This is a genomic window from Pseudomonas sp. TWP3-2 (assembly GCF_049897765.1).
Taxonomy (GTDB): Bacteria; Pseudomonadota; Gammaproteobacteria; order Pseudomonadales; family Pseudomonadaceae; genus Aquipseudomonas.
This window is the reverse complement of record NZ_JAFCWW010000001.1, coordinates 226699-281551: the sequence shown is the minus strand read 5'-3', so window position 1 is coordinate 281551 and position 54853 is coordinate 226699. Positions and strand designations below refer to the sequence as shown.

At 59.5% G+C, this 54853-nt stretch carries 62 protein-coding genes, 2 tRNA genes and 1 pseudogene (2 of these 65 running past the window's edge); 33 read left to right on the top strand and 32 right to left on the bottom strand.

Annotation, left to right across the window (positions count from 1 at the left end; translation table 11 throughout):
* On the bottom strand, positions 1-166 hold the 5' end (the start) of the coding sequence (locus tag ACP7EE_RS01325; RefSeq protein WP_426232992.1) for a hypothetical protein. The gene continues 275 nt to the left of window position 1, outside the view; the window shows 166 of its 441 coding nt (coding positions 1-166); it begins with the start codon at positions 164-166; its stop codon lies off the left edge, out of view.
* Between ACP7EE_RS01325 and ACP7EE_RS01320 the strand changes: the two genes are divergently transcribed.
* Positions 165-620: a tRNA (cytidine(34)-2'-O)-methyltransferase gene (locus tag ACP7EE_RS01320; protein WP_426201844.1), complete on the top strand. Its 456-nt coding sequence runs from the start codon at positions 165-167 to the stop codon at positions 618-620. The genes ACP7EE_RS01325 and ACP7EE_RS01320 overlap by 2 nt on opposite strands.
* A gap of 97 nt (positions 621-717) precedes the next feature.
* Here ACP7EE_RS01320 and secB read toward each other — a convergent pair whose 3' ends face one another.
* The 3 genes from secB to ACP7EE_RS01305 are packed head-to-tail and all read right to left on the bottom strand — an operon-like array spanning position 718 to position 1933.
* The gene (gene secB / locus ACP7EE_RS01315) at positions 718-1203 is read right to left on the bottom strand and encodes a protein-export chaperone SecB (protein ID WP_420646837.1); all 486 of its coding nucleotides are present in this window, start codon (positions 1201-1203) and stop codon (positions 718-720) included.
* Positions 1204-1263: 60 nt separating this feature from the next.
* Complete coding sequence (gene grxC, locus ACP7EE_RS01310) at positions 1264-1518, bottom strand: glutaredoxin 3 (protein WP_420646836.1); 255 nt, start codon at positions 1516-1518, stop codon at positions 1264-1266.
* Position 1519: 1 nt separating this feature from the next.
* Positions 1520-1933: a rhodanese-like domain-containing protein gene (locus tag ACP7EE_RS01305; protein WP_426232990.1), complete on the bottom strand. Its 414-nt coding sequence runs from the start codon at positions 1931-1933 to the stop codon at positions 1520-1522.
* Between the two features lie 154 nt (positions 1934-2087).
* On the opposite strand from ACP7EE_RS01305, the gene gpmI reads away from it, so the two are divergent.
* The 5 genes from gpmI to ACP7EE_RS01280 all read left to right on the top strand — a co-directional run bounded on the left by gpmI (position 2088) and on the right by ACP7EE_RS01280 (position 8845).
* Positions 2088-3617, top strand: a complete 1530-nt coding sequence (gpmI, locus tag ACP7EE_RS01300) for a 2,3-bisphosphoglycerate-independent phosphoglycerate mutase (RefSeq protein ID WP_426232988.1) — start codon at positions 2088-2090, stop codon at positions 3615-3617.
* 299 nt (positions 3618-3916) lie between these two features.
* Complete coding sequence (locus ACP7EE_RS01295) at positions 3917-5221, top strand: murein hydrolase activator EnvC family protein (protein ID WP_426201849.1); 1305 nt, start codon at positions 3917-3919, stop codon at positions 5219-5221.
* Positions 5222-5252: 31 nt separating this feature from the next.
* On the top strand, positions 5253-6572 hold the full coding sequence (locus ACP7EE_RS01290) for a S41 family peptidase (protein WP_420646832.1): 1320 nt from the start codon (positions 5253-5255) through the stop codon (positions 6570-6572).
* A gap of 2 nt (positions 6573-6574) precedes the next feature.
* Complete coding sequence (locus tag ACP7EE_RS01285) at positions 6575-7351, top strand: divergent polysaccharide deacetylase family protein (protein WP_420651273.1); 777 nt, start codon at positions 6575-6577, stop codon at positions 7349-7351.
* Between the two features lie 111 nt (positions 7352-7462).
* Positions 7463-8845 carry a Vps62-related protein gene (locus tag ACP7EE_RS01280; protein ID WP_426232985.1) on the top strand — a complete coding sequence of 461 codons (1383 nt, stop codon included), beginning with the start codon at positions 7463-7465 and terminating at the stop codon, positions 8843-8845.
* Here ACP7EE_RS01280 and ACP7EE_RS01275 read toward each other — a convergent pair.
* The 7 genes from ACP7EE_RS01275 to ACP7EE_RS01245 all read right to left on the bottom strand — a co-directional run bounded on the left by ACP7EE_RS01275 (position 8826) and on the right by ACP7EE_RS01245 (position 14540).
* On the bottom strand, positions 8826-9581 hold the full coding sequence (locus tag ACP7EE_RS01275; RefSeq protein ID WP_426201855.1) for a substrate-binding periplasmic protein: 756 nt from the start codon (positions 9579-9581) through the stop codon (positions 8826-8828). The genes ACP7EE_RS01280 and ACP7EE_RS01275 overlap by 20 nt on opposite strands.
* Before the next feature lie 77 nt (positions 9582-9658).
* Positions 9659-10429: an imidazole glycerol phosphate synthase subunit HisF gene (hisF, locus tag ACP7EE_RS01270; protein ID WP_426232983.1), complete on the bottom strand. Its 771-nt coding sequence runs from the start codon at positions 10427-10429 to the stop codon at positions 9659-9661.
* Positions 10430-10438: 9 nt separating this feature from the next.
* On the bottom strand, positions 10439-11176 hold the full coding sequence (hisA, locus tag ACP7EE_RS01265) for a 1-(5-phosphoribosyl)-5-[(5-phosphoribosylamino)methylideneamino]imidazole-4-carboxamide isomerase (protein WP_426232981.1): 738 nt from the start codon (positions 11174-11176) through the stop codon (positions 10439-10441).
* A 42-nt stretch (positions 11177-11218) separates the two neighbouring features.
* Entirely contained in the window at positions 11219-11476 is a 258-nt protein-coding gene (locus ACP7EE_RS01260; protein WP_426232979.1) for a DUF2164 domain-containing protein, read from the bottom strand.
* Positions 11477-12115, bottom strand: coding sequence for an imidazole glycerol phosphate synthase subunit HisH (gene hisH, locus ACP7EE_RS01255; RefSeq protein WP_420646828.1), 639 nt, complete (start codon positions 12113-12115; stop codon positions 11477-11479).
* Positions 12115-12708 carry an imidazoleglycerol-phosphate dehydratase HisB gene (gene hisB / locus ACP7EE_RS01250; RefSeq protein WP_007897437.1) on the bottom strand — a complete coding sequence of 198 codons (594 nt, stop codon included), beginning with the start codon at positions 12706-12708 and terminating at the stop codon, positions 12115-12117. The genes hisH and hisB overlap by 1 nt, the downstream gene beginning before the upstream one ends.
* A 167-nt stretch (positions 12709-12875) precedes the next feature.
* Positions 12876-14540, bottom strand: a complete 1665-nt coding sequence (locus ACP7EE_RS01245) for an OFA family MFS transporter (RefSeq protein WP_426232977.1) — start codon at positions 14538-14540, stop codon at positions 12876-12878.
* A gap of 354 nt (positions 14541-14894) precedes the next feature.
* On the opposite strand from ACP7EE_RS01245, the gene ACP7EE_RS01240 reads away from it, so the two are divergent.
* The 17 genes and pseudogenes from ACP7EE_RS01240 to vapC all read left to right on the top strand — a co-directional run bounded on the left by ACP7EE_RS01240 (position 14895) and on the right by vapC (position 30240).
* Positions 14895-17117: an AsmA family protein gene (locus ACP7EE_RS01240; RefSeq protein ID WP_426232975.1), complete on the top strand. Its 2223-nt coding sequence runs from the start codon at positions 14895-14897 to the stop codon at positions 17115-17117.
* Entirely contained in the window at positions 17114-18181 is a 1068-nt protein-coding gene (gene mutY, locus ACP7EE_RS01235) for an A/G-specific adenine glycosylase (RefSeq protein ID WP_426232973.1), read from the top strand. The genes ACP7EE_RS01240 and mutY overlap by 4 nt, the downstream gene beginning before the upstream one ends.
* Positions 18178-18450: an oxidative damage protection protein gene (locus tag ACP7EE_RS01230; RefSeq protein WP_420646824.1), complete on the top strand. Its 273-nt coding sequence runs from the start codon at positions 18178-18180 to the stop codon at positions 18448-18450. The genes mutY and ACP7EE_RS01230 overlap by 4 nt, the downstream gene beginning before the upstream one ends.
* Before the next feature lie 103 nt (positions 18451-18553).
* A tRNA-Phe gene (locus ACP7EE_RS01225) sits at positions 18554-18629 on the top strand.
* Positions 18630-19058: 429 nt separating this feature from the next.
* Complete coding sequence (gene sbnA, locus ACP7EE_RS01220) at positions 19059-20033, top strand: 2,3-diaminopropionate biosynthesis protein SbnA (protein WP_426201898.1); 975 nt, start codon at positions 19059-19061, stop codon at positions 20031-20033.
* A gap of 6 nt (positions 20034-20039) precedes the next feature.
* Positions 20040-21071 carry a 2,3-diaminopropionate biosynthesis protein SbnB gene (gene sbnB, locus ACP7EE_RS01215; protein WP_426232971.1) on the top strand — a complete coding sequence of 344 codons (1032 nt, stop codon included), beginning with the start codon at positions 20040-20042 and terminating at the stop codon, positions 21069-21071.
* Complete coding sequence (locus ACP7EE_RS01210; protein WP_426232969.1) at positions 21065-22855, top strand: FAD/NAD(P)-binding protein; 1791 nt, start codon at positions 21065-21067, stop codon at positions 22853-22855. The genes sbnB and ACP7EE_RS01210 overlap by 7 nt, the downstream gene beginning before the upstream one ends.
* Positions 22852-23466 (top strand): glutathione S-transferase, encoded by a 615-nt coding sequence (locus ACP7EE_RS01205; RefSeq protein ID WP_426232967.1) that lies wholly within the window; start codon positions 22852-22854, stop codon positions 23464-23466. The genes ACP7EE_RS01210 and ACP7EE_RS01205 overlap by 4 nt, the downstream gene beginning before the upstream one ends.
* A gap of 17 nt (positions 23467-23483) precedes the next feature.
* Positions 23484-24908 carry a transporter gene (locus ACP7EE_RS01200; protein WP_420646819.1) on the top strand — a complete coding sequence of 475 codons (1425 nt, stop codon included), beginning with the start codon at positions 23484-23486 and terminating at the stop codon, positions 24906-24908.
* A gap of 28 nt (positions 24909-24936) precedes the next feature.
* Positions 24937-26415, top strand: coding sequence for a PLP-dependent aminotransferase family protein (locus ACP7EE_RS01195; protein WP_426232965.1), 1479 nt, complete (start codon positions 24937-24939; stop codon positions 26413-26415).
* A gap of 29 nt (positions 26416-26444) precedes the next feature.
* Positions 26445-26792, top strand: a complete 348-nt coding sequence (locus ACP7EE_RS01190) for a hypothetical protein (RefSeq protein WP_426232963.1) — start codon at positions 26445-26447, stop codon at positions 26790-26792.
* Between the two features lie 174 nt (positions 26793-26966).
* Positions 26967-28025: a PDDEXK nuclease domain-containing protein gene (locus ACP7EE_RS01185; RefSeq protein ID WP_426232961.1), complete on the top strand. Its 1059-nt coding sequence runs from the start codon at positions 26967-26969 to the stop codon at positions 28023-28025.
* Between the two features lie 99 nt (positions 28026-28124).
* A pseudogene (locus tag ACP7EE_RS01180) lies at positions 28125-28543 on the top strand (alpha/beta hydrolase); the annotation flags it as partial.
* 20 nt (positions 28544-28563) lie between these two features.
* Positions 28564-28977, top strand: coding sequence for a hypothetical protein (locus tag ACP7EE_RS01175; protein WP_426201911.1), 414 nt, complete (start codon positions 28564-28566; stop codon positions 28975-28977).
* Between the two features lie 6 nt (positions 28978-28983).
* Positions 28984-29436 carry a hypothetical protein gene (locus ACP7EE_RS01170; RefSeq protein WP_426201912.1) on the top strand — a complete coding sequence of 151 codons (453 nt, stop codon included), beginning with the start codon at positions 28984-28986 and terminating at the stop codon, positions 29434-29436.
* 166 nt (positions 29437-29602) lie between these two features.
* Positions 29603-29833: a type II toxin-antitoxin system VapB family antitoxin gene (gene vapB / locus ACP7EE_RS01165; RefSeq protein WP_426201913.1), complete on the top strand. Its 231-nt coding sequence runs from the start codon at positions 29603-29605 to the stop codon at positions 29831-29833.
* Positions 29833-30240 (top strand): type II toxin-antitoxin system tRNA(fMet)-specific endonuclease VapC, encoded by a 408-nt coding sequence (gene vapC, locus ACP7EE_RS01160; RefSeq protein ID WP_426201915.1) that lies wholly within the window; start codon positions 29833-29835, stop codon positions 30238-30240. Before vapB ends, vapC begins: the two co-directional genes overlap by 1 nt.
* A 71-nt stretch (positions 30241-30311) precedes the next feature.
* Here the strand turns inward: vapC and gabP are convergent, their stop codons facing one another.
* On the bottom strand, positions 30312-31703 hold the full coding sequence (gene gabP / locus ACP7EE_RS01155) for a GABA permease (RefSeq protein WP_420646813.1): 1392 nt from the start codon (positions 31701-31703) through the stop codon (positions 30312-30314).
* Between the two features lie 552 nt (positions 31704-32255).
* Between gabP and ACP7EE_RS01150 the strand changes: the two genes are divergently transcribed.
* The 10 genes from ACP7EE_RS01150 (at position 32256) to ACP7EE_RS01105 (ending at position 40328) form a co-directional block, all read left to right on the top strand.
* Positions 32256-33029 carry an ABC transporter ATP-binding protein gene (locus tag ACP7EE_RS01150; RefSeq protein ID WP_420646812.1) on the top strand — a complete coding sequence of 258 codons (774 nt, stop codon included), beginning with the start codon at positions 32256-32258 and terminating at the stop codon, positions 33027-33029.
* A 13-nt stretch (positions 33030-33042) separates the two neighbouring features.
* On the top strand, positions 33043-33789 hold the full coding sequence (locus ACP7EE_RS01145; protein ID WP_426232958.1) for an ABC transporter substrate-binding protein: 747 nt from the start codon (positions 33043-33045) through the stop codon (positions 33787-33789).
* A gap of 78 nt (positions 33790-33867) precedes the next feature.
* On the top strand, positions 33868-34560 hold the full coding sequence (locus tag ACP7EE_RS01140; RefSeq protein ID WP_420646810.1) for an ABC transporter permease: 693 nt from the start codon (positions 33868-33870) through the stop codon (positions 34558-34560).
* Complete coding sequence (locus ACP7EE_RS01135) at positions 34560-35249, top strand: ABC transporter permease (RefSeq protein ID WP_426201918.1); 690 nt, start codon at positions 34560-34562, stop codon at positions 35247-35249. Before ACP7EE_RS01140 ends, ACP7EE_RS01135 begins: the two co-directional genes overlap by 1 nt.
* The gene (locus tag ACP7EE_RS01130) at positions 35230-36465 is read left to right on the top strand and encodes a methyltransferase (protein ID WP_426232955.1); all 1236 of its coding nucleotides are present in this window, start codon (positions 35230-35232) and stop codon (positions 36463-36465) included. Before ACP7EE_RS01135 ends, ACP7EE_RS01130 begins: the two co-directional genes overlap by 20 nt.
* A gap of 344 nt (positions 36466-36809) precedes the next feature.
* Entirely contained in the window at positions 36810-37646 is an 837-nt protein-coding gene (locus tag ACP7EE_RS01125; protein ID WP_426232953.1) for an FkbM family methyltransferase, read from the top strand.
* A 76-nt stretch (positions 37647-37722) separates the two neighbouring features.
* Positions 37723-37798 (top strand) — tRNA-Thr (locus tag ACP7EE_RS01120).
* 1072 nt (positions 37799-38870) lie between these two features.
* Positions 38871-39122, top strand: a complete 252-nt coding sequence (locus ACP7EE_RS01115; protein WP_426232951.1) for a hypothetical protein — start codon at positions 38871-38873, stop codon at positions 39120-39122.
* A gap of 9 nt (positions 39123-39131) precedes the next feature.
* Positions 39132-39428, top strand: coding sequence for a hypothetical protein (locus ACP7EE_RS01110; protein WP_426232949.1), 297 nt, complete (start codon positions 39132-39134; stop codon positions 39426-39428).
* A gap of 81 nt (positions 39429-39509) precedes the next feature.
* Positions 39510-40328, top strand: coding sequence for a 2OG-Fe(II) oxygenase (locus ACP7EE_RS01105; protein WP_426232947.1), 819 nt, complete (start codon positions 39510-39512; stop codon positions 40326-40328).
* A gap of 60 nt (positions 40329-40388) precedes the next feature.
* Here ACP7EE_RS01105 and ACP7EE_RS01100 read toward each other — a convergent pair whose 3' ends face one another.
* The 20 genes in view from ACP7EE_RS01100 to ACP7EE_RS01005 are tightly spaced (at most 33 nt apart) and all read right to left on the bottom strand, a layout consistent with a single transcriptional unit that may run on beyond the window.
* Positions 40389-41360: a hypothetical protein gene (locus ACP7EE_RS01100; protein WP_426232945.1), complete on the bottom strand. Its 972-nt coding sequence runs from the start codon at positions 41358-41360 to the stop codon at positions 40389-40391.
* Positions 41345-42043: a hypothetical protein gene (locus ACP7EE_RS01095; protein WP_426232943.1), complete on the bottom strand. Its 699-nt coding sequence runs from the start codon at positions 42041-42043 to the stop codon at positions 41345-41347. The genes ACP7EE_RS01100 and ACP7EE_RS01095 overlap by 16 nt, the downstream gene beginning before the upstream one ends.
* Positions 42040-42618, bottom strand: a complete 579-nt coding sequence (locus ACP7EE_RS01090; protein ID WP_426232941.1) for a DNA-binding protein — start codon at positions 42616-42618, stop codon at positions 42040-42042. Before ACP7EE_RS01090 ends, ACP7EE_RS01095 begins: the two co-directional genes overlap by 4 nt.
* Complete coding sequence (locus tag ACP7EE_RS01085) at positions 42615-43544, bottom strand: hypothetical protein (RefSeq protein ID WP_426232939.1); 930 nt, start codon at positions 43542-43544, stop codon at positions 42615-42617. Before ACP7EE_RS01085 ends, ACP7EE_RS01090 begins: the two co-directional genes overlap by 4 nt.
* Positions 43537-44037 carry a hypothetical protein gene (locus ACP7EE_RS01080; protein WP_426232937.1) on the bottom strand — a complete coding sequence of 167 codons (501 nt, stop codon included), beginning with the start codon at positions 44035-44037 and terminating at the stop codon, positions 43537-43539. The genes ACP7EE_RS01085 and ACP7EE_RS01080 overlap by 8 nt, the downstream gene beginning before the upstream one ends.
* The gene (locus ACP7EE_RS01075) at positions 44034-46244 is read right to left on the bottom strand and encodes a phage tail protein (RefSeq protein ID WP_426232935.1); all 2211 of its coding nucleotides are present in this window, start codon (positions 46242-46244) and stop codon (positions 44034-44036) included. The genes ACP7EE_RS01080 and ACP7EE_RS01075 overlap by 4 nt, the downstream gene beginning before the upstream one ends.
* An 8-nt stretch (positions 46245-46252) precedes the next feature.
* Complete coding sequence (locus ACP7EE_RS01070) at positions 46253-46777, bottom strand: phage tail protein (RefSeq protein WP_426232933.1); 525 nt, start codon at positions 46775-46777, stop codon at positions 46253-46255.
* The gene (locus ACP7EE_RS01065) at positions 46774-47943 is read right to left on the bottom strand and encodes a baseplate J/gp47 family protein (protein ID WP_426232931.1); all 1170 of its coding nucleotides are present in this window, start codon (positions 47941-47943) and stop codon (positions 46774-46776) included. The genes ACP7EE_RS01070 and ACP7EE_RS01065 overlap by 4 nt, the downstream gene beginning before the upstream one ends.
* Positions 47940-48257 (bottom strand): DUF2590 family protein, encoded by a 318-nt coding sequence (locus ACP7EE_RS01060; RefSeq protein ID WP_426232929.1) that lies wholly within the window; start codon positions 48255-48257, stop codon positions 47940-47942. The genes ACP7EE_RS01065 and ACP7EE_RS01060 overlap by 4 nt, the downstream gene beginning before the upstream one ends.
* Complete coding sequence (locus ACP7EE_RS01055; RefSeq protein ID WP_426232927.1) at positions 48257-50554, bottom strand: phage tail tape measure protein; 2298 nt, start codon at positions 50552-50554, stop codon at positions 48257-48259. Before ACP7EE_RS01055 ends, ACP7EE_RS01060 begins: the two co-directional genes overlap by 1 nt.
* Positions 50555-50559: 5 nt before the next feature.
* Positions 50560-50703, bottom strand: a complete 144-nt coding sequence (locus ACP7EE_RS01050; RefSeq protein WP_162888887.1) for a DUF6890 family protein — start codon at positions 50701-50703, stop codon at positions 50560-50562.
* Between the two features lie 20 nt (positions 50704-50723).
* Entirely contained in the window at positions 50724-51014 is a 291-nt protein-coding gene (locus ACP7EE_RS01045; RefSeq protein ID WP_426232925.1) for a putative phage tail assembly chaperone, read from the bottom strand.
* Positions 51015-51047: 33 nt separating this feature from the next.
* On the bottom strand, positions 51048-51524 hold the full coding sequence (locus tag ACP7EE_RS01040) for a lysis system i-spanin subunit Rz (RefSeq protein WP_426232923.1): 477 nt from the start codon (positions 51522-51524) through the stop codon (positions 51048-51050).
* A complete protein-coding gene (locus tag ACP7EE_RS01035) occupies positions 51524-52057 on the bottom strand; it encodes a lysozyme (RefSeq protein ID WP_426232921.1) in 534 nt (177 codons plus the stop codon). The genes ACP7EE_RS01040 and ACP7EE_RS01035 overlap by 1 nt, the downstream gene beginning before the upstream one ends.
* Positions 52054-52260 (bottom strand): hypothetical protein, encoded by a 207-nt coding sequence (locus ACP7EE_RS01030; RefSeq protein WP_426232919.1) that lies wholly within the window; start codon positions 52258-52260, stop codon positions 52054-52056. Before ACP7EE_RS01030 ends, ACP7EE_RS01035 begins: the two co-directional genes overlap by 4 nt.
* Positions 52260-52469: a TraR/DksA family transcriptional regulator gene (locus ACP7EE_RS01025; protein ID WP_426232917.1), complete on the bottom strand. Its 210-nt coding sequence runs from the start codon at positions 52467-52469 to the stop codon at positions 52260-52262. The genes ACP7EE_RS01030 and ACP7EE_RS01025 overlap by 1 nt, the downstream gene beginning before the upstream one ends.
* Positions 52469-52921 (bottom strand): phage protein, encoded by a 453-nt coding sequence (locus tag ACP7EE_RS01020; RefSeq protein ID WP_426232915.1) that lies wholly within the window; start codon positions 52919-52921, stop codon positions 52469-52471. Before ACP7EE_RS01020 ends, ACP7EE_RS01025 begins: the two co-directional genes overlap by 1 nt.
* Before the next feature lie 3 nt (positions 52922-52924).
* Entirely contained in the window at positions 52925-54037 is a 1113-nt protein-coding gene (locus tag ACP7EE_RS01015) for a DUF2586 domain-containing protein (RefSeq protein ID WP_426232913.1), read from the bottom strand.
* A 14-nt stretch (positions 54038-54051) separates the two neighbouring features.
* On the bottom strand, positions 54052-54720 hold the full coding sequence (locus ACP7EE_RS01010; protein ID WP_426232911.1) for a phage virion morphogenesis protein: 669 nt from the start codon (positions 54718-54720) through the stop codon (positions 54052-54054).
* Positions 54710-54853, bottom strand: partial view of a phage tail protein gene (locus ACP7EE_RS01005; protein WP_426232909.1) — the 3' end only. 300 nt of this gene lie beyond the right edge of the window; the window shows 144 of its 444 coding nt (coding positions 301-444); the start codon falls outside the window, past its right edge; its stop codon occupies positions 54710-54712. The genes ACP7EE_RS01010 and ACP7EE_RS01005 overlap by 11 nt, the downstream gene beginning before the upstream one ends.

Here is a 54853-nt window from a genome sequence, read left to right as displayed (position 1 = left end):
CGACCTGTTGCAATACGCTCTGGTCAGGCGTGGTCAACCGACCAATCATCAGCCCGACCATCACACCGACAATTGCCAGCGAAGCAATCACGCGCGGGAATAGTTTCGAACGCCGATCCGTTGGCGGCGTAGAATGCGCGTCATCTTTACCTGCGGAGCCGTGCATGTTTCACGTCATCCTTTTTCAACCAGAAATTCCGCCGAATACCGGCAACGTTATCAGGCTGTGCGCCAACAGCGGCTGCCACCTGCATTTGATCGAACCGCTGGGCTTCGACATGGACGACAAACGTCTGCGTCGCGCCGGCCTCGACTATCACGAGTATGCCACTCTCCAGCGCCACGCCGATCTCGCCAGTTGCCTGGAAAGCCTCGGCCATCCACGGCTGTTCGCGTTCACCACCAAGGGCTCGCGGCCGTTTCATGATGCGGCGTTCGTGCCGGGCGATGCGTTCATCTTCGGCCCGGAAAGCCGTGGCTTGCCGCCGGAAGTGCTCGACGCCCTGCCGTCCGAACAGCGCCTGCGCCTGCCGATGCGTGAAGGCTGCCGCAGCTTGAATCTGTCGAACACCGTCGCCGTGGCGGTGTACGAAGCGTGGCGGCAGAACGACTTCAAATAATTTTCGCCTGACACAAACAATCGCGGGCAAGCCCGCTCCCACAGGTTTTGCACAATCCTGTGGGAGCGGGCTTGCCCGCGATTTTCAGCAGCGCCGTTTATTGAACGGTTGGCGTCTCGCCGCTTTCCTGCATGCGCTGCAGTTCTTGCGCGTACAGAGCGTCGAAGTTCACCGGAGCCAGCATCAGCGCCGGGAACGAGCCACGGGTGACCAGGCTGTCCAGCGTCTCGCGAGCATACGGGAACAGGATGTTCGGGCAGAACGCGCCCAGGGTGTGGCTCATCGAAGCCGCATCGAGGTTCTTGATCAGGAAGATACCGGCCTGCTGCACTTCAGCAATGAAGGCCACTTCTTCACCGTTCTTGACGGTCACCGACAGGGTCAGCACGACTTCGTAGAAATCGCCTTCCAGTTGCTTCTGGCGGGTATTCAGATCCAGACCGACCTGCGGGTCCCACTGCTGGCGGAAGATCGCCGGGCTTTTCGGGGCTTCGAAGGACAAGTCACGTACGTAGATGCGCTGCAAGGAGAATTGCGGTGCGGTTTCTTCTTCGCTGGCTGCAGTGTTCTGTTGGTCAGTCATCTCAGATCCTTTCTGATCTTGGGTCTTTTAGGGTTCTTGGTGTGCGGTCGAGTGTGCGGGTCAGGCCTTGAGCAGCGCGTCGAGCTTGCCTGCGCGCTCAAGGGCGAACAAGTCATCACAGCCGCCGACGTGCTTGTCGCCGATCCAGATCTGCGGCACAGACGTGCGCCCGGCCTTCTGGGCCATGGCGGCACGCACCTGCGGCTTGCCATCGACCTTGATCTCTTCGAAGGCCACGCCTTTGTTCACGAGCAGATGCTTGGCTCGCGAACAGTAAGGGCAGTAATCGCTGGAGTAGACGATGACTTGAGTCATTTCACTTCACCAGCGGCAGGTTGTCGCCTTTCCAGCTGGAGATCCCGCCGGACAGCTTGCCGGCGGTGAAGCCGGATTTCATCAGCTCGCGAGCGTGGGTGCCAGCGGTCTGGCCCAGGGCGTCGACCAGAATGATGGTCTTGGCCTTGTGCTTTTCCAGCTCAGCGACACGCGCGGCCAGTTTGTCTTGAGGAATATTGATCGCGCCAACGATGTGGCCAGCGGCGAAATCCTTGTTCGAACGGATGTCCACCACAATGCCTACGTCCTTGTTGACCAGTGCGGTCAGTTCGCCGGTGCTCAGGCTTTTACCGCCGCCCTGCATCGTGTGCGCCAGCAGCAGTGCCAGCAGTACGACGAAGATACCGACAAGAATGTAGTGGTTAGTGGCAAATTCAATCAGGTGAGCAACCATCGAAGGAGGTTCCAGGGCGTTAAAATGTCGGCCAGTATACACAGCCACTATGGTCGGCCAAACCCCGTCCGGCGGTGACGCGGTCGGAACTTCGCTTTAAACTCCAACTCCCTTTTCCATCGCCCTCTTATTAACTCAGCCACGAGTGGATTCCATGACTACCACGCCTAAACCTTTGGTCCTGATCATCCTCGACGGCTTCGGTCACAGCGACAGCCCTGAATCCAACGCCGTATTTGCCGCGAACAAGCCTGTGCTGGATCGCCTGACAGCCAATCAGCCGAACGGCCTGATTTCGGGCAGTGGCATGGACGTCGGCCTGCCGGACGGCCAGATGGGCAACTCGGAAGTCGGCCACATGAACCTTGGCGCCGGGCGCGTGGTGTATCAGGACTTCACTCGCGTGACCAAATCGATCCGCGACGGCGAGTTCTTCGAGAACCCGACCATCTGCGCCGCTGTGGATAAAGCCGTGGCCGCCGGCAAAGCCGTGCACTTCATGGGCCTGCTGTCCGATGGCGGCGTGCACAGCCACCAGGATCATCTGGTCGCCATGGCTGAGCTGGCGTTCAAGCGCGGCGCTGAAAAAATCTACCTGCACGCCTTCCTCGACGGTCGCGACACCCCGCCGAAAAGCGCACAGTCGTCGATCGAACTGCTCGACGCGACCTTCCAGGCACTCGGCAAGGGCCGCATCGCCAGCATCGTCGGGCGTTATTTCGCCATGGATCGCGACAACCGCTGGGATCGCGTATCTCAGGCCTACAACCTGATCGTCGATGGCAACGGCGAATTCAACGCCGCCACCGCTCAGGAAGGCCTGGAAGCCGCCTATGCGCGTGGCGAGAGCGACGAGTTCGTCAAAGCCACCAGCATCGGTGAGCCGGTCAAGGTCGAAGACGGCGACGCCGTGGTATTCATGAACTTCCGCGCCGACCGTGCCCGCGAGCTGACTCGCGTGTTCGTCGAAGACGATTTCAACGAGTTCGAGCGCGCGCGCCAGCCAAAACTGGCCGGTTTCGTCATGCTTACCCAATACGCCGCCAGCATTCCTGCGCCTTCGGCCTTCGCCGCCGGCAGTCTGGAAAACGTGCTCGGCGACTATCTGGCGAAAAACGGCAAAACCCAGCTGCGCATCGCCGAAACCGAAAAATATGCCCACGTGACCTTCTTCTTCTCCGGTGGCCGTGAAGAACCGTTCCCGGGCGAAGAACGCATTCTGATCCCGTCGCCAAAAGTCGCTACTTATGACTTGCAGCCGGAAATGAGCGCGCCGGAAGTTACCGACCGCATCGTCGATGCCATCGAAAACCAGCGTTACGACGTGATCGTGGTCAACTACGCCAACGGCGACATGGTCGGCCACAGCGGCGTGTTTGACGCTGCGGTGAAGGCTGTTGAATGCCTGGATCTGTGCGTTGGCCGTATCGTCGAGGCGCTGGAAAAGGTTGGCGGCGAAGCACTGATCACCGCCGACCACGGCAATGTCGAGCAAATGGCCGATGAGTCCACCGGTCAAGCGCACACCGCGCACACCACCGAGCCGGTGCCGTTCATCTATGTCGGCAAGCGTGACTTGAAAGTGCGTGAAGGCGGCGTGCTGGCGGACGTGGCACCGACCATGCTCAAGCTGCTGGGCATGGAAAAACCGGCGGAAATGACCGGGACTTCGATTCTGGTGTAATTCGCCGGATCAAACACCGCAAAACCCTGTGGGAGCTGAATTGTGGCGAGGGGATTTATCCCCGTTCGGCTGCGTAGCAGTCGTGAAATCTTTGCATGCGGTGTGCAAAACGCACCGTGACAGCAGATTTTGGGGCGGCTTCGCCACCCAACGGGGATAAATCCCCTCGCCACAGTTCGCTTCTACAAAGGTTTTTGGCGTTTTTCAGCCCAGTTATCACACAGCCCCAATTGGGCGTTTTTTTTGCCGCGTGGGGCGGGCATACTAGGCCGTCCCTTACCTCGGTGCCGCCCGCCTCTATGCTTCGCCTCCTGATCGCCCTTGCTCTGACATGCCTGCTCCAACCGGCCTTCGCTGACGAGCGCGCGCAAACCCAACAACAGTTGGACGCCACGCGTCAGGACATCGCCGAGCTGAAAAAACTGCTGGGCAAGCTCCAGGAAGAAAAATCCGGGGTGCAGAAAGACCTCAAGGGCACCGAAACCGAGATGGGCAAGCTTGAGAAACAGGTCGATGCCCTGCAAAAAGAGCTGAAGAAAAGTGAATCCGAGCTGCAGCGACTCGATGCGGAGAAAAAAAAACTCCAGAGCGCGCGCACTGAACAGCAACGACTGATCGCCATCCAGGCCCGTGCGGCCTATCAGAACGGCCGGCAGGAATACCTCAAGCTGCTGCTCAACCAGCAGAACCCCGAGAAATTCGCCCGCACCCTGACCTATTACGACTACCTGAGCCAGGCTCGCCTGGAGCAGTTGAAGAACTTCAACGAAACCCTGCGCCAACTGGCCAATGTCGAAAAAGACATCGGCGCGCAGCAAGCGCAGTTGCTGTCACAGAAAAGCGACCTCGACACCCAGCGCGACGCACTCGACAAGGTGCGCAAAGAGCGCCAGCAAGTGCTGGCCAAGCTCAACGACGACGTGAAGGCCCGCGATCAGAAACTCGCCGCCCGCGAGCAGGATCAGGCAGACCTGTCTAAAGTCCTTAAAACCATTGAGGAAACCCTGGCTCGCCAGGCTCGTGAGGCAGAAGAAGCGCGGCAGAAAGCGCTCATTGCCCAGCAGGAAGCCGAAAAAAAGCGTTTACGTGAGGCCCAGGCTGAGGCGGACGCGAAATCCGACACCAGCGACGCCCCACGCAAACCCGCCAGACCAACACCCGGCGCACTGGTTTCCAGCAGCGGGGAGACCTTCGGTGGCGCATTTTCGGCAACTCGGGGAAAACTTCCCTGGCCAGTTGATGGTCGACTGCTGGCACGCTTCGGCGAAACCCGTGGCGACGATGTGCGCACCAAATGGGACGGCGTGATGATCAGCGCCTCCGCCGGCAGCCAGGTGCATGCCGTACACGGCGGGCGCGTGGTGTTTGCCGATTGGCTGCGTGGCGCCGGCTTGCTGGTGATCCTCGACCACGGCAACGGGTTTCTAAGTCTTTATGGTCACAACCAGACGCTGCTCAAGTCGGCCGGTGACGTAGTAAAAGCCGGTGAGTCCATCTCCACTGTCGGCAACAGCGGCGGACAGGACACACCAGCACTGTATTTCGCAATTCGTCAGCAGGGTCACCCGAGTGATCCGGCGCAATGGTGTCGTGCGCAAGGATAAGCGCACCATCTAATTCAGGAGTTCGTTCGACATGCTGCATTTGTCCCGCCTTACCTCGCTGGCCCTGACGATCGCTCTGGTGATCGGCGCGCCTCTGGCGTTTGCCGCTCAACCGGCTCCGGCCGTCGCTCCGGCAGGCACGGCCGCGACCTCCAAGGCGCCATTGCCGCTGGAAGAGTTGCGCACCTTTGCCGAGGTCATGGACCGGATCAAGGCTGCGTATGTCGAGCCGGTAGACGACAAGACCCTGCTGGAAAACGCGATCAAGGGCATGCTCAGCAACCTCGATCCGCATTCGGCCTACCTCGGCCCGGAAGACTTCGCTGAATTGCAGGAAAGCACCAGCGGCGAATTCGGCGGTCTGGGCATCGAAGTCGGCGCTGAAGACGGCTTTATCAAAGTCGTGTCGCCAATCGACGACACGCCGGCGTCGAAGGCCGGGATTCAGGCCGGCGACTTCATCGTCAAGATCAACGGCGCGCCAACCCGCGGCCAGACCATGACCGAAGCCGTGGACAAGATGCGCGGCAAGATCGGCCAGAAAATCACCCTGACCCTGGTTCGTGACGGCGGCACGCCATTCGACGTGACCCTGGCCCGCGCAGTGATTCAAGTGAAGAGCGTCAAGGCGCAACTCCTGGAGTCGGGCTACGGCCTGATCCGCATCACTCAGTTCCAGGTCAAGACCGGCGAAGAAGTTTCCAAGGCCCTGGCCAAGCTGCGCAAGGACAACGGCAAAAAGCTCAAAGGCGTGATCCTCGATCTGCGCAATAACCCGGGCGGCGTGCTGCAAGCAGCGGTGGAAGTGGTCGACCACTTCATCACCAAAGGCCTGATCGTCTACACCAAGGGCCGGATCGCCAACTCCGAACTGCGCTTCTCCGCCACCGGCAAAGACGAAAGCGAAGCGGTGCCGATGGTTGTGCTGATCAACGGTGGCAGCGCCTCGGCCTCGGAAATCGTCGCCGGTGCCTTGCAGGATCAGAAACGCGCCGTAGTGATGGGTACCACCAGTTTCGGCAAAGGCTCGGTACAAACCGTGCTGCCGCTGAACAACGACCGCGCGCTGAAGATCACCACCGCGTTGTACTTCACGCCGAACGGCCGCTCGATTCAGGCCCAGGGCATCGTGCCGGACATCGAAGTGCGCAAGGCCAAGATCACCAGCGAGCAGGACGGCGAATACTTCAAGGAAGCCGATCTGCAAGGTCACCTCGGCAATGGCAACGGCGGCGCGGACAAACCGACCGGTTCCGGCGCCAAGCCGAAAGCCATGCCGCAGGATGACGATTACCAGTTGGCTCAGGCCCTGAGCCTGCTCAAAGGCTTGAGCATCACCTCCGGCCGTTGAGGATGGGTCTGCGCTTCACGCTCGCCCTGTTGTGCCTGCTGACAGGTTTTGCTCACGCAGAACCTGTCGGCTCCAAGCCTCACAAGGTCTACCTGAGCCTGATCATCGATGATCTGGGGCAAAGCCTGCCCCGCGATCGTCGCGTCCTCGCCCTGCCCGGCCCGGTGACGGCGGCGATCATGCCTGACACCCCGCACGCCACTGAGTTTGCCCGCGAGGCCCATCGCGCCGGCAAGATCGTGATTCTGCACATGCCCATGGATCCGGCCACCGGCCCGTTCGCCTGGCACCCTGAATTGCCTATCGAAGAACTGCAAAAACGCCTCGACGCCGCATTCAAAATGGTCCCGTACACTGCCGGCATCAACAACCACATGGGCAGCCGCATGACCGCGCAACCGGTGGCCATGGCCTGGTTGATGGCTGAGTTGCAGCGTCGCCACAAGTTTTTTGTCGACAGCCGCACCAGCGCCCAGACCGTTGCAGCGCAGCAGGCGCAGAAGATCGATCTGGCGAGCGTTTCGCGCGACGTGTTTCTCGATGACGAGCGCACCGAAGCGGCAATCTTCAATCAGTTGCAGACCGCGATCAGCCTCGCTCGCAAGCAGGGATCGGCGGTGATGATAGGTCATCCGTATCCGCAGACTCTGGCGGTGCTGGAGCGCGAACTGCCAAAGTTGAAAGCGCAAGGCATCGAGTGGATCGACATCAAACAGATGATCAGTGTGCGCAGCAATCGCGCCACGGCTGCGCATGGCAAAGACGGTACCTATCGGTAACAAACCGACACACGCCTATAAATAGTTACCGCCCCACGCCCCAGGTAATTCCAGATATTGAGACCTGCAACAGGTCGCGACCGTGAGTCGCTTTCACTATCAGGAATGACCATGAACAATGAGAACACGCAAACAACGGCCGACAGGCCAATGCAGTCGATCACGGTTGATAACCTGCTGATCAACTTCACGACCGAGTTCCAGCGGGTCTGGACCTGCAACAGTTCCACTGCAAAACCCTGCGCCTTCTGGCGCCCGACCCCCGCCCCTGACTTGCTGCCGGGGTACTTCCCGCTTGGCGACGTCGCCATCTCCGGCGACGGCAATATCAATGGCGGCAGGATCGTGGCGGTTGTCTGCGAGGGACCGGCGGCGAGCGCCGATGCACAGCGGCGCAAAGCACTCAGCCCGCCCGATGACTTTGAGCAGGTCTGGAGCGATACAGGCTCGAATCCCGCCGGTGGTACGTTGTGGCTACCACTGGCTCAGGAAGGTTATGTAGCACTGGGTCTGGTGAGCTCCATCAACGACGAAAAGCCTTCATTGAATGCAGTCCGCTGCGTGCGTGAAGACCTCGTAACCGCGGCCAGCGTTGGCGCTTTGATCTGGGATGACCAAGGCAGTCGCGCTAATCAGGGTTTCAGCGTCTGGAGCGTAGATCCTCCGCTTGCCGAGGCAGGCGAGATCAACTTCGCTCCAGGAACTTTCGTCGGCTCCAATAACCACGACCGACCAGTGACCGATGTCGAAATGTATTCACTGCGAATGCAGATCCCGGTAGAGATCAATCCGGGGCCGGAACTTCCGATACTGTCTGGCTTTGCAGCGCCCGAAGCGCATGAACCGACGCAGCCGACTCAAGTAGCCAAACTGCCCTGGTTCGCGGTCGAAGACCACGGTCAGCCGCCCGCACAACGCCTGCGAGAATCGCCGTATTACTATCTGCAAAGGACGGATCGTTATGTGCTCATCGGCTCGAGCCATAACCAGGGGGACAAGAACAGCCTGGTCACATGGACCTTGCGCCGGGTGAAGAGCCGCCGGGACCTGCGGCTGTTCACGCGCATCAGCGCTGTGCAGATCCCGAGTGCATGGCCAGTCCCGGGGTCGAACGTTGAACGACCGATAAAATTCTCGGCCAAATTGAGCGAAGAATTCACCCATACCCAAACTTCAATCAGTGGATGGACAACTCCGGACATCGGGGCAGTTGCCGCCAACGTCGCAAAAAACACGATGATGGCGCTGTATCAGCTGCAAAGTAACTACGACTTGTGGCGGGAAAACCGTACAGAAACAGCTATCAACTTCATGTACTCCGATAGCAAGAGCCTGTGCTGGCTGCAATATCCACCTGAAGACGCGACTGAGGGCCTGGCGACGCCGACGCCTGTGGCAGAGCTGCCTCAGTTGCCCGAACTGCCAGAAGTGCCAGAAGTGCCAGAAGTGCCCGAGCTATCGGAGGTGCCGGATATTACAAATACCGCGCCATGATGTCGTCGACCACGCCTTCCTTGCGCAGTTGATCAAGCGCAGCCTGTAGCTTGGCGACCACCTCGTCCGGCACGTCTTTATTCAGCGCCAGATAGAGTTCGGCGCTGTTGAAGCGCAGCACGGTTTTCAGCCCGGTGACTCCGTCCTGGCGCGCCAGATAGCGCCCGGCCGGGTCGCCGGTAGCCCACAGGTCAATCTGGCCATTGATGAGTTTTTTCGCGTTGTCCTGATCACGCAAAACCACAACCGGTTTGAGACCCTGCTTGCTCAGGGTCTCGGCAATCGCATCGCCCTTGTACGCGCCGATCTTGTACTTGCGCGCATCATTGAGGGTTTCGAGGGTGATCTTGCTGTCGGGTTTGGCCAGCAGGATCCAGTCATCCGGACCAATCGGGCCAACCCATTTGAAGAGCTTTTCGCGATCCGGCAGCCGTGCCATGACGAATGCGCCGTAGCCGGGATTTTCCAGGGCGAGTTTGTAGACACGCTCCCATGGGAATCGCAGGGTCAGGCTGTAAGTGAGTTCGGCGCGCTTGAACATCTCGCGGACGATGTCCGTGGCGATGCCATTGATGTTCTCGTCCTGAGCGAAATTCTTGCCGTTCTTCGCCATGTTGTATGGCGGGAAGTTTTCGGTGAGGAGCACCAGATCGGTGTCGGGACTGTCCCCGGCATGGGCCGTGTTGAGCAACAACACAGAAGCACTGGCGAGGGCGAGAAGCAGGCGTTTGATCATGTCGGGCTACCGAAATCCATGGCGTGCCCAAGAGTGCCTTGGGTACGCCATGCTGTCCACTGGCCTGTACGGAATGTTTAGCGCATTACGATGCCGCGATGCGCCATATACGCCTTGGCTTCCTGCACGGTGTATTCGCCGAAGTGGAAGATACTTGCCGCCAGCACTGCGCTGGCGTGGCCTTCAATGATGCCGTCGGCCAGATGCTGCAAGTTGCCGACACCGCCGGAGGCGATCACCGGGATGCCCAGCGCATCGCTGATCGCGCGAGTCACGCCAAGATCGAAGCCGTTTTTCATGCCGTCCTGATCCATGCTGGTCAGCAGAATCTCGCCGGCACCGAGACCTTCCATTTTTTTTGCCCACTCGACCGCGTCGAGGCCGGTCGACTTGCGCCCGCCGTGGGTGAAGATTTCCCAGCGCGGGGTTTCGCCCGGCAGTGAAACCTTCTTCGCGTCGATGGCGACGACAATGCATTGCGAGCCGAAATGCTGCGCCGCTTCGCCGACGAATTCCGGGTTGAATACGGCGGCGGTGTTGATCGAAACCTTGTCCGCGCCGGCGTTGAGCAGATTACGGATGTCCTGCACGGTGCGTACGCCGCCGCCGACAGTCAGCGGAATGAACACCTGACTGGCCATGCGTTCGACGGTATGCAGCGTGGTATCGCGGCCATCGACGCTGGCGGTGATGTCGAGAAAAGTAATCTCGTCGGCACCTTGCTCGTCATAGCGACGGGCGATTTCCACCGGGTCACCGGCATCGCGGATGTTCTCGAACTTCACACCCTTGACGACCCGGCCGTTGTCCACGTCCAGGCAAGGGATGATGCGTTTGGCCAGCGCCATGGTCAGTCCTCAGCCTTTGTACGAATCGCAGAAAGCTTGCGCTTCGGCGACGTCGAGGGTGCCTTCGTAGATCGCCCGGCCGGTGATCGCGCCGATAATGCCTGGCGCACGCGCGTCGAGCAGCGACTTGATGTCACCGAGGTTGTGGATACCACCGGAGGCGATTACCGGAATCTTGGTCGCAGCAGCCAACGCAGCGGTGAACGGCACGTTGCAGCCCTGCATCATGCCGTCTTTGGCGATGTCGGTATAAACGATCGACGACACGCCATCGGCTTCGAACTGCTTCGCCAGGTCGATAACCTGCACGGTGCTGATTTCAGCCCAGCCATCGGTGGCGACAAAACCGTCTTTGGCGTCGAGGCCGACGATGATCTTGCCCGGGAATGCGCGGCAGGCTTCAGCCACGAACGCCGGGTCTTTCACGGCTTTGGTGCCGATGATCACGTAGCTCACGCCAGCCTTGACGTAGTGCTCGATGGTTTCCAGCGAGCGGATGCCGCCACCGATCTGGATCGGCAGGTTCGGGTAGCGCTTGGCGATGGCAGTAACCACTTCACCGTTGACCGGCTGACCTTCGAAGGCGCCGTTCAGATCGACCAGATGCAGACGACGGCAACCGCCCTCCACCCACTTGGCGGCCATGCTCACCGGGTCATCGGAGAACACCGTGGAATCTTCCATGCGGCCCTGGCGCAGACGTACACAGGCACCGTCTTTAAGATCGATAGCGGGAATAATCAGCATCTGGCAAACCTTCAAATTTGAATGTTCAGCTTGGCTCGGAAATCAGTTTTTCTCGAGCGCCCACAGGTCGCTTTCGATGCTTTCAAACCGCTCCTTGAGGTGGGTCTGCACATCGAAAATCGCCCTGTTGTAATAGTGCGGCGCAATTTCGCGGGTAAACAGCTCAAGAATTTCGGCCGCTTCGAACGAACCCAGGTTCAGTTCGAAGCGATCCTCCATGAAGCGTTTGATCTTGTGATTGGCCTCGTTCTCCTGTTCGGGAGTGAGGGTCAGGATCGGCGGCTTCTTCTTGACGGCCATTTACCAGCGACCGTCCCACGCGGCGAAGTTCTGCAGCAATTGCAGGCCATGGGTATGGCTCTTCTCCGGGTGAAACTGCACGGCGAAACGCGAACCTTCGGCCAGCGCCGCAGCGAAATCGACGCCGTAATGACCGCCACCCACCACCTGCCGCGCGTTGCCGGCGGCGATGTAGTAGCTGTGTACGAAGTAGAAGCGCGCCAGATCCGGAATGTTGTGCCACAGCGGGTGACTCACCGTCTGCCGCACTTCGTTCCAGCCCATGTGCGGGACTTTCAGGTGTTCGCCATCTTCGTGCAGGTCTTTGCCAAAGAACTTCACTGCGCCCGGAAACAGGCCGATGCAGTCGACGCCGTCGTTCTCTTCACTGCTGTCGAGCAAGGCTTGCATGCCGACGCAGATGCCGAGGAACGGACGATCCTGGCTGACTTCACGCACCAGCGAATCGAAGCCCAGGCGACGGATTTCCGCCATGCAATCGCGAATCGCGCCAACGCCGGGAAACACCACCCGGTCGGCTTCACGAATCACATTCGCATCGCTGGTGATCAAGACCTTGCCGGCACCGACGTGCTCGAGGGCCTTGGCCACCGAGTGCAGGTTACCCATGCCGTAATCGATAACCGCGACCGTCTGCATTACAGAACGCCCTTGGTCGAGGGCATCTGGCCGGCCATGCGGTCGTCCAGTTCGACGGCCATGCGCAGCGCGCGGCCGAACGCCTTGAACACGGTTTCGATCTGGTGATGAGTGTTGGTGCCACGCAGGTTGTCGATGTGCAGGCTGACCAACGCGTGGTTGACGAAGCCCTGGAAGAATTCCTGGAACAGGTCAACGTCGAAGCCGCCGACAGTGGCGCGGGTATAAGGCACGTGCATCTGCAGGCCCGGACGACCGGAGAAGTCGATCACCACACGCGACAGCGCTTCATCGAGCGGTACGTAGGCGTGGCCGTAGCGACGGATACCTTTCTTGTCGCCGATGGCTTTGGCGAAAGCCTGGCCGAGAGTGATACCGACGTCTTCCACAGTGTGGTGGTCGTCGATATGCAGGTCGCCCTTGCTGACAATATCCAGGTCGATCAGCCCGTGACGGGCGATCTGGTCCAGCATGTGCTCGAGAAAAGGAACACCGATATCGAATCGGGCCTTTCCGGTGCCATCAAGGTTGATCGAGGCTTTGATCTGGGTTTCCAGAGTGTCGCGCTCGACAGACGCCATACGTTCGGCCATCACCAGCTCCGCAAATCATTGGGCGAAAAAGGCAGCCATTATAGGGGCGCGGGGCCGAAACAGAAACACGAGAGGTGATATCGCTGACGGAGTGAATTCCCTGCCGCCAGCGATGTACATGTCCGTACAAGCCAGCATTCATTGCGAATGCCGGCTTTCGTCGCCGCTTAGTGGAACAGAACCGCGGTCTTCTGCAGGGTCACCCACACACCCCACGCCAACGGAATACCCACCACCAGCCACGCAGCAATCGCCAATGGCTTGCTGCCCGGCGCGGCTTTCCACTCCAGTACGGTGCTGCTGTCAGCCCCCTTGTCGTGGCCCAGCGCCTGTTCGGCAGCCAGTTCGGCGTCGGTCATGAAGTACTTGTCGGCCACCGGACGTACCAGCAGGTTGCACAGGAAGCCCAACACCAGCAGGCCGGCGAGGATGTACAAAGTGATGTCGTAAGCGGCAGCGCGTTCAACGCCGATGCTCAACTGATACTCACGCAGATAGTTGACCAGCACTGGACCGAGCACACCGGCCGCAGCCCACGCGGTCAGCAGTCGACCATGAATCGCGCCGACCATTTGCGTACCGAACAGGTCCGCCAGATACGCCGGAACCGTCGCGAAACCACCGCCGTACATCGACAGAATGATGCAGAACGCCGCCACGAACAGCGCAACGTTGCCCAGATGACCGAGGTTCGGAATCAACGCGTACAGCGCAAAGCCCAGCGCGAAGAACACAAAGTAAGTGTTTTTCCGGCCCAGGTAGTCCGAGAACGATGCCCAGAAGAACCGGCCACCGATGTTGAACAGGCTCAGCAGACCGGTGAAACCGGCAGCAATCGCCGCGATCGAAGCCAGTTGCCCGGCGTCCAGTTGGCCGAACGGCAGATCAACACCGATCAATTTGCCGCCAAACACTTCCTGCAACAGTGGCGAAGCCATGCCGAGGATGCCGATACCGGCCGACACGTTCAGGCACAGCACCAGCCACACCAGACGGAATTGCGGGGTTTTCCACGCCACATTCACGTGCACATGGCGGTTGGTGATCATCGCATTCGCCGCTTTTTTCGCCGGAGCAGTCCAGCCTTCAGGCTTCCAGCCAGTCGGCGGAACGCGGTAGGCCAAAGCACCACCGATCATGAACACAAAGTAGATCGCAGCCATCGCCACGAAGCTCTGCCACACGCCAACGCCGGTCGGCGAAGCGAAATGGCTCATCAGTGCGGTCGCCAGTGGAGCGCCAACCATCGCGCCACCACCGAAGCCCATGATCGCCATGCCAGTGGCCATGCCGCGCTTGTCCGGGAACCACTTGATCAGGGTCGAAACCGGCGAGATATAACCCAGACCGAGACCGATACCGCCGATCACGCCCGAGCCGATCCACATCAGCCAGATCTGGTGGGTATAAATCCCCAGTGCCGAAATCAGCAGACCGCCGCACCAGCACAATGCCGATACCACACCGGCCTTGCGCGGCCCGGCGTGTTCAAGCCAGCCACCCCAGATCGCTGCCGAGCAGCCGAGGAAGATGAAGAACAGCGTGTAGATCCAGCCGAGCATGGAGATCGGCCAGTCGCATTGCGACGAAAACACTTGTGCGATGAAGCTCATGTCCGGCGCGCAAGCCTGCGGAGCGGTGACGCCTAGCGCCTTGGACAACGGCAACCAGAACACCGAGAAGCCGTAGGCCATGCCGATGCACAAGTGGATGGCCAGAGCGGCCGGTGGTACCAGCCAGCGGTTGAAACCGGGCTTGGCGATGATGCGTTCCTTGGACAGGAAGCCTGGCTGATCGGCTTTGAGGCCGTCCGCCGTGATGCTCGTGCTCATTGTGTATCCCCCAATTATTAGTATGGTTCGCCAGCCACTGCTCACCCCCGGTCTTTATGCACGCAGGCATGACCGTGTTAGTGGGTGAAGCTCCTTGAGGCGCGACCAAAAGTCGCAGAAGGGCAGACGAACCGGCGCAGGTTACCATCTGTACGTGACAGAAAAACCAAACTGATATCACCTTTTTTGAGTCAACTGATCTCCTGCCTGCGGGGAACCACCAAGGCATGCGCTGTCGAAGCGCTGCGTGCCGCGGCTCGGCAGGTTGTGACAGGACGCCTCAGCAGCCCGGGCAGATGCAGCGCTATACTCCCCGGCTAAATTATGAATTCGACTACTTACAAGGACTCGCCCATGAAAGCGTTCGGCAAAATCCTGGGTCTGGTACTTCTCGGGCTGTTGCTGATCATTGTGGCGCTGGGCTTTGCCCTGACCCACCTCTTCGATCCCAACGACTACAAAGACGAGATCCGCCAGATAGCCCGCGACAAGGCCCACATCGAGCTGACGCTCAATGGCGATATCGGCTGGAGCCTGTTCCCGTGGCTCGGCCTGGAACTGCACGAGGCCAGCGTCGCGACCCTGGCCAAGCCCACCGAACCATTTGCCGATCTGCAGATGCTCGGCCTGTCAGTGCGCGTGCTGCCGCTGTTGCGCCGCGAAGTGCAGATGAGCGATGTGCGCGTTGAAGGCCTGAATCTGCGTCTCAACCGTGACAAGACCGGCCACGGCAACTGGGAAGACATCGGCAAGGTGCCGGTGAAACCCGGAGCAACGCCGCCGGCCACTCCCGGCGAACCCGCGAGTGAGCCCACTGTAGCGGTGGAAAAACCGGCGCAACCGATCCGGCTCGACATCGACAGCCTGACCGTCAACAACGCCCGCGTTGAATACAGCGACGAGTTGACCGGCAAGCAGTTCAGCGCCGAAAGCATCCAGCTCAGCACCGGCCCGGTTCACGATTCGACCAACATCCCGATCAAAGCCACGGCGTTCCTCGGCACCAATCAACCAGTGCTGCGCGTACGCACCGAACTCACTGGCGAGCTGCGCTTCGAGCGCGCCCTGCAACGCTACAAGCTGGAAGACCTGAAACTCAGCGGCGAAGTTGCCGGTGATCCGCTGCAAGGTAAAACCGTGACCTTTGCCGCGCAGGGCCAGATGCTGCTGGATAAAGCCGCGAACGTCGCCGAATGGACCGGCATCAAGCTATCCGTTAATCAGCTGCGCGCCTTGGGCGAACTGAAAGCCAACGACCTCGACAAGACACCGCAGATCAGTGGCGGCATCTCCATCGCCCAGTTCGATCTGGCAAAATTCGTCGACAGCATCGGCCAGAAACTGCCGGCCATGGCCGAAGGCAGCCTGAGCAAAGTCGAGCTGGTCAGCCGCGTCGCGGCCACGCCGACCAGCGTGGCGTTCGACAACATCAACCTGAAACTCGACGACAGCAGCTTCAGCGGGCGCATCGCCGTCGAAGACTTCGCCAAGCAATCGCTGCGCGCGATTCTCAAGGCTGACACTTTCAACGTCGACCGCTACCTGCCGCCGAAATCCGCTCAGGCCAATAGCGCCACGCAAGTGCGTCAGGCCGAAGTCGCCAGCACCGAAGCCGACGCGCTGGCCGGAGCCGGCAGCACGCCACTGCCGGACAAACCGAGCAAAAGCGCCTGGAGCACCGAACGCCTGTTGCCGGTCGAGCGTCTGAGCAAACTCGACGTGAATGCCGACCTGAGCTTCGGCCAGTTGACCCTCGACAAACTGCCGATTCAGAACGCCGTGCTCAAGGCCAACGGCCAGGGCGGCTTGCTGACCCTGGAGAACCTGCGCGGCGAGTTGTACAACGGCGACTTCGAGTCCAAGGGCACGCTGGACGTGCGCCAGGCGGCGCCGATCCTCAATCTGCAAACGCGGATCAACCGGGTGCCGGTAGAAAAAATCCTCGAAAGCCAGGGCAAGAATCCACCGGTCAAAGGTCTGGTCAATCTCACCAGCAGCTTCACCGGTAGCGGCAACAGCCAGCAGGCGCTGATCGAGACCCTCAACGGCAACGCCAGTTTCGTGATCAACAACGGCGTGTTGCTCAACGCCAATCTTGAGCAACAACTGTGCAAAGGCATCGCCACGCTGAATCGCAAAACCCTCAGCGGCGAGCCGCGCGGCAAGGACACGCCGTTCCAGGAGCTCAAGGGCAACCTGACGTTCCGCAACGGCGTAGCGAGCAATCCGGATCTGAAAGTGCGCATCCCGGGCATGACCGTCAATGGTGACGGCGACATCGACCTGCGCGTGCTGGGCATGGATTACCGGGTCGGCATCGTCGTCGAAGGCGACAAGAGCGACATGCCGGATCCGGCCTGCCAGGTCGGCGAGAAGTACGTTGGCATCGAGTGGCCGTTGCGCTGCCGTGGCCCACTGGAACTGGGTGCCAAGGCCTGCCGTCTGGACAACGAACGCATGGGCCAGGTCGCGGCCAGACTGGCTGGCGACAAGCTCAGCGAGAAAATCGACGAGAAACTCGGCGACAAGGTCAGCCCCGAGCTGAAAAATGCATTGAAGGGGCTGTTCAAGCGATGAGAGCGGAGCAGTTTTCAACGGCGGTGCTGGAATGGTTCGACCGCCACGGCCGCCACGATTTGCCATGGCAGCAAGGCATCAACCCGTATCGGGTGTGGGTCTCGGAAATCATGTTGCAGCAGACTCAGGTCAGCACCGTGCTGAATTACTTCGACCGCTTCATGGCCTCGCTGCCGACGGTCGAAGCGCTGGCCGAAGCGCCGGAAGACGAAGTGCTGCACCTGTGGACGGGCCTCGGTTACTACACCCGCGCGCGCAACTTGCAGAAGACCGCGAAGATTGTCGTCAGCCAGTACAGCGGCGAGTTTCCGCGCGATGTCGAAAAGCTCACCGAGCTGCCGGGCATCGGCCTGTCCACCGCTGGCGCGATTGCCAGCATCAGCATGGGCCTGCGCGCGCCGATCCTCGACGGCAACGTCAAACGCGTGCTGGCGCGCTTTACCGCGCAAGAGGGCTACCCCGGCGAGCCGAAGGTCGCCAAGCAGCTGTGGGCCACCGCAGAGCGCTTTACGCCGCAGGATCGGGTCAACGCCTACACCCAGGCGATGATGGATCTCGGCGCGACGCTGTGCACGCGCAGCAAGCCGAGCTGCCTGCTGTGTCCGCTGGAAAAGGGCTGCGAAGCGCACATGCTTGGCCTGGAGACGCGCTACCCGATTCCCAAACCGCGCAAAGCCATCCCGCAGAAACGCACGCTGATGCCGATGCTGGCCAACCCGGACGGCGCGATTCTGCTTTATCGCCGGCCATCTACCGGACTTTGGGGCGGATTGTGGAGCCTGCCGGAACTCGATGACCTCGACGACCTGCAGCATCTGGCGGTGCAGCACTCGTTGCAAGTGCGCGAACAGCAGGCGCTGCCGACGCTGGTGCACACCTTCAGCCATTTCCAGCTGTCGATCGAACCCTGGCTGGTTCAGGTACAGGAGGCCGGCGATCACGTGGCCGAGGCCGACTGGCTCTGGTATAACCTCGCCACCCCGCCGCGCCTGGGCCTTGCTGCCCCGGTCAAAACTTTGCTCGAACGCGCGGCCACCGTTTTGAATGCAGGAGTATCGTCATGACCCGCACCGTAATGTGCCGCAAGTACAAAGAAGAGCTGCCAGGCCTGGAGCGCCCTCCATACCCGGGCGCCAAGGGTCAGGATGTTTTCGAACACGTCTCGGCCAAGGCCTGGGCTGACTGGCAGAAACACCAGACCCTGCTGATCAACGAAAAGCGTTTGAACATGATGAACGCCGAAGACCGCAAATTTCTCCAGGGCGAAATGGACAAGTACTTCTCCGGCGAGGAATACGCTCAAGCCGAAGGCTACGTGCCGCCAGCGGAGTAACCCCCGAAAATCGGGGGTCGGATCGTAAGCGACGGAATTAATTTAAGAAATTTTAAAAAAGTGTTTGACGTAAATCCGAAAAACCCTTTTAATGCGCCCCGTTGCCCAGATAGCTCAGTCGGTAGAGCAGGGGATTGAAAATCCCCGTGTCGGCGGTTCGATTCCGTCTCTGGGCACCAAATACCGAAAACCCTGAATCGCAAGATTCAGGGTTTTTTTATGTCTGCGATTTGATCCCCCCCTGCGCAACACCCTCCCCCTCATCCCCGCCAACCGTCTGCAATGCACTTCCCCGTCAGGTGTACTGGAAAATAGCGGAAATCTGTATCTCTCGCCGTGTAGGAAAAATCGCCAGTATTTGATCAGCCTTGGCGAGCCCGGGATGGGCTCTACTTTGTGCCGCAAAAATACTCTGCACGCTTCAACCAGGCAGAGCGCGATACCTGATTTTTTGAATAGATCGGCGTCCACCGAAAGGTCACTTCCCGTCCAGCTAAAAAATCTGAAAACAATCTGAACAGCGAACCGTGAACACTGTTTTTCAACACTCCAGGACTGATGCTGGCGAGCCATTGCGCCCGGCATAAAAGCGACGAAAGGGACGACGTATGATCAAACAGCTCATCAATGAAGATAGCTATGTGCAGATAGGGGATCTTTGCAGTGCCAAGATCCAGTTGAAAATCGAAGGATTGAATCCTGCCGGATCCATCAAGCTCAAAACCGCACACGCGATCATCACAGACCTGGAAAGCCAGGGTTTGATTACCCAGAGAACCCGCTTGATCGAATCTTCGTCAGGCAATCTGGGGGTCGCACTGGCCATGGTCTGTGCGGCCAAGGGCTACAAGTTTGTCTGCGTGATCGATCCGAACATCTCTGCTCCGAACAAAAAGTTGATGCACGCCCTCGGCGCCGAGATGCTCATGGTCGAGCAGCGCGACGAAAACGGGGGCTATCTCAATTCGCGGATTCGTTTGATCGAGCAACTGGTCGCCGACAACTCCGACTACATCTGGCTCAATCAATACAAGAACCCGGTCAATCCCCTGGCGCACTATCAAGCCACGGCCAGATCGATTGCCCACAAGTTTGCGCATGTGGATTACCTGTTCGTCGGCGCCGGTACGACCGGCACGCTGATGGGCTGCAAGAACTACTTCGCCGAACATCATCCACACACCAAAGTCATTGCCGTCGATACCGTTGGCTCGGTCACGTTCGGCTTGCCGGGCGGGCCGCGCCACATTCCGGGACTGGGCACCAGCCGCCGCCCGGAAATATTCGAGCCTTCCGGCATTCACGACTTCTTGTCCATACCCGAAGAACAGACGATCAAAGTCTGCCGCTGGCTGGCGCAACGCTATGGGCTGCTCTTCGGCGGCTCCACCGGCACGGTCCTCGCGGGCATCCAGCAATGGGCGCCGCACATCCGTCCTGACGATGTGGTTGTGGCGATTTCACCCGACATGGGTGAGCGCTACCTCGAAACCATCTACTCCGACGACTGGGTCACCCAGCGCATCGGCGCAACGGCGCTGCAACCACTCTTCCCTGAAATCGCTCTGTTACTTTCGGCGTAATCCGCAATGACCAATCAGACTTTGATTCAACCGTTCCATGTGATTCCAGGCGCAGCCATCAAACACATTCTCGGCGGACTTCATCAAAAAGCCATCGAGATCGTTGCCCAGACTTACTTGACCCATGAACGCGGCGAAACCGTTAACCCGGACAGTTACTTTCTGCGTTTCCCCGAAGAGCCGGCGAACCGCATCATTGCGCTGCCGGCGGCAATCGTCGACAGCGAGGGCGATCAATCGGTGTCCGGGATCAAGTGGATTGCCAGTTACCCCGACAATATCAAGGCGGGCATTCCGCGTGCTTCCGCAGTCCTGATCCTCAACGATCCGCACACCGGTTATCCCTATGCGCTGCTCGAAGGCGCGCTGATAAGTGCTGTCAGAACGGCGGCGTCTGCAGTGCTCGGTGCCTGGTGGCTGAATGGCCAAAAGAAAAGCGCACAGACGTTGTCGATCATCGGCGGCGGGGTGATTTCCCGGAATATCCTGCAGACATTCATCGCCGACGATTGGTCGTTCGACAGTGTCGGCATTCATGACCTCAACGCCGAGTCAGCTCAGGCGCTGGCGGCATTCGGTGAACAGCTCGGGCTGCCGGATGTGCAGACAGTGTCCCTCGATGATGCGCTGTGCGCCGACATCGTGGTGTTTGCGACCAGTGCAGGCACGCCCTACGTCAACCAGCGCGGGACCTTCCACGCCGGGCAAATCGTTCTGAACATCTCACTGCGCGACATCGGCGCGGACATCATCGAACAAAGTTACAACTACTTCGATGACGTGACTCACTGCCTGAAAGCCAATACCTCGCCGCATCTGGCCGAGCAGAAGTTCGGTCATCGCGATTTCGTCACCGGCACCGTGGCTCAATTGATTCGCGGTGATGTGCGTATCGCCACGGACAAACCGTTGATCTACTCGCCATTCGGCATGGGCATCCTCGATCTGGCGCTTGGCCGGATGATTCACGACATCGCGGTCAAGGACGGCTCGGCAGTGGAAATCCAATCGTTCTTCGGGGAGGAGCGCAGATGGTGAAGGCTGCCCTGCACATCGGCCTGGTGGGCTGCGGATCTCGCGGGCTGTCGATCTTCGAACGCCTGCTGAGCCTCAGCGAGCAACGGCCCGAGCAACCCGTCGTCATCGACATTTTTGATCCCAATGTGCTCGGCAGCGGCGCGCATTGGCCGGATCAACCCGACTACCTGTTGCTCAATACAGTCGCCGGGCAACTCGGGGTTTTTCCAGATACCCCGGCGCTGGGAAATCTGCCGGATGCACGCGAAAGACCGGGCCCGGATTTTCTCGCGTGGTGCCACGACCAGCGCATCAAGGTCGATCCGGATAGCGGGCTGCTTGCGCTCGACGGGCGTGATGTCGAGCCGCAGGACTTCCTGCCTAGACACTTGCTCGGTGCTTACCTGGCCGATGCATTTTCACAAATCCTGGCGACGGCACCGGCCTGGGTCAGCGTGCGCCTGCACCATCAGGCCGTCACGGCTATCGAAGCCGGTGAAAGGCAGCAATATCTGCTGAAAGTGGCATCGGGTGCTGAGGTGAGCGTGGATCGGCTGATCCTGACTGTCGGCCATACCGGGCGCGTGCGGCCGTCCGATGAGGCTCGCATCGACGACGTCTATCCGCTGCCCGGCAGCCTCGTCGCCATCGAGCCAGGCGAAACCATTCTGATCGAAGGACTTGGGCTGGGCGCCATGGATACGCTGGCCGCGCTGACCTCTGGCAGAGGCGGTCACTACAAGCGTATGGCCGACGCCAGCCACGTTTACCATCCTTCGGGCCATGAGCCGGTGATCCTCATTCAGTCGCGTGACGGCCTGCCATTTCGCACCCGCCCCAACGGGCTGACTGAATGTCCACGGCATCAAGCCGTGCTCCTGACAAGTTCGCGCATCCAGGCCTTGCGCGAGAATGCGCAGAATCGGCAGCTGGATTTCGAGAGCGACATTCTGCCGATCATGGTCCTTGAGATGCGCGCGGCGGCGGTTGCCGTGATGCACGCTCAATCAGAGCCGCAGCAATACCAGGAAGTGTTGAACCGGCTCAGAAGTGTCGCCGCTGCAGGCCAGGCCGGCGTCGTTGCTTGCGAGGCTTCGCTGCGCGAATACGAACAGACATGTGGCGCGATAAATCCGCTGGCGCTGATCTGCCATGCGCTGCCCGAGACTGTCACCGCCCACAATTACCATTCGTGGATCTACGAAACCATCGAGGCCGATCTGCACGAGGCGCGGCTTGGGCGAGCGCAATCGGCAATCAAAGCGGCCATCGAAGTGTGGCGCGATCTGCGCGACCGTCTACGTGAAGCCGTCGACTTTGACGGACTGACCGACGCCTCGCACCGTCAGTTCTACGGCCGCTGGCACAAGGCAATCAACCGGCTCGTCGCCGGGCCTCAAAAAGAGCGCCACGCTGATCTGCTGGCGCTGTGTGACGCCGGTCTGCTGACCTTCCTCAAGCCCGGCACCCAGCCCGCGACCGAGCATTACCGACGTGTCGCCGGATATGTCCAGGGCAGCGGCGTGACGAACAGCGACTGCGCGCCAGTGCGCGATCTCGCCCGCCTGGGCTTGATCCGCCCCAGAACCAACGATGCAGGCATCGACGGCATCGATGTGGACGCCGCGTGTCATCCCAAGTCGAGTCAGGGCGAGCCGGTAGAAAACATCTGGGTACTCGGGCCGCTCGCCGAGGGCTCTTGCTATTACAACCACTACGTCACCTCGGCGGGCGCACCCTCGCGTCTATTCATGGACGCGCACCGGGCGGCCACTGCAATCCTTCAGGCAGGGACATCGGCATGAAACTTTACTACCAGACGCATTCGCCATACGCCCGCAAAGTGCTGGTGCTGGCGCACGAACTCGGGATCGCCTCGAGCCTGGAAGTCATCCACCACGAGACCAGCCCGACATCGCCCAACGCAACCATCTACAAAGCCAACCCGTTGGGCAAGGTGCCGGTGCTGATACTCGACGACGGCAGCGCGCTGTTTGATTCGATCGTGATTTGCGAATACCTCGACAACCTGAATGACGCGCCGAAGTTCATCCCGCCAAAAGGCCCAGAGCGCTATGCAGCGCTGCAGCTTCAAGCCCTCGCGCAAGGCATGTGCGATGTCGGCATCAAGTTGCGCTGGGAAGTCGAGCGCCGCCCGCAAGCCTTGCGCTATCCGGCCTATGCCGACGGGCAGGCCTACAAACTTAAAGAGGCCTATCGCTTCATCGAGCAACACGTCGACCTCAATGGCCCGATTACCCTCGGGCACATCGCGCTGGCGACTGCACTCGACTGGATCGCCTTTCGCAAGCTTTCGGACTTTTCTGCTCAGCCACGCCTGAGCGAATGGCATCAGACTTTTTGTGAGCGCGCTTCGATGCGGGCGACCGAATACTGCGGGCAGACTCACGATTAAGTTAAGGAAAACAGTGTATGAGTTCTCTCTTGTTGCAAATGTCACCGATCGGTCTGGTGATCGCGCTGATTCTGATCGTGCGCAGACCTCCGGTACAAGCGGCCCTGGCAGGCGTTGCGCTGGTGTTCCTGCTGTGGGTGCTGGGAGCGGCGGGGCCGGTGTCCGAGGCGATCACCACGGCGATCTTTCAGGACACGACGATTCTGTTCCTCAGTACCGCTTGCGTGATCGTGCCGGGGCTGGCGTTCGTGATTCTGGTGGAGCGCGGCGGCGCACCGCAGGCCATTGGCGCCTGGGTCAAGGAGCTCGGCTGGACGCCACCGGCGCAAGTCATTTTCATCGTGCTGGGCCTGGCGCCGCTGCTCGAAGCGATGACCGGGTTCGGCGTCTCGCTGATCGCCACCGTGCCTTTGCTGATGGGGCTGTTCACGCGTCAGTCCGGGATGAAAATCGCCCTGGCCGGCATGGTCATCATGCCGTGGGGCACATTGGGTCTGGCCACCGTGATTGGCTCACTGCTGGCGCACATGCCGGCAGAAACACTCGGCAGCCATTCGGCAATCGTCAGCGCACCGGTATTTCTCTGCCTGGCCGCCATTGCCATGTGGCAGGCCGGCATCCGCACCATCACTCCGTGGCTCGGACTGATTGTCGTGACGGCGTTGTTCGTCGCGGTGCTGTTCTCCATCAACCTGTGGATCGGGCCTGAAGTTTCAGGTGTGCTCGCAGGCCTTGCGGTTGCATGCGTAGGCCTGGGTATCTCGTTCGCGCAGCGCAAAAAACTGGTGCGCTGGCCGAGCGCAGCATGGCCTTACCTGGCGTTGCTGGGGGTGATCGTTGCGTCGCGCGGGCTGTTCGTGCTGTCGGGTTGGGATGCCCTGTGGATCATCAAGGGTGAGCATGTTTCGTGGAAGCCACTGGCCTCCCCCGGACTCGCGCTGCTGATCGTCACGCTGCTGATGTCGATCCGACAAGCCGCGACAGCAGGCTTCCCATGGAAGTCGCTGTTCAACCGGGCCAAATTTCCGGTGACCACGATTTTCCTGTTCCTGCTGCTTTCGCAGGTCATGGTCAACGCCGGATTTCTGGTCGAAGCACAGCGCACCCTGCAATCGCTGTCGGGTATTTCCCTGGCGCCGACGATCGCGTTGCTGGCGGGGATTGCCGGCTATGTCACCGGCTCCAACGTGGGCGGCAACACCTTGGTCATGCCGTCAATTGCAGCGCTGACAAGCGGGCACGGGCCTTGGCTGGCGGCAATGGTCAACAGCGCCGCCGGGCATGGGGCACTCGGATCGTTATCGATTCTCTCGCTGATTACCGGCCTCGCAGCCGCCAACCGCAAGGAAGAGAATAATCTGATCCGGTTCGCCTTCGGACTGGTTGCCCTCAACATCGCCATAGTTGCTGCAATGGGGGTGGTTTTACTTTATTTTCTCTAAAGTATTTCCAGAAATAACAAGAGAACTTATGGACAGGTTTGATTTACCGGACAAACGTTGGCGGATAGTCAAGGACTGGGTTATCCGTCAAATCGACAGCGGTGAGTGGGCGGCGGAGTCGAAGCTGCCGTCGATCCGAACTCTGGCGCGACTCTTTGAAACCAGCATCACCACTGTTCAGCGCGCGCTGGCTGACCTGGAAGCTGATGCCTATGTTTCGACTATCCCGCGTGTCGGCTATTTCGTCTCGGCATCAGGCCAGGCCAAACCCGCCAGCGCTTTTGATTTCTCCGGTGTCACCGTCAACATCAATCACGCGGTGGTTGCGATGCTCTCGCAGGCGGCGTCGCGCACCACGGCGTCATTGAGTTCCGCCGTTCTGCACAGTGACCTCACACCGCACGTGCTCTTGAACAAATGCCTTTCGGTGCTGGCTGCCAAGGCTGACAACTCGCTGACCGGGCTGGTGGCGCCTCCCGGCTTGCCGGCATTGCGACGACGAATTGCCGGGCTGATGCTGACGCGCGGCGTGGTGTGCGGGCCCGATGAAATTCTGGTGACGTCAGGCGACACGATCGCACTGGAACTGGCGCTTGAAGCCGTCGCGCCGCGAGGTTCTACCGTCGCCATCGAAACACCGACCTACTACGGCATATTGCAGACCATCGAACGCCTGGGCATGCGCGCATTGCCGATTCGCACCCACGGCGAACTGGGCATGGACGTCGACCATCTCGAAGAAGCACTGAAGCTGAAAAAGGTCGCGGTGATCTTTCTCAATCCGACCCTGCAAAACCCGCGCGGCTTCATCATGCCGGAGGCAACCCGCGCAAGACTTTCACGGGTTGCCCGCGAAGCTGATGTGCCGATCATCGAGGACGATATTTTCTTCGACCTGGTCCCTGAGGGCGAGCGTCCACGCGCCATCAAAAGCTACGACACCAGCGGTCAGACGATCTATTGCTCGTCATTCTCGAAAACGGTCGCACCGGGTTACCGCGTGGGCTGGTGTGTCGCCGGCAAATACCGGGATGCGATTCTTGCGCAGATGTTTTCACGCAACCTGGCGGTCTCAAGCCTTGCACAAAATGTGCTCAACGAGTTTATCGGGCGCGGCTACATGGAAGAGCACTGCGCCAGACTTCGTGCGCAATTGGCCTCGCTCTCAAGTTTCGTGGAAACACTGGTGCGCACGGACTTTCCCGTCGGAACCGTTTACGTCCCTCCACGCGGTGGATTCATCCACTGGATCGAGTTGCCCATGCACACCGACATGGCCGCACTGACGCGTCTGGCGCACGAGCGCGGCTGTCATATTGCCGGAAGCGGAATCTTCTTCGCCGACGGACACCCGACCACAGGTTTGCGCATCTGCCTGGGAACGACGTTGTCACCGGGCGTCATGCAGATCCTCGGCGTGATTGCCGAGTGCGCACACCTCGCCGGGGGATATTCGCCAGTGCCGCGAAAACTTAATGAGCAAGCGCCAGAGTCTGCGGTCTCCTGACTGCAGCTGGATGTTCGCGAAGGCACCTGATGAATCAGAAAAGAACCCGCATCCCCCTGCCCCACCCACCGCCGTATCGGCAGAGCCGGGCGTCATTCTGGCTGCTCGTCCTGGTCGGCGTGCTGATCGCCTTCGCCTTCTGCGCGTCGGTTTACCAGAACATCGACAGCCTGCTCAGCGGCTCGATCACCACCACCAACCGCGGGCCGCGCTTGACTTACACCCTGGCCCTGCAACCGCGGATGTACTGGTTCGAGTTCTGGCGTCAGTGCGTGGGCAGCGTGATGCTGCTGCTAGTCGGAGTGGTCGGGTTGTGGGTCTGGCGCAAGGCGAGCGAACCGGCGGTCAAGCCCAAGGGTAAGGGCACTCGCCGGTGAGCGGACCCACTGTACGAAACGGACTACAGGTAAAACCCTGAAATACAGGTTTGCCCGGTAACTTCCTGCAAACCTCATCCCCCCTTCCCTCTGCTTTACCAGCGCCGCCCGACATCGCCACCGATTGGCTTTTGGCATCCTGTGTTTTCCGTTTCTCCTGACGTGGAAGACCTGATGAGCCAGCTAAAACCTGCTGACCCGCAAGACCCAAAAATCGATTCGCTGCTGGGCGAGCTTGGGCAACTGATACGCGAAGCGCGGCAGAAAGTGCTGCGTACGGTCGATGTGATTCAAGTTCAGACCAGTTGGCAGATCGGGCGACATATTGTCGAGTTCGAGCAACAAGGTGCCCAGCGGGCGGGATATGGCAAACATTTGCTGGCCAGGCTGGCGAGGGAGCTGACAGCGCAGTTCGGCAAGGGGTTTGATGATCGAAACTTGCGCTACATGCGCAGCTTTTATCAGCTGTTTCCAATTTGGAACGCACTGCGTCCCGAATTGAGTTGGTCCCACTATCGCCGACTGCTGCGGGTCGATAGCGAAAAGGCCCGAAAGTGGTACATGGATGAATCCGCCAGCCTGAACTGGTCGAGTCGAGCACTGGATCGTCAGATCAACACCTTCTACTACGAGCGCCTCCTGATGAGCCGTGACAAGGCAGGCGTGACTGAGGAAGCCACCACCAACATCGAGGCGATGAATTGCAATCCGCGCGAGTTCATTCGCGATCCCGTCATTCTCGAGTTTCTTGGCCTGCCATCCCCGGGCAAGGTCAAGGAGAGCGAACTCGAACAAGCACTTATTGATCATCTGCAAAGCTTTCTGCTTGAACTGGGCAAAGGCTTCTCGTTTGTCGCGCGCCAGCAACGCATCAGCACCGACGGCTCGGATCTGTTCATTGATCTGGTGTTCTACAACTACCTGCTCAAATGCTTCGTGATCATTGATCTCAAACGCGGCCAGCTCAGCGCCCGGGATGTCGGGCAGATGGACATGTACGTGCGCATGTACGACGAACTCAAGCGCAGTGAAGGCGACAAGCCGACAGTCGGGATCATTCTGTGTACGGAGAACAACGAGTCGGTCGCACGCTATTCGATTTTGAAGGGCAACGAGCAACTGTTCGCCAGTAGCTACAAAACGGTGCTACCGAGTGAGGAAGAACTACGGGCAGAGCTGAATCGGGAACAGGCGCTGCTGGAAGAACGCTTGCTCAATCAATCCACAGAATAATCCTGCGGATTGTTCACCCGGCCGAGTGAGCCTATCGTTGACAGCTAACGTGCAAAGGTCGAGAGCCATGAGCGTTCAGGACGCCCAAGAGAACGCAAGGCGGCCGGACTGGGCGCTTCCGGGCATTTGAGCCGACGACTGGTGACGGTCGGTGCGCACTTCGCTTACTGGCGCGACTACGCGCCGAGCATCGAGCGAGCGGTCGCAAGATGATCGCGGAAAACGGCCGACTGCCGTTCGCCAACGTCCACGCACAGACGTTGGCGATCAGCATCAGTGACGATCCCTACGGCACGACTCCAGCGATCTAGAGACTGCTGGCGTACTTCAACAACGCGCAAAAGACCCACTTGCGAATCCACCCCGAGGACATCGGCGAACAACAAGTCGGACATTTCGCCTTTTTTCGCGGCGCATACCAAGCCACACTATGGCCCATCGCTCTGACCTGGCTGCAGACCGGTCAGCTGGCCCCCGACACACCCGGGCGGCAAGTCCCGCGCAGCCAACCCCTTTAACGCATCACGGAACAGCACTCATGGCCTCCGCCAACAAGCAGCAAAAACGCGCCGCCCGGGCCAAGACCAAGGCCAAGCAGAACCGCACCAAACGCACCGAGGCGCCGGTCGAGCTGGACCCGAACGATGATCGCATCGACTTCGAATCGGTGGATCTGACCGAGCTGTTCAAGAAGATGATCGACGCCGAGAAGATCAGCCAGCAGGCGTTGTGCCGCGCGTTCCTCGAAGACCCGTTGCTTGAGCTGGTGTACGAACAGGAAGGCGAAGAAGGTGCGATGGACTTTATCCTCGCCGCGCTGATCGAGTATCGCCAGTGGTCCACCGAAACCGACGAGGCCGGCGCGCTGGCGTGGATCGAATCCCCGGCCTTCCAGGCTGACTATGTGGCGGCGTCCGACGCGATCGCCGCACAAACCCAACAGAAAGATTGAGCTCCCATGGCATCCCTGAACAAGCAACAGAAACGCGCCAAACGCGCCAAGGCCAAAGCCAAGCAAATCCGCATGGTCGGACGCAAACCGCTGGATCAGGACGAAGACCTCGGCCACCTCGCCGAACCGATCCCGGATTACACCCTGGCGATGTTCAGCAAAATGCGCGACGCCGAAGCGGTCAGCCGCAACGAAATGCTGCTGACGCTGCTCCGGGAACTGGCGTTCATCATCATTGATCATCCTGATCTGCTGGACATGGAAAACGCCGACAACGAAGGCATGGCCGCCACCCACCTGGCCGCCGACATGCTGATCGACTACCGCATGTGGGCCGACGGCATGACTATCGAAGCCGCTCAAGCCTGGCTGAGTGAGCCGCAGTTCATCACCGATTTCGGAATTGCGCTGGATGCTTACGGGAAGTCGGTCGAAGCGCAGGAAGACAAGAGCGAGTAAACAGCGCTCGCAAACAAAAACGGCCGCTCGTCATCACTGACAGCGGCCGTTTTTGTAAGTGGCTCTGAAGTAGCAGTTCGTCGAGCACCACGTATATCCCATTGACATATCCCTCATTAAACCTATGCTCTGGACATGCTCCATTGCAAAAGTGAAGGAGGTTCACATGGAACAAACCACCATTTTTATGAGTAATAGAAGCCAGGCTGTACGCCTTCCAAAAGCTGTAGCGATGCCAAGCGACGTGAAACGAGTGAATGTTGTCGCGATCGGCAGAGCTCGCATCATCACACCGGCCGGGGAAAGCTGGGACAGCTGGTTCGATGGAGACGCCGTCACTGGAGACTTTATGACCGATCGCGAACAGCCTGCTGATCAGGAGCGCGAGTCTTTCTGATGATTAAATTCATGCTCGATACGAATATCTGCATCTTCACTATCAAGAACAAACCAGAAGTCGTGCGCGAAGCGTTCAATCGTCATCATGGCCAATTGTGCATAAGCACAGTGACGTTGATGGAGCTGATCTATGGCGCGGAAAAATCCGCAGCTCCTGAAAAAAACCTCGCAATTATAGAAGGCTTCGCTGCAAGACTCGACATCATGTCATTTGACGAAGAGGCAGCGGCCCACACGGGGATGATTCGATCCGAACTCGCCAAGGCAGGCACTCCCATCGGCCCTTACGATCAAATGATTGCCGGACATGCTCGCTCGCGAGGGTTCATCATCGTTACGAATAATGTGCGGGAGTTTGAACGCGTCCCGGGTTTACGCGTAGAGGATTGGGTGCATCCCGCGTGAATCGCCATATGCAAACAAAAACGGCCGCTCGTCATCACTGACAGCGGCCGTTTTGCATTACGCGTTACCGATCAATTCAGCACCACAGCGCCACGCTTCTCGATCTTGCGCCGACGCGCTACCAGCAGACCGGTAGCCACCACCAGCAGGCTCAGCAAGCCGGTCGCGAGGATTTCCACGCGGTGCGCGTCCTGGAACAGCATGATGGTCAGGGCCGCGACGATGAACACGATCACCGCGTAGGTCAGGCCCGGAAACAGCCACATGCTGAAGACGATTTTCTCGCCGCGCGCCATGCGTTGTTTGCGCATGCGCAGTTGCGAAATCGCGATCACCAGGTACACCAGCAGCGCGATGGCGCCGGAGCTGGCCAGCAGGAATTCGAAGACCGCAGCCGGAGCCACGTAGTTGGCGAAAGTTGCCAGGAACGCCGCGCCGGTGGAGAGCATGACTGCCCAGTACGGCGTGCCGCTCTTGTTGGTGCGGGTGGCCACGGCCGGTGCATCACCGCGTTTACCCAGCGAGAACAGCATGCGCGACGAGGTGTAGAGCGCCGAGTTCAGGCAGCTGGTGACCGCGACCAGCACCACGATGTCGACGATCATCTTCGCGTTGGGAATGCCCATACGTTCAAGCACCGTCTGGTAGGAACCAAGGCTGGCCAATGCAGGATCATTCCACGGCACCAAGGCCACAACGATGAAGATCGACACGAGATAGAACAAGCCGATCCGCCAGATCACCGAGTTGGTGGCCTTGGAAATCTGCTTGCCCGGGTTCTTCGATTCGGCAGCCGCGATGGTCACGATCTCGGTACCCATGAACGAGAACATGGTGGTCAGAATCGCCCCCAACACCGCGCCCATGCCGTTTGGCAGGAAGCCTTGAGTGTCGAACAGGTGCGAAACACCGCTGACCTGGCTGTTCGGCAGATAGCCAAAGATCGCAGCGAGACCCAGCCCGATGAATCCGATGATCGCCAACACTTTGATCAGGGCAAACCAGAATTCGAACTCACCGTAATTCTTCACGCTGAACAGGTTCGTCACCGTCAGCAGCATGGTAATCACCAGAGCAAAGGCCCAGATGCCCACATCCGGAAACCACGCGTGCAGGATGGTTGCGGCCGCGTTGGCCTCCAAGGGGATGACCAGAACCCAGAACCACCAGTACAACCAGCCAATAGTGAAACCGGCCCAATGGCCGATGGCGCGGTCGGCGTAAGTCGAGAACGAGCCGGTGTCCGGCGAGGCGACGGCCATTTCACCGAGCATGCGCATCACAAGGACCACCAACATGCCGGCAGCGGCGTAGGCCAGCAACACGGCCGGGCCTGCAGCGGCGATGGCGTGGCCGGAGCCTACGAACAGACCTGCACCGATCACCCCGGCGATCGACAGCATGGTCACATGACGCGGTTTGAGCCCCTGTTCGAGGCCGTTGGAGCTTTGAGTACTGCTCATCGAAACTACCTTTGCGAGGAAAGCGATTCAGTCCGGCCCGCCTGGTTTTCCTTCTCGTAAAAAGAAACCAACGGGGCGTTCCTTATTCTGCACGCAATATTTGCGCCAAAATGTTTCAAACTCCCGCGTGCCGCGGCTTCGCGCGCGACCGGACAGTCATCGCAAGTCATTGAGATTAATGGCTATTCGCCAGAGCGTTACCCTGCGACTCACTTTTTAAACGAATCACCGCACCAGAAACACACGCAAAAAGTGTGGGATGCACAATAAAAGGGCGAATCCGGAACGATCGGCCGGTTAGCGCTTCCAACACCCCGCCAAAGGTGGCAACATCGCGCCTTTTTTTACCCGGCACCCTAGGCTTTGCACGTTCAAACACCCGTTCGGTTGTTGATGGGGCGACAGTCTTCTGCGCCGATGCGACAACCTGCCACACGCCATCCGTTTACCGCGCCCAGCGCTGTTGGCTGCCATTGAAACGCTATGCTAGCTTGGCCGCCTCGCCAGGAAGGCCAACCAACAGCAGGAGCGCAACATATATGAGGAACGCACATGGCTGAGGCCACGCCCGCGCTTGAAATCCGCAACTTGCACAAACGCTACGGCAAGCTTGAGGTGCTCAAAGGCATCTCGCTGACCGCCCGCGACGGCGACGTGATCTCGATCCTGGGTTCCTCCGGTTCCGGCAAGTCCACGTTCCTGCGTTGCATCAATCTGTTGGAAAACCCGCATCAGGGCCAGATTCTGGTTGCCGGGGAAGAACTCAAGCTCAAGCCCGCCAAAAATGGAGAACTGGTTGCCGCCGACGGCAAACAGATCAATCGCCTGCGCTCCGAGATTGGTTTTGTGTTTCAAAACTTTAATCTGTGGCCGCACATGAGCGTGCTCGACAACATCATCGAAGCGCCGCGCCGCGTGCTCGGCCAGAGCAAGGCCGAGGCCATCGAAGTGGCTGAAGCGCTGCTGGCCAAGGTCGGCATCGCCGACAAGCGCCATGCTTACCCGGCGCAATTGTCCGGCGGCCAGCAACAGCGCGCGGCAATTGCCCGCACGTTGGCGATGCAACCGAAGGTGATTCTGTTCGACGAACCGACATCCGCCCTTGACCCGGAAATGGTCCAGGAAGTACTTAATGTCATCCGCGCATTGGCCGAAGAAGGCCGCACCATGCTGCTCGTGACCCATGAAATGGGCTTCGCCCGTCAGGTCTCCAGCGAAGTGGTGTTCCTTCACCAGGGCCTGGTAGAAGAGCAAGGATCGCCACAGCAGGTGTTCGATAACCCGCTTTCGGCGCGCTGCAAACAATTCATGTCCAGCAACCGCTAACGGAGCTACCCACATGCAGAACTATAAAAAGGTCTTCCTGGCCGCCGCCGTCACCCTCGCGTTCAGCGCCGGTGCCATGGCCGAGACCCTGAAGATGGGCATCGAAGCGGCTTACCCGCCGTTCAACAACAAAGACGCCAGCGGCAACGTCGTCGGCTTCGACAAAGACATCGGCGATGCCCTGTGCGCCAAGATGAAAGTCGAATGCACCGTGGTCACTTCCGACTGGGACGGCATCATCCCGGCCCTGAACGCCAAGAAGTTCGACTTCCTGATCTCCTCGATGTCGATCACCGACGAGCGCAAAGGCGCAGTGGACTTCACCGACCCGTACTATTCGAACAAGCTGCAATTCATCGGACCAAAAGATAAAGACTTCAAAACCGACAAGGCTTCCCTGCAAGGCAAAGTGATCGGCGCACAACGTGCGACCCTCGCCGGCACCTGGATGGAAGACAACATGGAAGGCGTCGAAGTCAAACTCTACGACACCCAGGAAAACGCTTACCTCGACCTGACTTCCGGTCGTCTGGACGGCATCCTCGCTGACAAATACGTCAACTACGAGTGGCTGAAAAGCGAAGCCGGCAAGCCTTACGAGTTCAAGGGCGACCCGGTTGAAGAAAGCGACAAGATCGGTATCGCTGTACGAAAAGGCGACCCGATTCGCGCGCGTCTGAACCTTGCGCTGAAAGAAATCGTTGAAGACGGCACTTACAAAAAGATCAACGACAAGTACTTCCCGTTCAGCATCTACTGATCCTGACCTGCCGGATCGACGCCGCACTTTCGCGGCGTCGATCCCCGGCCTTGCCTGCCGCGATTTGAAAAGAAATCCATGATTATCGACCTCTACGGATTCGGCCCGGCGCTTGCCGCTGGCGCGCTGATGACCGTCAAACTGGCACTCACGGCCCTGTGCCTGGGGCTGGTGCTCGGTCTGCTCGGTGCCTTGGCCAAGACTTCCCCGTACAAGCCGCTGCAATGGCTTGGCGGAACCTATTCGACTCTGGTGCGCGGCATCCCGGAATTGCTCTGGGTGCTGTTGATCTACTTCGGTACGGTCAACCTGATGCGCGCCCTCGGTGAGTTCTTCGGCAACCCCGATCTGGAACTCAACGCCTTCGCCGCCGGTGTGATTGCACTCGGCCTGTGTTTCGGCGCCTACGCTACGGAAGTGTTTCGTGGCGCTATCCTCGCCATTCCCAAAGGCCACCGTGAGGCTGGCGTCGCGTTGGGCATGTCGAAAGTGCGGATTTTCACGCGTCTGATCATGCCGCAAATGTGGCGAATCGCCCTGCCCGGCCTCGGGAATCTGTTCATGATCCTGATGAAAGACACCGCGCTGGTGTCGGTGATCGGCCTGGAAGAGATCATGCGGCACGCGCAAATCGGCGTGACCGTGTCCAAGCAGCCGTTCACCTTCTATATGGTCGCCGCATTCATGTACTTGGGCCTGACGGTGCTGGCGATGACCGGCATGCACTTCCTGGAAAAACGCGCCGCCCGTGGCTTCGCGAGGAGCGCTTAATGAATTGGGAAGTCATCATCAAATGGCTGCCGAAACTTGCGCAGGGTGCGACCCTGACCCTGGAGCTGGTGGCCATCGCCGTGATCGCCGGACTGCTGCTGGCGATTCCGCTGGGCATCGCCCGTTCTTCGAAACTTTGGTACGTGCGCGCTTTTCCCTACGCCTACATCTTCTTTTTCCGTGGCACGCCGTTGCTGGTGCAATTGTTCCTGGTCTATTACGGACTGGCGCAGTTCGACGCGGTGCGTAACAGCTCGATGTGGCCGTACCTGCGCGATCCGTTCTGGTGCGCCACCGCGACCATGACCTTGCACACGGCGGCGTACATTGCTGAAATCCTGCGCGGGGCGATCCAGGCGATTCCGCCGGGCGAGATCGAAGCGGCGCGGGCTCTGGGCATGTCCCGGCCCAAAGCGCTGTTCTACATTATCCTGCCGCGCGCAGCGCGCATTGGCCTGCCGGCCTACAGCAATGAAGTGATCCTGATGCTCAAGGCCAGCGCCCTGGCCAGCACCGTGACCTTGCTCGAACTGACCGGCATGGCCCGCACGATCATTGCCCGCACCTACCTGCCGGTGGAGATTTTCTTCGCTGCCGGCGTGTTCTATCTGCTGATGTCCTACGTGCTGGTTCGCGGTTTCAAACTGCTGGAACGCTGGCTGCGCGTTGATGCCTGCCAGGGGCGTTGATTATTCCCACGTGCTGACGGGCGAGGAACTACTCGCCCGCTTCACCGCGCTGGACGCGTTTCTCACAATGCATCAAGCATTGTGGAAGCCTCGACCGTTCACTCATCTTGCGCTTCCCTGGGAAATCTCCTACCCCGAACTGTCTGCGTGGCTACGTGGGCGATCGCTGGAGAACGCGGAAAGTGCGCATAACCAGCCTGCCGATCTTGTTGATGCGCCGGAGCCATTCGCAACGTTAGCCGCGCTGTCACTTGAGCTGAGCGCAGTTGGGGAATTGCCGACACATGCGCTCGAGGCGGCAGGTCATCGCTTGAACGTCGATGTGCCGGGGCGCAAGTTGCAGCAGATCGAAGCGTTCGCAGGGTGCCTGTCGTTTAGCTCAACGCCGCAGCACTGGCTGGATTGGTGCTCGGGCAAAGGTCACTTGGGCCGACGCCTGTTGAGCCGCGGACAACAACTCACCTGCGTGGAATACGACCCGGCGCTGGTCGCCAGCGGTCAGGCGTTGAGCCAGCGTCATCATCTGCACGCATTGCACGTAGAGCAGGATGTTCTGACTGCTGAAGCCGCTGCACTGTTGAGCGCCAAGCACACGCCCGTCGCCCTGCACGCCTGTGGCGATCTGCATGTGCGGCTGATGCAACTGGCCAGCGCCGCCGGTTGCCGACAACTGGCGCTTGCACCGTGCTGTTACAACCGGATCAGTCTCACTCAATATCAGGCGCTTTCCTCGGCCGGTGCAGAATCCGTCTTACAGCTGTCGCGGGAAGATCTGGCGCTGCCGATGAGTGAAACGGTCACCGCAGGTGCCCGCATCCGACGTCAGCGCGACACCTCCATGGCCCGGCGCCTTGCCTTCGATTCGTTGCAACGCAAAGTACGTGGCGTCGATGAATACCTGCCAACGCCTTCCCTCCCCAGCGCCTGGCTGGAAAAACCCTTTGCCGATTACTGTCGCGACTTGGGCGCGCTTAAAGAGTTATCCACAATCGGCGAGCAAAATTGGCTGGCTCTCGAAACCGCCGGTTGGCAGCGATTAGCCGAAGTTCGCAACCTGGAACTGCTGCGCGGATTATTCCGACGGCCGTTAGAGCTTTGGCTGAACCTGGATCGGGCGCTTTTCCTCGCCGAACAGGGATATGACGTACGGCTTGGGACCTTCTGCGACGCCCATCTCACTCCGCGCAATTTTTTGCTGGTGGCCGAACGCGTTTAAATCTTTACAGCCTGTGGATAACTCTGTTGATGAAATTATCCTGGATCCAATATCCACGCCTGTTTCACGCCATTAACAGTACTGGTCATTTTTTGTTCACATGAATAAAAAACCAGTAAAACAGGGATTTGCGAGACAAATGAGAATGCGTTCACAAAATTCGCCTTGAGTGCGCTTATAGGCCAGCCCGTTGTGCATAAGCCTCCAAGCAAAAGGACATAACCGCCGAATTGCGGACCTGTGCAATGCACAATTGCGCCCCCTATCTACCCTTGCTATACAGGTTTACGCCGTGCAGGTAGCGCACACTCGAAAAAGAAAAATCTGACCGACAGGAAGCCACCGTGACGTTCATTTCTTACGCACAGAATTTCGAAGACATCCGCTTGTGGCGGGCACTCAAATTCTTCGAAAACGGCTTCTATATCGATGTCGGCGCCAACGATCCGATTCACGATTCGGTTACCAAAGCCTTTTACGATCGCGGCTGGAGCGGCATCAATGTCGAGCCGATGCAAAACTTTCACGACGCCCTCCGCCAACAGCGCCCCCGCGACACCACGCTGCAATGCATCGCCAGCGATCAGCCCGGCGAAGTCACGTTCTACGGCATTCCCGGCACCGGCCTGTCCACTGCCGACCCGGTCGTGGCTCAGGAGCGCCGCGACCTTGGCCTCGACGTCCGCAGCCTGACCGTCAAGGCCCGTACCCTGACCTCGATCTGCGAAGAACACGCCAGCGAGCGCCCAATCCACTTTCTGAAAATCGACGTCGAAGGCCACGAAGAAACCGTGCTGCGCGGCATGGATTTCAGCCGCTTCCGCCCGTGGATCATCCTCATCGAAACCCCGTTCGAGCGCGATCACACCTGGGAACACCTGGTCACCGACGCCGGCTACCAAAACGTCTGCTTCGACGGTCTCAACAGCTACTTCCTGGCCAATGAACACATCAACCTGAAACCGGCATTCGAGATGCCACCCTGCCAGCTCGACAACTTCCAGCTCTGCCTCGGCCACCCCTTCGCCCACCCCGTCAGCCCCAACGAAGCCGCCGCCCTGGAGCAGATCAGCGCCGCCACACAACGCGCCGAACACGCCGAAGCCCAACTGCGCGCCATCCAGAACAACCGCGCCTGGCGCGCCATCCAGAAACTGCGCAAAGTCCTGCGCCGGGCCTGAATTTGAGCCTGTGCAAAAATAGTCTGAATTCAGGGGTTTACAGAATTTTCCCAATGGCTATAATCGTCGCCCACACGCCGGTATAGCTCAGTTGGTAGAGCAACTGACTTGTAATCAGTAGGTCCCGGGTTCGACTCCTGGTGCCGGCACCATATAAATCAAGGGCTTGCAGCGATGCAGGCCCTTGTTTTTTGCCTCAGACGTAACAAGCGACGTAACAAGCGGCTTTGCAGCAGGTTGCGAGCACGCGCCTCGGAACGCCCCCCGCATACGTCAAGTCCCCGGTTTATGTTGACCCATGGGGAAAAGGTAATTTTGGTAATTCGTTTTTAAAGGCAGCACCAAAGCCTTTTAAATCAATGAGTTAGACAAATATCTTAAAGGTAATAATAGGGTAATTATTTAGTAATCAGATTACCTTTTACCTTGGTTAGATCCTAACCGCACAAAAGCCTTTAAAATCAGGGCTTTAAGAAAATATTACCTTTTCAATTACCCTAAATTACCTTCTTCGGTAATCGCTCAAAGCCACGTCGCACAAGGCTTACAGCACCCTCTCGCCACTAAATTCCCAAAATTACCTTTTCCCCAGCCCTCAACTGGAAATGGCCATGTGACAGCCTGAAAAAACAGGGCCGCAGACTCATTGGCTCCATTTTCCGATACCGGATCTGGCCTGCTCACCAGGTCGAAATCGAGTGCAGTTGTGTGACAGCCCTGGCGCGACCAGGATCGGGCTGCAGCGCTCGGCTCGCGGGCGTTTCAGCTGTATTGCCCGGGCTCGCTGACACTGCCTTGAACCTGCCGAAACTGATCGATCGCATTTTTGAAAACACACCGAAACCCACGTTTTCAAACTTTTCGCCCAATGAAACCGGGCACTCCAGCGATACCCCCTCCGTGACCGCCGCTTGCACCGCTGTGCGACCGCACTGCATTTCCTTTCAAAACTTTGCACTTTGTGAAATTGCCGATCGCCCGCAGACCCCCACGGCCCGCCTGGGCTGCAGGCTCGTTTGCACTACATCCGGATTTGCACAAAAAACGGACGCAAAGCCCGTCGGCGGGAGGGGGATAAGTGCTTTTTCTTGAGATTTTTTTTTAACGAAGGGATTTTTCGAAATGCTTGCGTCCTTGCCATCAGTCGGCCTTTCAGTGCGAACGAAAAACCGAATCGATATACTGTTCATGCATACAGTTAGTTTGATTGTGCAGGGGTGACGCGTGAACAGTGGTTACGGTGGAATGGATACGGCGAAGTCTTCGGCGTTGATGCATTGGCAAACAATGCTGCGCGATGAAGTGGCATTGCTGGCTATGCCGGGTGCGCACCACAAGGCGCTGCTCAGGCAAGCCAGGGCATTGCACCAGGAACAGTTGATCGATGCCGATGACCTCAGCGACTTGTTGGAATTCGCGGACGCGGCGCTGGCCTTCGCTGTGGAATCGATGCTCGACATCAAGTGCGATGAATAAGGGGCGACCATGTATCTATTGGTCACCCCGATGCGAGTACGCGGTGTTGCTCTCACAGTCAAAGAACGGCTCCGCTATCGCGCGACCAGGGTCAACGTGATGGTGAGTTCGACTGTCAGTCAAGAACTCGGCCGGGCAACGAACGTCGCCCGTGCTGTAGTGGGCATGCCGCTAGATCCGGATGCGTTGCCGCCATTGATGGATGCCACTCTTGCCGGAATGTCAGTACAAGGTTTTGTTTTGAGCGGCATTGAATACATCGATGGTTGCGCCTACGCACAATCGTGGTGGTGTCGTGAGGGGTAACGAAATGTTTTCGACTTTGATACAGCGATTCGTTTCGGGGAGAATGCTGGTCGCGAAATGCCACCAGGCCAAGGATCTCAAATGGAAGTCACCCAAATCGCAGCGCTGATCGTCAACCGACTTGACGAGCTCGGCGCCGATATTCAACACCAATGGAATAACCCGGAGGGCACCCACACGCGCCACTTCGTCGTCGACGGCCTACTCACAGCCGAGATGGCCCAGAACATCTACGATGCGTTTCCACGCAATGCTGACGGGTTCTTCGACCGCCAATCTTTCCGCGAGAAGAAAAAAACGCTCACGGATCTGGCCGACTATCCGCAGATCCTCAGCGCTATCACCTACGCGATGCAGCACGAATCGGTTGTGACCAAGGTAGCGCAGCTGGTTGGAATGGAAGACATCGTGCCAGACCCGAGCCTTTACGCTGGTGGCCTGTCGATGATGTTTAAAGACGACTTTCTTAACCCGCATATCGACAATAGCCACGACGGCGCACGCAACCTGTATCGCCGCCTGAACCTGCTCTACTACGTGTCGCCAAACTGGGCACTTGAAAACGGCGGGAATTTTGAGCTGTGGGATTCGAAGGTCAAGAAACAGAAAACAATCGTTTCCCAGTTCAACCGGCTGGTGGTGATGGATACGAATAAATACTCGTGGCACTCCGTGAGCGGTGTTCGCGCTGAAACGCCGCGATGCTGCGTATCCAACTACTACTTTTCGGCAACGTCCCCAGATGATCATGATTACTTTCATGTGACGTCATTCAGCGGACGCCCCGAAGAACCCGGCCGGCGTTTGCTGGGCATCGTGGACAATCGGCTGCGCAATACTGTGTCGAAGGTCTTGCGCGTGGGCCGGGGTAAAAAACTGGTCAACAAAGCCCAGGAGTAACCCAGTCGGTTCACCCAAACGCGAAAAGCCCGCCAATTGGCGGGCTTTTCATTTGAACAATCAAAGGGTGATGGGTTTCAGTTTCAAAGCTTGCTGTTTGGCGCTGGCGGATCCTGCTGTGAATGCTGCTGCATTGTTCGGCGGTGGACTCGACGCGTGAACGTGACTGGCGACCTGAATGTTCATTTGATCCACCAGATCGATCAGATCGCACAGCACCTGGAGCACGTTCACCGATTGCGACCCTAACCAAGTCTTGGGTGCCTGCATATGCTGGCTGATTCCAGCCACGCTTCTGCGCAATCCTTGAATCTTCTCCTGCAGATCGCCACCCACCGTGGCGTTGTGCTTCTGCCCCACCACCAGATTCAAATCCCGGCCAGTCGCCTGATGCAGGTCGTCAACGGCCGCTAGGCTTGCCGATCCACCCGACAGCAGCTTGAGCGCACCCAGTGCCTCGATTTTCTTGACGCCACCCACTGACTCGGATGAATGGTCGTCCACCGTTCTGGTGTGAGTCTGGAAGCGCTCGGTGTTGTCCATTGCTTCCACTTCGCGCTCGATCGCCTGGTCCTGGATCTTGCCGTCAGTCTTACGCAACCAATTGCCGGCCGCGTCGACGCGTTGTTGCACGGCGTCACTGTGCTGCCACACCTGGTCACCTTTCGGCACCTTCGGCAACGTCAATCCGTGCGGCAAGATGGTCTGGATGTAGGGCTTGTGCGGCAGGCCATAAGCGAAACACACAACAACGCTGGTGCCCTCCTCCGGAAACGCAAAGAACCCCATTTCGTCCCCACCCACCGGCATGGGGAGCGGAACGCCAGACAATACCGGGAGCGTCGTATCGATCTCGCCGTCCGGCCCCATCACCTGCAGGTCAACTGAGAAGCGCGGTCGGAAGTCGTCACACAGCCCAGCATTCGCCGGTGCGTCGGCCACGGCCACCACCTTGGCGAAGCGCGGCAAGTGGTAACCGCCGGTGAGTTCGGGGAATTGGCGTTCTACGCTGCGCTTTATTGCGTCGTCCATTTGATGGCCATCTGTGTGCCGGCCAACGTCACGTTCGTGATCCGCTCGCCCTGGTTGATTGATACGCCCGGTCGCAGACCTGGCAAGGCGGCGATCATTGCGCTCTGGCTGCCCTGGTAACCATCGAAAAGGTTGACTGGCAGTTGTAGCGGCGATCGAGCGCCGAAGAAACTGTCAGCCCAGGCGCCAACGTAGATCTCGCCGTCACCCTGTTGCTGCCAGATAAAATCCTTGATGCCGAACACCCGGGCCATGCTGTCCAGCGCCTGGTAACCAGCGGCAAGGTTGTAGAAAAATGGCGTCTTGACGCGGGTATAGGCCTGATCCGGAACCCGAAAGCGCAGGCCGGTCTTGCTGCTGATGTCGGCCAGCACGGCGCGCAGATCCACATGACGCAGGTTCATGGGCAGCGGGTTGGCCAGCACCGCGGCTAACTCGCGACACAGCACCACTTGCTTGATGCCGTTGGTGGCGGTGCAACGCTCGACGTAGCCGATGAAATGACGCTGTAGCATCGCTTCGTTGTAGCCGATATCGAACGTGACCAAACCTTTGACGGTCACACCCGCCTTGATCGTGAATGTGGCGCGGCCCGGACTCTTGAGATCGAGACGGACATCGTCATCGATCAGCGGCATGTTCTCGCCGCCGATGGTCAGCACCTTGTGCAGCTTCATGCTCATGACGTGCCGCCCAGGTAGGTGTCCACTTTCTTGAGCACCGCTTCAAAGCCGCTCAACTCTTCGGGCGACCCCGTTGATCCCGTTGATCCCGTTGATCCCGTTGATCCCGTTGATCCCGCCGATCCGCTTCCTGCCACGCCATCGCCAGGCGCTGACTGCGTCGTCACCCCATTGCCAGCGCGGCGGTTCTCGACCTTCTCCGGATTGGACAGCTTTTCGCTCAAGGTGAACTGGACGATCCACTGAGCCAGAGTGTCATCTTCCCGGGCGCTGACCCCATCAGAGAAAGTCACCTGCCGGATGCCAAAGGCCTTGGCCGTGTCGTTGACGATCCGGTAGGTCTGGAGTTGGCCACCGCCTGCAGTCGCCTCAGCCAAACGCATGATGGTGCGCAGGTTGTCGAGCGCCTTGTACGGGATCGTCAGCGCTACGGTCAGCGTCTTGGGCTTAAACCCCTTGTGCGACTTATCGGTCCCCGACGTCTGGCCGCCCATATCGTCGGCCTCGATCTTGAGGTTGGCCGTCAGCTTCATGCGATGACCGATAATCTGCTCGCCATTGAGTAGCAATGTCATAGGCCCACCAGCTCCCGGACAAAACTCAGGCTTTCTGCCGATCCGACCAGCAGTGCGCCGGCACACAGCGGCCATTCATGCCCCGGCGTTTCGCCCTCGAGCAGCTCGCGGCGTAGCTGGCCAGCGTCACCCGGTCCCAACATCCGGGACTGTATCGATACGTCGTCTGCACTATTGGTGAACTGGGCCTTGAGATCGGCCAACTGCTGATCGCGCTTCTGAGCCTGCGCTTTTTTTCGAGCCTGCAGGTTCGCAAGGTCGGCCATCGGTGAGCTGTCGGCGGCATAGCCTTCGAGCATCGCCAGCTGGCCCGCCATGGATTGGCTGGCCAGCTTGGTGATCGGGCAGCGTTGCAACGGCAACTGGCTCCAGAGTGGCATTTGTCCCGCGATCGGCATGATCCACTTTTCCACCTCAAGCCTAGCCAGGTGTTCAGCCCGACGTTCGGCGCGAACCAGGTCCGGCATCGGCAGTACAGCGTTGAACCGACCCAACGTGGCCGCAAGCTGATCCAGACGCGTGGCGAGGAAGATCAATACCAAGGCGCTTTGCTGACCTTGAGGGCGGACGGCGTCGGTGGTGTCGGTCAGCTTGTCAGCCAGCAGCTGCAGCAGGTTCGGCGCCGACAGAAAACGCTGGTGTCCGCCGCTGCCCTGGCCAACCCCGTGCTGGAATGGCGTCACGACGATGCACGCCGGCACATTCTCGAACTGATTGGCCAACGCGGTACGGCCAGCGCTGATCGCCGCTTGTGCGGCGCCGCCGATCGGCCCCGGGCTGGTGGTCGCGATGTCGGCCAACTTTGAGACACGTTCTCCTGTGCTGAGCATTTCGCCCTGGATCAGATCCCGGGCCGCGCCCATCTGATCCATCCACTGCGTGGCTTGCGCTGGCCAGCGCAGTTTGATCGGCGCCCAGTTATTCATCAGAGAGCACCGCGCCAATCCAGACCGGCATATCAGGCCGGGTCGATTCCAATGGATAGCCCGCAACCTGCGGCCACTCACGCACGGCTCGGCGCCACTGCAGCAGATCGGCGAACTGTTCCGATGTGATTGGCAGGGGTTCACCGAGGTCGCGGGCATCTCGGTATTCCGAAACGACGTTCTCGGATGCCTTCAACTTGGTATCGATCCACAGCCTTGCCAAAACCGCCGGGTCTGACTCGACCACGATGTCTTCTGCGTATTCGAGAAAATCTCCGCCGTCGCGCAAGTACTCGCCGATCGCATCGAAAAGCGGCACGTTGTAATCAGCGGTGACGTGGCAACGATTACCCGACACGGTCACAACGTAAGAGCCGTCTTTTTTAACGGCCACCTCACTGAACGACGCAAGCAAAGCAGATGGTTCCTTAACCAATGAATCGTCTTCATGCTCAGGAATGGCTGCTGTTGGCGCTTCTGCTTGTTCGTTCAAGGTGCGTATCTCCACGCGAAACCATAAATTGTTGCGCCGCCGGTGAAGGAAATCACGGTGCCGCCGGCGGCCTGTCCACTCTTACCCACAACACCTTGACCGGCTGCGTAGTAGTGCATCAACGAATAGCACCAGGTGCCGCCAGCCGGAAGCTGGACAGAGGTGCCGGTCAATTGCACAGCCAAAAAGTTGTTGGAATCAGGGCGATAGAACGTGGTTTCGCTCCACAGCACACCTAAGTCGGTGCTATCGACCTGCGCCCGTAACCCGCCGCCGGTGTTCGACCAACCGACCTTCACTTGGTTGGCGCCTTGGTTGTACCCGCCGCCCTGTTGAATAGGGGTGAAACCCAGTCGGCGTTGCAGGTAGTGAATCCCGCCGTCAGTCCTACGCCGGAAATAGGGGTACTCGGGGTTGTCACTGGCAAAACCGGCAAACGTCAACGAATCGCCCTGCACGCGAGCGTCCAGGAACGTGTTCACCTGATTGACGCTGTAACAGTCGGAGATGCCATAGCCGGCAATGGTGCTGGCCTTGTTGGCTTTGCTGTTTGGGTCAAAGTTGCTCTGCGTCCAGATTACGCCGAGGTCACTGCCATCAACCGCCACCCTTACGGCGGTACCAGACCAGCCGATGTTTATCCGATTGCTTCCTTGGTTGGGCGCCCCGCCTTGTTTGACAAACGCACCGTTTGCTTCGACTTTCGTGAAGGCGTCGGTAATGCCGTATCCCGCAAGGCTAGATGACCAGTTCGCTTTGCTGCCCGGGTTGAAGTTGCCTTCGTACCAGAGAAGGCCAAGATCCGTAGTGTCCACGGTGGCGAGCAGCCCTCGATTTGACCAACCGAGGAAAACGCTGTTGGTGAGCTGATTGACCCCGCCACCTTGCTTCACGAACGCGGCGTTTGCGGCTTGTTTCGTGTAACCGTCGGTGATGCCATAGCCGGCGAGCGTCGTCGGGTTGTCGCCGCCAGTGACAATGCCTTTTGGGTTGATGCTGACTTTTGTGTAGGTGCCTGCAGCGGCGCCGCTGTCTGCCAGAGTAAGCGTGATATCCGCGTCGGCAGAGCCGTCAAAAGTGGCGCTGCCGGTCGCCGCACCTTTAATTCTGAAGGTTCTCGCAGTCGCCAGCCGCGCCGCTTTCCCCGCAATCGACGTGCCCTGGACAATTGCGTCGATGGCATTCCACAGCAGACCACGCACGGCGGTGACCATTTTGGTCGTGGCCAGCACGGTGCTGCTGTTGCTGGCCGGGTCGTCACTGATCGCGTTGGGGATTTGGTCGAGTTTTACGTCTGCTTTAGTGGTCGCCCGGGCGCGCAGGTTCGGGTAGTCGCCGTTCTGAGCGGCCCAGTGCTTGATCAGCTCGCCGGCGATCGGCTCCACCGGGCGCAGATCCGTGATTGCAGTCGAGGTCGGCAGATCCGCCAGCGGCACCAGGTAGTGACGTGCGCCGGCACTGTCGGTGTAGTCCTCTTTGCCGGCACCGAACACCACCTGGAAGGTGCCGACCACATCACTCAGCTCACGCTGCAGCACCACGTCGAACCACGCCTTGTTCGGCACGGACGGCACCGCCACCGGTTGCGCGGTCATGCGCTCCAGGCGAATGCCCTCGACGTAGGCAATCCCGGGTTTGAGCTGGTACGCACTGCCGACCTTTTCCAGTGCCAGGCCGCTGCCGAAAAAACAGGCGCGTCCAAACACGTCGCGGTTACTGCGGCGCTGGCGTTCGTCGATACCTTTCAGGCGTGCGGTGAAGTCGTGCTGCCAGGTGCTGGCATCGACCTTGATGCCCGTCAGTTGTTGCGCTCCGTCGAACACCACCAGGAAGTTGCGGGTCACGTTGTTGCCGACCTGCTCGGGCAGGATGTTTTTGCGCTTCTGCTGGACCGGCACATAAGCGACCGACAACAGCACGCCTTCACTGCTCTCAAGGCCGATCCAGTTCCAGTCGAAATCGCCGACGTCGGTGCCCATCATCAGGCTGTAAACGACCTGATTCGGGTTGACGAAACCACTTTGGGTGACCGGCCAGGTGTACACGACCTGAGCCGCCGGTGGCTTGCCGGCAGAGCGGTTCACCGGCCCGCTCGGGTTCAATCCGGGAACGTTGGCCAACACAAAGTTGGCGATCGTCAGCGTTTGGCTGGCAGCCTGTTTTTGGGCAATCAGGCTTTCGCCGGCCAGTGTGATACTTGCAGCCATGAATACTCCTACAGGCTGGCAACCAGCGTTTGCTGGTCATCATTGAAATCGGCCAGGGCGACATGCAGTTGCACTGGAGTGATGGTGACGAAGTCGTAACGCCTGCAGGTGCGGCCGTACTGACGGATCAGCACGCGCAACAGGTCAGGGTTTTCAGAAAGCTGGGAGTCGCTGAGGGTCAACAGCACGATGTCCCAGTCCCGACCGGGCATGCGTTCGCTGACCTCGATGTATCCAACACCCAGACGCACCAGGATGCGTTTCAGGCCGGCAGTGCTGCCGGCGTCCACCGAGTTGATAAAGGCGTGTTTCACCCGCAGGCGAAACAAGCTCTCAGGCTCGCCGTTGAAGCGTGTGACGTCGCGCTGCCAGGCCCACAGTTCCAGGATGGACAGGTGGCAGGTGTCAGCGTCGAACTGCAGGTAGGGCCAGCGCAGCCACTCGGCGGCCTGTTCCCACCAGAGCTGGGCAGTGGCCACCAGCTTGGTCAGCTCCAGCCCTTCGAGCCAGAACGGAAGTTTGAGCTTGATCATTGCAGGACCACCGCCAAGGTGCTGATCCGAGGAATGTCCAAGGCCGACACAATGTCGCTATTGGCGAACCGCAACGAGCTGATATTCGGAAACTGGGCGTGCAACTCTTCGGTCAGCCGGCTGAAACTGAAGCGCGACTGAGGAAACGTGCGGGTCGGGGCATAGTCGCTCTGCGTGCTTTCGCGGAAAGCGGCGCGGATGAACAGCCCGATCTCGGCCTCGAGCGTCTGCAACTGCAGCGCGGTCAGGTTGGCGACCGGCCAGACCATTAGGCTGATCGCGTGCAACGTCTCGGGCATGGCCATCGCCAGCAGATCATCGCCGTGGCCGTGGTTACCGCCGTCACGGATATGCGTGTTGATCTGCTCCAGAAACGTCGCGGCGGGCACGCCGGCGTCGAACAACACGAAGGCATTGGCACTGCCAGGCCCACGCGGCGCGCCGTGTTCAAAGTACACGCCGTCCGCAGCAACCCCCGGAAAGCCGGTAATGATCGCCCGGTACACCGCATCGGTATGCCACTGGTTCACCGCTGAAAACTGGTTGCGCACGCGCAGGCGCAACTGGTCGTCATGCTCGGAATCAGCACCGGGCGTCTGCAGCCAGTCGGTGTTGTTCACCACCTGGACGATGCCGGGAACTGACTGGGGCAGCACGGCGTAATAACCCGGAGCCAGGTTGTAGCCGCTGCCGGCGCCCACGGCCTTGACCGGCACCACCAACTGGCTCTGGCCCTCTTCAAAGCTGCGCGGTTCGGTTGTGACCAACTGATAGATATGACCGTTGAGGGTCGGTGACTGGACGACCGTGTCAATCGGGACTTCCAGTTCGCCACCGGTATTCGCCCGGGTAAACAGAAGTTCTCCGATCGCCACCGTAGCCGCCTTGCGCTCGATGTTCACCGCCCAGGCCAGCATGTCCAGCCACTGTTTGCCGGCAGTTTTGACGAAGAAGTTCGGCAGCACGGTGCCGCTGACGAACTCCAGCAGCCACAACACCGGTTTGGTGACCAGAGCCGTGATGATCCGCCAGAACGGGCTGTAAGCGCTGGTGTTGCTCAGCGTGCTGCCTTGCTCGACGGCCAGCTTTTCCCAGGCATGCTTGAGCTGCGCCTCAGTGGTTGGCACGCCGGAATCACTGAGTGCCTTTTTGAAATCGACGGTCACAGGGTGATCTCCAGCAGGCCGAATTTCACGGTGGTGGCAGTGACCAGGTACACGCCGGGACTGCTCTGAACGATCTGCGCAGTGCCCGGTACCAGACGTTCGTCCGCTTCCACCAGCAGCTCCATTTGCTGAATGCAGTCGCGTTGACGTAGCCGGTCACGCTCGGCCACCAACGTGATCAGCAAACCGCTTTCCCGGATCAGATGCGCGATGTCCTGGGCGATCGAGGCGCGGTCATTCACCAGGAGCGGCTGGCGGGCTGGGTCAAGTACCAGGTCGTTATTCATGATCAACAGATCCACGTACTCGCTCATCAGCCGCCCACCGCCATGGCCATCATGTTTTCCAGCTCCAGCGGGGTCATAGGCTTGGAGGTATTGATATTCAATGTCTCGACGTGGGTGCCGGGGCGCTGGTTGGGGTTCATGGCGTTGCTCTGGTTCTGGAAGCTTTGCATCAGTCCTCCTTTCGGGACGGCCTCGGGTTTGGTGGGGCTGATCGACGTATTGGCGTTGATCGCCTTGCGGGCTTCGATGCCTTTGTCCGACTTGGCGGGCAGCTCGATGACCTTCTCGACGCGCGCCGGCAGTACGCTTTTGGGCTGCATTGAAAACGCCAGATCAGCGGATGCCGGCGGCAGCATGATCGGCTCGGCCTGGTTGATCTGAGGGGCAGGCATCTGCAACGGCTTGAAGGGCAACACGTTGGGTTGGGGCAGCTGCGCCTGGGGCGCCATGGCGTTCAGCATCGGCGTGACCGGTGCCGATGCCTTCGGTGCTGCAGCCATCACCAGTGGCGGCGCCTGGATCGGCGGCTGGGGCGGACTCATCAATTGCGGCAGCAGCGGCGCGTCGACCAGCGGAGCCGTGATAGAGGGCAATTCCGGCGCCACCGGCATGTCGCCAAAAGCCGCGTCGATCTGCACACCGGGAATCTTGTTCAGCATTTCAATCAAGCCATTGATGGCCTGTTTAAAGATGTTGACGATGCCGTCCCACGCAGCCTTGGCCATGCCGGACCAGCCGCCCATAGAACCGAACCAGTCAGACAGGGCGGTCAGCTGTTCGCTGATCCACTGAAACGCAGCGGTGTTCATCAGCGCCGCGCAAAGCTCGTCCCAGTACACGACAGCCGCGACCACGGCAGCGACCAACAAAACGATACCGGCCACGATCAGCAGCACCGGGTTGGCCAGCATTGCGGCGTTGACCAGCCAGATCGCGCCCTGCCACAGCAACATGCCGACCCGAACGAGGCCCATCCAGGTGTAGAGCACCACCAGACCGGCAGCGAAGGCCGCGACCAGAACGGTATGGAACAGGAACATTGCAATGGACTTGAAGCCCTGCCAGTTGAGCAGCTTCCAGACCGTGAGCATGCCCAGCCAGACCATCTTGCTGACCCCGACAACAAGGGTCAGCAACGACATGGCCGCGATGAAGCCAAAGACGATCAGCGTCGTGATGCCGATGATCCGCGTTATGTTCGGGAACAGCTGCGTCCAGCGGGTCAAGGTTCTGGCAATACCCACCAGACGATCCATCAACGGGGTCAAGGTAGGAATCAGCGATTGGCCGAACGCAATGCGCAGGGCTTCGACGGCTTTGCCAAACTGCTGCCAAGGGTCGACCATTTCCTTGGCCATCTTTTCGGCGTTCTCCAGACCTCGCACTTGGCCCAGCTCGCTGATACCGTTGCGCAGCCGGTCGGTGTCCTTGGCCAGCGCGCCGATCACTTGGGCACCTTCACCGCCGAACGCTTCCGTCAGCTTGGTGCCGGCAGCGGCGGTGGTCAGGTCGCCATATTTGCTGGTCAGCTTGTCCAGGATCTGGATCATCGGCAGCGCGTTGCCAGCGGCATCGGTGAACGTGAGGCCGGTTTTCTCAGCGGCTGCGCCCATATTTTCGAAGAACGCCTTGTAGCGCCCGCCGGCGTCGCCGCCTTCCATGGTGCTGGACAGCGTACCGATCACGGCCATCTGCTCGGCCACGCTCACACCGGCCTGAGTGGCAATCGCGCCTACTTCCTTGAACGCGTCCTTGAGCTGGGCCCCGTCAGTGCGAAACAGCTTCACCGCAAGTGCCGTTTGCCCGGTCAACTGCTCGACCCATTCGACTTTGCCCATCTTGTCGGCTTCGGTCTTGAACAAGTTGTACATGGTGCCCAGGTACGCGCCGGTGGTTTCCGCGTCGGCCTTCGTGACCTTGGCCAGTAGGTTGCTGGAACTGGTGATGGCGGCCAACTGACCGCCGACCAGGCCCTTGATGGCCCCATCGATGACGCGTGACGAGGCCACAAATTCGGCGGCGCTGGCCGCGTAGTCGATCGAGAATTCCAGGGCGGTCCGGTTCAGGGACGCCAGTGCGTCCTCGGCAGTCCCGAGGGCGCGCATGTCACCCAGCGCCCGATTGACTTCCAGCGCCGGTTCCAAAGATTCGGTGATGGCCACACCTGCACCCACCATGCCGGCCAGGCCTGCACCCATCTGAATGATGTTCTGCTGACTCTGGGCGGCAAGGTCGCTAAAGCTGGTTTTCACCTTGCCCAAGGGGGCGCTGATCTTGTCGGTCAGATTGAGGATGAAAGCCAGGCGGGCGGATCGGTCGGCCATCAGGGTTATCCGTTAAAGGCAGTAGAAATGCCGTTGGCGACGGCAATTTCCATGCGTCTCCAGTGTTCGTCTTCGAGCCACTTGGCGGTCCCCATGCTCTCGATGGTGGGTTCAGCGCCAGGCAGCCAGCGTTGGGTCAGGACCAACAGTTGGCCCAGACCGTCGTCGGTCAGTCCTGCGGCGTGGTCGAGGGCTTTTTTACGATCACTTGAACGTCCGGCGAGTACTCTTCCAGCAACGCACCAACGAGGGTCATGGTGGTGATCGGGTTTTCCAGCAGCACTTTCAGTGCAGCCTTGTCTTCATCCTTCACCGTGCCCATCAGCAGGTTATGGGCCGGGGCGACCTTGTTGGCCTGGGTGGTCGCATTGAAGTACTTGGTGATGACCTGAGGGGTCAGGGAGAACGTGAATTCGTTGTCGCCACGTTCCAGGGTGATGTCGCGGTTTACTTCGCTCATGTCTGTATTTCCGTAAAGTTGAGTTGCAAAGGGTCAGGGTTGTGCCGGCGTGCGTTGCACGACCTGGCGGATGTAGTCCTGCAGGCCGAGGATCATTTGCCGGCTTAAGGCGAGCTGATCTCGGAGGGTGAAATAATCAGGTCGAGCGTCTGCTGCGAGTTCGGCGCGTCCTGCATCAGCCACACGGGCGGTGGCGGCGGTAGCGGACACAGATTCAGAGGCGGGACAGGTGGCACGGATCCACAGCCGGCCAGAGCCATCGCCAACAGCACGGCGCAGGCGTTCGTTTTCAGTAAGTGCATGGCTCAATTCCGTGGTGTTTCGTTGATCGATCGCATCTCGCTCGGCGAGCATCTCGCCACTGAGGCGGGCCGCTTCGCGCAGGCCTGCTGCTTCGGACTGAGCGCTATCACGCTCGCGACGGGCGGTGTCACGCTGATCCTCCAGCAGGCCAAAACCAATCCAGCCCGCCAGGCACAGCACCAGGACAAACAACGCGTCACGCAGCATCACAAGCCCGTCCTGCACAGATCCGCTTCGGCCAACCGCCGCGCATGCAGGCCACGGACCAGTACCTTTTTGCCCTGCGCATTAGTGACAAAGGCCCAGACGGGAGTTTTGCCATCTGCCGCCCATGCCAGGGCCTGGCACCCGTCCGCAATGCGGCCGGCGTTGATCAGGCCGACGGCCCGACTTGCGCAGGTGCTCGGCACGCCGACGTTGTGCGCATGGCTACTCAGCGCGTCGAAGGTGTTCTGGCCCACTTGCTGATTGGTGATGCAATCAGCCAGCTGCAGTTGCCCTTTCTGGATCACCAGTTGTTCCACCTGGTCGCATCGAGCAGCGGACCAGTAATCACCAACCACGACCGGATCCGGGCTGGTATGGCGGGTGATGCCTTTGCAGACAGTAGGCAATCCACCGGCCAGTTTGTCGGCATACACCACGTTCTGGCCGTTGCCTTCCCAGTCGCCCAGAAACGCGGTCAACGTGCCGCTGCCGAGCACCAAAACGCCGGCGAATATCTTGTTGCGCAGGCTCATTCCTTGGCCTTCCAGTCACGCAGCATCTGGCGGTACTTGGGTACCAGCAGCAGGATCTGCAGCACCATGTAAAAAGCGGTCAGCATGTAGGCCACTGCCGACCAGTCGACAGCACCTGTCACACCCGTGGCGGCGACGCCGATGGCAGGCGACGCCTTTACCAGGGCAATGGCGGTGTCCTGAGCAGCCTGATTCGTGCTCATCAGCGAAGTCCTTTTTCGGTCACGGTTTGGCAAGGCACGCAACGGGTCATTCCGCCCAGCACCTGGCGCGCTGGTGGGATCTCCTTATCGCAATCCTCGCAATGGGTGAGGCTTGGCCCGCTCGCTCGCGATTTGGCCAACTGGGCCGCAATGGCTTGGTCGCGTTGTCGCTGCTCCAGAGCCTGCGCACGATCGAACGGGCAGACCATTACGTCAGGCCTTCGATTTCAGCAGCAGCCAGGTACGGCACGCCGTTGATCTTGATGAAGTCCGGACTGGTGACGTCGAAAGGCACTTTGTGGGTGTTCTTCGCGCCGCCCTTGGGATCGATACTCAGCAGGCTGGAGACGCGCACCTTGCAACCGAACGCCTCGATGCGCAGTTCCTCTTCGCCGGCCTTGGCGAAAAACACGATGTCGAACGGTTCCAGCTCACGGAAACTGCCGGATGTCTTCGCCTGCTCCACCAGCAGATTGAAGTTGGTGGTGTCCAGCTCCAGTTCGCCCGCTGCAGCGACATCGCCATCAACGTGGCCGTTGGGCACGCCCTTGGTCTGGGCCACGGTGCTGTTGTCGGTGATATCCAGGGTGCCGGCCTCGACGTGAACGAGCAGATCGCCCAGATTCACGTCGAAGTTCTTACCGCCAATTTTTGCGGTCATGGGTTACTCCGAATCCGTTACGGAAAGATCGAGCGCGATGTTTGCGGTCAGGTCTTTCGGGCAGTTGAGGGGGCGCAGCTTGAGGTAGGCCACGACAGAGGTTTTGCTCGTCCAGGTCAGCACGATGTCGCCGTCCTTTGGCTGCTCGATCTCGCCTGGAAACACCTGGCCGGCGAACTTGGTGGACTTGGCCATTGCACGCAGAGGGGCCATGAGCTTGGATGTGGTGGTCGCCATGCTGTTGGCCGAACTGTTCAGGCTCCGATCGCCCACATAGCGAATCAGCAGGATCCGCACGCGGCGCGCAGCCTTGTCCACGACACGAAGGTTTTCGATCACCTGGAAGTCACTGCCTGGCGCGTCCAGCAGATTGCCGTCACCCCAGTAGGTGCCCGGATAGTCCGGGTAGGTCTGTGGCACTGACAGGCGCGCCGCGTCCAGTTGTGTCAGCACGGCTGAAGTCAGGGCTACGCCGTCCAGATCCTTTGGCTCGGCGCCCAAGCCCACTACTGCGCCAGTCGCTACGCGCATCGGCGTATCAGCCACGCTCACGGAAGCGTTGGCCAGACGACCGGCCAGAACACCGAGGTTGTTGCCGTGCAGTTGCGGTACCGGCAGGACCCGAGGCGCAGCCAGGCCGTCGACAATGGCTTTCTGCTCGACGACGTAGGCGCTCCAGGTCAACTGCGGGGCAATGCCGGCAGTGGCAGCCATCACAAAGATGCGGCGGCCCAGCTTGTTGCTCAGGTCAGTGGCCGCAACGTGCATAGCTGACAGCTCGGCCTGGGCGGTCGACGGCTTGACGATCACCACCGCTTCGAAGGAATACGTGCGGGTCGCGCTCTCCAGAGCCTGTTGCCAGGTGATGTCATCAGCGATCGGAGCGGCCACGCAGGCCCAGCGATCGCCGCCGTTGCTACGCGCAGCCAGGATTTGGGTTTTCAGGTCGCTGTCCGGAACGCCTAGCTGGATATCCAGATCGCTCTGGGTATCCAGGGGGATCAGCTTGCCGACGTTCTTGGCGGCGGGACCGATGAACAGGAAATAGCGTTCGATCTCGGTCACGGCACCCTGGCCGAGGTTGAGATTGTTAACGCTGACTTTGCCGAGTGCCATAAAGCGGTGCCTCGTTAGCGGGGTGAATTAAGGATTTGTTGCAGCACCAGATTCACCAGTTGGCTGGTTTCACTGTCGCTGGCACCGAGGAACTGACGTGCAGGCAGCCGGATGTCCCAGCTTTGCGCGCCGGCGGATTCGGCTCGTTGGTCGTCCAGGACGCGGATCAACAATCCCGCCCGGGCGTAGTTCAGGTGTTGCTGAATCCACGCCACGGATGGACGTGTCAGGGTCTTTTTGCCGGTCTGGCGGGTTTTGAAGCCCAACTGACGCAGCCTTTTGGCCTGCTTTTCAGTGGCTGCGGTGCCAGGAGGGACCTTGTTCCACTCACGCATCTGCGCGGCGGTGCGCCGTTCGGACACGCCGTTGTGTTGCTGCGAGGCAACCCAGCGGGTCAGGGTGTTACGCCAGCCCAATTCGGCTTCGTTTCCGGTCAGGCGTGTGACATCGAGCAGCTTGCCCAGGCCCGCTTCCATCTTTTTCTTGCCCTTGGACGTGTCCTTACGGGCCTCAAAGGGTGTGCCGTCCAGGTTCTGCTGGTTGCGGATGCGCTGGCGGCTCAGGCTGCGCACGCGCTTGGCCACGTTGTTCAGCAGGCGCTTGCGCTTGGGCGTCGGCAACTCCATCAGAGCCAGCAGATCCTGAGCGGCAAGCATGCCGCGAATGTCCAGATCAAAGGCCATGGCCGTTCACCTCACCGGTTTCCGCGACCCACAGTTCGAATGGCACGAATGCCCAGGTCTTACCGAAGGCCTCGATCTCGCCTTCCAGATCCTCGGCCAGGTACTGGGCTTCGGTGAACTGAAGTTTGATGTC

Excerpts from the sequence above, each read along its gene's own strand:
- ACP7EE_RS01150 (WP_420646812.1), top strand. The coding sequence starts at position 32,256 with ATGGCTGAGGCCACGCCCGCGCTTGAAATCCGCAACTTGCACAAACGC.
- ACP7EE_RS01105 (WP_426232947.1), top strand. The coding sequence starts at position 39,510 with ATGGAAGTCACCCAAATCGCAGCGCTGATCGTCAACCGACTTGACGAG.
- ACP7EE_RS01040 (WP_426232923.1), bottom strand. The coding sequence starts at position 51,524 with ATGCTGCGTGACGCGTTGTTTGTCCTGGTGCTGTGCCTGGCGGGCTGG.
- ACP7EE_RS01140 (WP_420646810.1), top strand. The coding sequence starts at position 33,868 with ATGATTATCGACCTCTACGGATTCGGCCCGGCGCTTGCCGCTGGCGCG.
- ACP7EE_RS01085 (WP_426232939.1), bottom strand. The coding sequence starts at position 43,544 with ATGAATAACTGGGCGCCGATCAAACTGCGCTGGCCAGCGCAAGCCACG.
- ACP7EE_RS01260 (WP_426232979.1), bottom strand. The coding sequence starts at position 11,476 with ATGGCCGTCAAGAAGAAGCCGCCGATCCTGACCCTCACTCCCGAACAG.
- ACP7EE_RS01205 (WP_426232967.1), top strand. The coding sequence starts at position 22,852 with ATGAAACTTTACTACCAGACGCATTCGCCATACGCCCGCAAAGTGCTG.
- ACP7EE_RS01210 (WP_426232969.1), top strand. The coding sequence starts at position 21,065 with ATGGTGAAGGCTGCCCTGCACATCGGCCTGGTGGGCTGCGGATCTCGC.
- ACP7EE_RS01285 (WP_420651273.1), top strand. The coding sequence starts at position 6,575 with ATGGGTCTGCGCTTCACGCTCGCCCTGTTGTGCCTGCTGACAGGTTTT.
- vapC (WP_426201915.1), top strand. The coding sequence starts at position 29,833 with ATGATTAAATTCATGCTCGATACGAATATCTGCATCTTCACTATCAAG.
- hisA (WP_426232981.1), bottom strand. The coding sequence starts at position 11,176 with ATGCTGATTATTCCCGCTATCGATCTTAAAGACGGTGCCTGTGTACGT.
- ACP7EE_RS01090 (WP_426232941.1), bottom strand. The coding sequence starts at position 42,618 with ATGACATTGCTACTCAATGGCGAGCAGATTATCGGTCATCGCATGAAG.
- ACP7EE_RS01055 (WP_426232927.1), bottom strand. The coding sequence starts at position 50,554 with ATGGCCGACCGATCCGCCCGCCTGGCTTTCATCCTCAATCTGACCGAC.
- gpmI (WP_426232988.1), top strand. The coding sequence starts at position 2,088 with ATGACTACCACGCCTAAACCTTTGGTCCTGATCATCCTCGACGGCTTC.
- ACP7EE_RS01295 (WP_426201849.1), top strand. The coding sequence starts at position 3,917 with ATGCTTCGCCTCCTGATCGCCCTTGCTCTGACATGCCTGCTCCAACCG.
- ACP7EE_RS01015 (WP_426232913.1), bottom strand. The coding sequence starts at position 54,037 with ATGGCACTCGGCAAAGTCAGCGTTAACAATCTCAACCTCGGCCAGGGT.
- vapB (WP_426201913.1), top strand. The coding sequence starts at position 29,603 with ATGGAACAAACCACCATTTTTATGAGTAATAGAAGCCAGGCTGTACGC.
- ACP7EE_RS01045 (WP_426232925.1), bottom strand. The coding sequence starts at position 51,014 with ATGAGCGAAGTAAACCGCGACATCACCCTGGAACGTGGCGACAACGAA.
- ACP7EE_RS01010 (WP_426232911.1), bottom strand. The coding sequence starts at position 54,720 with ATGGCCTTTGATCTGGACATTCGCGGCATGCTTGCCGCTCAGGATCTG.
- grxC (WP_420646836.1), bottom strand. The coding sequence starts at position 1,518 with ATGACTCAAGTCATCGTCTACTCCAGCGATTACTGCCCTTACTGTTCG.
- hisB (WP_007897437.1), bottom strand. The coding sequence starts at position 12,708 with ATGGCCGAACGTATGGCGTCTGTCGAGCGCGACACTCTGGAAACCCAG.
- ACP7EE_RS01175 (WP_426201911.1), top strand. The coding sequence starts at position 28,564 with ATGGCCTCCGCCAACAAGCAGCAAAAACGCGCCGCCCGGGCCAAGACC.
- sbnB (WP_426232971.1), top strand. The coding sequence starts at position 20,040 with ATGACCAATCAGACTTTGATTCAACCGTTCCATGTGATTCCAGGCGCA.
- ACP7EE_RS01110 (WP_426232949.1), top strand. The coding sequence starts at position 39,132 with ATGTATCTATTGGTCACCCCGATGCGAGTACGCGGTGTTGCTCTCACA.
- mutY (WP_426232973.1), top strand. The coding sequence starts at position 17,114 with ATGAGAGCGGAGCAGTTTTCAACGGCGGTGCTGGAATGGTTCGACCGC.
- secB (WP_420646837.1), bottom strand. The coding sequence starts at position 1,203 with ATGACTGACCAACAGAACACTGCAGCCAGCGAAGAAGAAACCGCACCG.
- hisF (WP_426232983.1), bottom strand. The coding sequence starts at position 10,429 with ATGGCGCTGGCCAAACGCATCATCCCTTGCCTGGACGTGGACAACGGC.
- sbnA (WP_426201898.1), top strand. The coding sequence starts at position 19,059 with ATGATCAAACAGCTCATCAATGAAGATAGCTATGTGCAGATAGGGGAT.
- ACP7EE_RS01100 (WP_426232945.1), bottom strand. The coding sequence starts at position 41,360 with ATGGACGACGCAATAAAGCGCAGCGTAGAACGCCAATTCCCCGAACTC.
- ACP7EE_RS01145 (WP_426232958.1), top strand. The coding sequence starts at position 33,043 with ATGCAGAACTATAAAAAGGTCTTCCTGGCCGCCGCCGTCACCCTCGCG.
- ACP7EE_RS01130 (WP_426232955.1), top strand. The coding sequence starts at position 35,230 with ATGCCTGCCAGGGGCGTTGATTATTCCCACGTGCTGACGGGCGAGGAA.
- ACP7EE_RS01305 (WP_426232990.1), bottom strand. The coding sequence starts at position 1,933 with ATGGTTGCTCACCTGATTGAATTTGCCACTAACCACTACATTCTTGTC.
- ACP7EE_RS01320 (WP_426201844.1), top strand. The coding sequence starts at position 165 with ATGTTTCACGTCATCCTTTTTCAACCAGAAATTCCGCCGAATACCGGC.
- ACP7EE_RS01060 (WP_426232929.1), bottom strand. The coding sequence starts at position 48,257 with ATGAGCGAGTACGTGGATCTGTTGATCATGAATAACGACCTGGTACTT.
- ACP7EE_RS01025 (WP_426232917.1), bottom strand. The coding sequence starts at position 52,469 with ATGGTCTGCCCGTTCGATCGTGCGCAGGCTCTGGAGCAGCGACAACGC.
- ACP7EE_RS01135 (WP_426201918.1), top strand. The coding sequence starts at position 34,560 with ATGAATTGGGAAGTCATCATCAAATGGCTGCCGAAACTTGCGCAGGGT.
- ACP7EE_RS01030 (WP_426232919.1), bottom strand. The coding sequence starts at position 52,260 with ATGAGCACGAATCAGGCTGCTCAGGACACCGCCATTGCCCTGGTAAAG.
- ACP7EE_RS01240 (WP_426232975.1), top strand. The coding sequence starts at position 14,895 with ATGAAAGCGTTCGGCAAAATCCTGGGTCTGGTACTTCTCGGGCTGTTG.
- gabP (WP_420646813.1), bottom strand. The coding sequence starts at position 31,703 with ATGAGCAGTACTCAAAGCTCCAACGGCCTCGAACAGGGGCTCAAACCG.
- ACP7EE_RS01290 (WP_420646832.1), top strand. The coding sequence starts at position 5,253 with ATGCTGCATTTGTCCCGCCTTACCTCGCTGGCCCTGACGATCGCTCTG.
- ACP7EE_RS01035 (WP_426232921.1), bottom strand. The coding sequence starts at position 52,057 with ATGAGCCTGCGCAACAAGATATTCGCCGGCGTTTTGGTGCTCGGCAGC.
- ACP7EE_RS01185 (WP_426232961.1), top strand. The coding sequence starts at position 26,967 with ATGAGCCAGCTAAAACCTGCTGACCCGCAAGACCCAAAAATCGATTCG.
- ACP7EE_RS01190 (WP_426232963.1), top strand. The coding sequence starts at position 26,445 with ATGAATCAGAAAAGAACCCGCATCCCCCTGCCCCACCCACCGCCGTAT.
- ACP7EE_RS01245 (WP_426232977.1), bottom strand. The coding sequence starts at position 14,540 with ATGAGCACGAGCATCACGGCGGACGGCCTCAAAGCCGATCAGCCAGGC.
- ACP7EE_RS01200 (WP_420646819.1), top strand. The coding sequence starts at position 23,484 with ATGAGTTCTCTCTTGTTGCAAATGTCACCGATCGGTCTGGTGATCGCG.
- ACP7EE_RS01075 (WP_426232935.1), bottom strand. The coding sequence starts at position 46,244 with ATGGCTGCAAGTATCACACTGGCCGGCGAAAGCCTGATTGCCCAAAAA.
- ACP7EE_RS01170 (WP_426201912.1), top strand. The coding sequence starts at position 28,984 with ATGGCATCCCTGAACAAGCAACAGAAACGCGCCAAACGCGCCAAGGCC.
- ACP7EE_RS01230 (WP_420646824.1), top strand. The coding sequence starts at position 18,178 with ATGACCCGCACCGTAATGTGCCGCAAGTACAAAGAAGAGCTGCCAGGC.
- ACP7EE_RS01275 (WP_426201855.1), bottom strand. The coding sequence starts at position 9,581 with ATGATCAAACGCCTGCTTCTCGCCCTCGCCAGTGCTTCTGTGTTGTTG.
- ACP7EE_RS01070 (WP_426232933.1), bottom strand. The coding sequence starts at position 46,777 with ATGATCAAGCTCAAACTTCCGTTCTGGCTCGAAGGGCTGGAGCTGACC.
- ACP7EE_RS01020 (WP_426232915.1), bottom strand. The coding sequence starts at position 52,921 with ATGACCGCAAAAATTGGCGGTAAGAACTTCGACGTGAATCTGGGCGAT.
- ACP7EE_RS01195 (WP_426232965.1), top strand. The coding sequence starts at position 24,937 with ATGGACAGGTTTGATTTACCGGACAAACGTTGGCGGATAGTCAAGGAC.
- ACP7EE_RS01095 (WP_426232943.1), bottom strand. The coding sequence starts at position 42,043 with ATGAGCATGAAGCTGCACAAGGTGCTGACCATCGGCGGCGAGAACATG.
- ACP7EE_RS01280 (WP_426232985.1), top strand. The coding sequence starts at position 7,463 with ATGAACAATGAGAACACGCAAACAACGGCCGACAGGCCAATGCAGTCG.
- hisH (WP_420646828.1), bottom strand. The coding sequence starts at position 12,115 with ATGCAGACGGTCGCGGTTATCGATTACGGCATGGGTAACCTGCACTCG.